Origin of the sequence: Actinoplanes oryzae (assembly GCF_030757795.1) — a bacterium.
Lineage (GTDB): Bacteria > Actinomycetota > Actinomycetes > Mycobacteriales > Micromonosporaceae > Actinoplanes.
The window spans coordinates 57,672-108,404 of sequence record NZ_JAUQWH010000006.1 but is presented as its reverse complement, the minus strand read 5'-3'; the positions used below and the strand labels follow the sequence as shown (position 1 = coordinate 108,404).

Below are 50,733 nucleotides of genomic sequence, written 5' to 3'. Positions count from 1 at the left end.
TGCCCACGGTAGCGGCCCAGGAAGGCCGAGCCGTTCCGGGCCGCGGTGCCCGCCTCGATCCTGCGGATGCGGCATCTGGGCCACGCGACGTACGCGGACCGGATCCGCCGCGCCGACCGCAACCTGGCCCTGTGCCAGGCGCAGATCGACGACTTCGCCGGGCAGCTGGCCGCGCACCGGGCCGACCGGCACGAGGTCGCCCGGGCGCTGCTCGCCCTCGGCCGCGACTGCGCCGCGGCGGAGCGCCGGCAGCAGGCGACGGACACCTTCGAGCTGCTGCGCGAGCTCTTCCCCGGTACGCCGGAGTGGATCCACGCCACCGACGCGCTGGCCCGGCTGGTGCTGGCCAACGGGTACGACAAGATCTGCCTGGTCCTCGTGGAGCAGCTGCGCGAGGCGGGCGCGGACCCGGTCTACTGCGACTGGCTGGCCGCCCAGGCCCTGGCTCAGCTCGGCGACCCGCACCGGGCCGCCGAGCTGCTGCACAACGTCACCGAGATCGTGGACACCACCGGCCGGCGCTGGGATCCCCGCCGGCTCGACGAGGTCTCCGCCCTGATCGAACGGCTGCGCGTGCTCGCCCCGGCCGGGCGCCACCGCCGGGATTGACTTCGCGTCCTCGGCCGGGCGGGTTCAGCTCCGGGACGCCTCGCTGCGCAGGGCGCTCAGGTCGGCGTCCGTGCCGTCGGGGTCCACGCGGTCGACGGTCTCCACGATGAGCGGGGCGAGCTCCACGGGCCCGCTGCCGTCGGCCGGCCAGGGCAGCGTGGTCGTCTCGCTGAGCAGCTGCGGGACGCTGAGCTGGGTCATGCCGCCCGCGTCGGCCACCTCGAAGCGGGGGCGGTCGGGATCCGGATAGGACTCGATGAGCGCGCCGTCGCCCTGGGGACGCGGGACGAGCGGGCGGCCTCGGTACGTGAAGCGTGTCATGGACGCCTGTCTACCCCGGTCGCCCCGGCGATAAGCCCGCCGGGCCTCCCGTCACGCCGCCCGGGCCGGACCGCCGGGCTCCGCGTCACACGGCGCGAGCCAGGCCGTCCACGAGCGCGGCGACGAGGCGGGTCAGGCGGGGGGTGAAGTCCGAGGCCGCGTGGGCGATGCGGGCGTCCTCGGCGTACAGGCGGGTGAGGGTCTGTGGGGGGTGGGAGATCTGCCACAGGTTGCCGGCCAGCGCGGTCACGGCCGCGACCAGGTCCACCGCGTCGCGCTCGGACAGGCCCGTCGCGCCGGTGACCGCCGCCACGAAGACGTCGACGGCGGCGAGGGCGGCCAGCTTGTACTCCCGGACGGGACCCGCGGGGACCTCGCGCTCGAGGGTGAGCGGGACGTGGGCGAGCAGGTCGCAGAACAGCCCGCGGCCGGCCAGGGTCTGCGACAGCAGGGCGGGCAGGTCCGTCCGCTTCTCCAGCCCGCGCCGCACCTCCTCCGTCCAGGCCTGCCACTCCTCGGCCGCGAGGCGCAGGAAGATCTCCTCCCGCGACCCGAAATAGCGCCGCACCCCGGACACGTGCACGCCCGCCGTCGTCGCGATCTCGGTCAGCGTGACCGCCCGGACCCCCTTGTCCGCGGCGAGCTGCCGGGCGGCGGTCAGCAGGGCCGCGCTGCGCTCCTCCTTGGCCTCGGCGGAGCGGGCGCGCTGGAACGACGGGCTGTGAGGCATGACACCAGTTTAACGCAAGACGATTGCGTTGTTTACGCAATACGCTTGCGTTAACTCGGCACAGGAGGACATCATGTCTGCTCAGCACTGGTTCGTCACCGGCAGCTCGCGCGGCCTCGGCCGCTCGATCGTCGAGGAAGCCCTCGCCGCCGGCCACCGGGTCGCCGCCACCGCCCGCCGCACGGAGTCGCTGGCCGACCTGGCCGGGAAGTACGGTGACCGGCTGCTCCCGATCGTTCTCGACGTCACGGATCCCGTCCGCGCGCAGGAGGCCGTCGACGAGGCGATCGCCGCCTTCGGCCATCTCGACGTGGTCGTCAACAACGCCGGCTACGCCAACCTGGTCGCCATCCAGGACATCTCGCTCGCGGACTTCCGCGCGCAGATGGAGGCCGTCTTCTACGGCACCGTGCACGTCACCAAGGCCGCCCTGCCGCACTTCGTCGAGCGCGGCGCCGGCCACTTCATCCAGGTGACGTCGGTCGGCGGCCGCGGCACCGCCCCCGGCGTCGGCGCCTACCAGTCCGCGAAGTGGGGCGTCGAGGGCTTCTCCGGGGTGCTCGCCAAGGAGGCCGGCCCGCTCGGCGTCAAGGTCACCCTCGCGGAGCCCGGCGCCATGCGCACCGACTGGGCCGGCTCGTCCATGGAGATCCCCGCGATCTCCCCGCAGTACGACGCGACCGTGGGCGCCATGGGCCGCTACCTGCGCGAGCGTACGGGCCGGGAGCCGATCGACCCGGCCAAGGTCGCCCGCGTCCTGCTCGACGTGGCGCGGATGCCCGAGCCGCCGCTGCACCTGCTGCTGGGCAGCGACGCGGTGGGCCTCATCGACGCCGAGCTCAAGCAGCTCAAGGCCGAGGACGACCGCTGGGCCGGCCTGGGCCGCAGCGTGGACTACGACGCCGCCTGATCCCTGGGCTCAGTCCAGCAGGGCGTCGAGGTACGGGTTGCGGAAGATCCGGTTCGGGTCGTGCTCGACGGCCAGGGCGGCGAAGTCGGCGAAGCGGGCGTACTCGGCGCGGATCGTCTCCGGGGCGGTGGTGAAGACCTTGCCCCAGTGCGGGCGTGGGGCCAGCGGGGCGAGGGCCTCCTCCAGCCGGCCGACCACGGGCAGGACGGCCTCCGTGTCGGCGATCCACGTGAAGTGCAGGGCGAAGGTGTCCCGCTCGTAGTTGGGGCTCAGCCACAGGTCGTCGGCCCCGATCGTGCGCAGCTCGCAGATCTGCAGCACGGCGGAGACGTGATCGGCGATGCCCGCGACGGCGTCGATCGCCTCGAGGGCCCGGGCGCGCGGCACGTGGTACTCCGACTGCAGCTCCTCCCCGCTGCTCGGGGTGAACTCCATCCGGAAGTGCGGCAGCCGGGTGTGCCACGGGCCCGGGTCGCCGGTCTGGTCGGTGCTGTTCTGCGCGGGCATGCCGGGCACCGGGTGCCGCGGGCCGTCCGCGCGCCGGGCGCCGAACCAGTCGCCGGGCGGCATCTCGTCGAGCCGCTTCAGCCAGGCCATGTTGACGTCCCGGCCGATCCAGTTGGTGAACAGGCTGACGCTGTAGCCGTCGCCGAGCATCGCGTCGAGGCTGGTCTCCAGCGAGGCCCGGGGCACGTCGTCGTACACGTACTGGCGCACCTGGAAGGCCGGGACGACGTCGAGGGTGAGGGCGACGACCACACCGAGCGCACCCAGGCCGACGACCGCGCCGGGGAAGGCGGCGTCGCCGCGGGTGTACGTCACCAGCTTGCCGTCGCCCCGGACGATCTCCACGCCCGCGACCGCCGCGGCGAGGTTCTTGTGGCGCTCCCCGGAACCGTGCGTCGCGGTGGCGACGGCGCCCGCGACGGAGATGTGCGGCAGGGACGCGGTGTTGTGCAGCGCCAGCCCCTCCGCATCCAACCGGGCGGCGAGCTCGCCGTAGCGGATGCCGCCGTCGACGCGTACGGTGCGGCGGTCCGGGCTGATCGCGACGAGCCGCGGCAGGTCCGCGAGGGACACGAGATCGCCGGTGGTGTCGGCCATCCGGTTGAACGAGTGGCCGCTGCCCAGCACCTTGACGGGACCGCCGGCGGCCACCAGCTCCTGCACCTGCTCGACCGACCCGGGCCGGTGCAGCCGCCGCGCCCCGAAGACGACGTTGCCGGCCCAGTTCGTCACCCGATCGTCACTCATGTTTCCAGCACATCACGCCGGGGGCCCCGCCGTCACCGCCCCGGCGCCCGATGATCAAAAAATCACGCCGGGCCCCGGCGCGTTCTCGCTGGTCATGTCACGCCGGGTAGATGTCCCAGGCGCGGAGGTCGCCGTCGGGGTCGAAGAGGTAGGCGCCGTCGCCGTGCCCCTGCCCGTCCGGCAGCGGATTGTCGAAGATCGGCGTGCTGAGCCGCCAGAACTTGTCCGCGCCCGTGTCGGTGCCGGCGCCCAGGACGTGCAGCGTCACGCTGCGCCCGGCGGCGACCGTGGTACCCGTCCGGAAGGTGTAGCGCCGCAGCCCCGAGTCCCGGATCCACCACCGCGACAAGTTGATCCGCTCGGCGGAGTGGTTGGTGACGGTCACGGTCTCGGCGCGCCAGTCGACGGATGCGGTGATGCCGGCGGACTGGTACGGCCCGGGACGGCAGGCGTCGGTGTCGAACAGATTGGTCCGGGCGCGCGCGGCGCTCAGGGAGCCCTCGCGGTAGGCGGTGTTCCACGCCCACTCGCCCTCCTTGGGGAACGGCTGCCAGAGCACGAGCCCGCGGCGGACCAGGTCGAGGCCGGCGTCACGCCAGGAGCCGGCGATGTACACCTGGACCCCGCGCAGCGGGCGGTTGCGGCTCGCGCTGTCCGGGGACTGCGCGGTCAGGCGGACCACGCCGCCACTCGCGCGGACGAGCTGCTCCAGCCGGGCGGTCGCCGCGAGGGCGTGACAGTCGCCGCGGCGCTTGGCGGGCGTGGCGGAGTAGACGGACTGCTCCATGGCCTGGGCGTCGGCGAGGCGTACCGAGCGGGGGGTGGACGTGCCGTCCCCGGCGATGTCGATGTCGAGGGTGTCGCCGTCGTTGACGCGCACGACCTTGCCGGTCCAGACGAAGCACGACACCGTGCTGCCCGGGTAGCACGCCCCGGTCGCCGCGGCGGCGGCGCTTCCTGCGGCGGCGGCGCTTCCCGTAGCGGCGGCGTTCCCGGCGGCGCTTCGCGTTGCGGCGCCGCTTCCTGTGGCGGCGGCTGCGGGCGCGGCGGGCGCCAGCAGGGCGGCGGTCAGGACGGCGGTGGCGAGTCGGCGCGGCATGGGGTTCCGATCGGCGGGCGGGCGGGGGATCCGATCGCCGGACGGCGGCAATTCGGTTGACGGCCGGGTGCGGCGTCCCGACCCTGTGCGCATGCCTTCCTCCTCCGGCCCGGCCACCGGCCTCCTCGCTGTCACCGGTGCCACCGGGCAGCTCGGGGGGCTGGCGCTGGCCGCGCTGCGTGCGCACGTGCCCGCCGATCGCCTGGTCGCGATCGTCCGCGATCCCCGGCGGGCCACGGGCCTGGGCGTGGCCGTGCGGCACTGCGACTACGACGCTTTCCCGAGTACGGCGCTGACGGGCGTCTCCCGTCTCCTCCTCGTCTCGTCGCCGGAGCTGGACCCCGCCCGGCGCACCGAGCAGCACCGCGCTGTCGTGGCCGCGGCCGTGGCGGCGGGCGTCCGGGGGCTGGTCTACACGAGCTTCCTCGACATCCCGCCGCTCTCCGGGGCGCACCTGGCCACGGAGGATGCGATCGCCGCGAGCGGGATCCCGTACACCGTGCTGCGGAACCCGTTCTACAGCGAGGCGTTCGTGCCCGGTCCCAGCCTCGTCCACGCCACCGGCGGTCAGCCGCTCAACACCGCTGCCCGCGCGGACCTCGCCGAGGCCGCCGCGCTGGCGCTGCTCGGGATGCAGCACGGCCGGACCTGGACCCTCACCGGCCCTCGCTGGACCTGTCCCGAACTGGCCGCGGAGCTGGGCGTCGAGGCGCGGGAGGGCGAGGTGGCCGGGCCGATGGGCATGCTGCACGGGCTGGCGCGGGCCGGGCTGCTCGCCGCGCAGACCCCGGACCTGGCTGAGCTGCTGGGCCGCCCGCCGCTGACCATGGCCCAGGTCAGCCGGCCGCGATGACGCCTGCCGGGGCTCGGCCGGTGGCACCCGTCATGCGGCGGCGCGCACGTACTCCTCGATGACGTCCGCGACCCGGCGTACGCCCGGGGAGGTGTCGCCCTCGCGGGTGGCCATCACGAGCTCGACGGTGGGCGCGGCGCCGGCCAGGGGGACGTAGGCGACGCCGTCGATGCCCAGGGAGCGGACCGACGCGGGGACCAGGGCGACGCCGAGGCCGGCCGCCACGAAGGTGACGAGCGTCGACGTCTCGCGGACCTCGATGATCTCGCGAGGATCGAAGCCGGCCGCGTGGCAGGCGTCCAGCATGCTCTGGTGCATCGACGACTTGCGGCGCGACGGGTGGGCGATGAACGGCTCGTCCGCCAGGTCACCCAGATCCAGCGCCGCGACGCCGGCGTGCGGGCCCGGCGCCGGCGTCGCGTGGGCGGCATGCGAATCCCGCGCCGGCGTCGCGTCGGCGGCATGCGAATCCCGCGCCGGCGTCGCGTCGGCGGCATGCGAATCCGGCGCGGCGGTAGGGGGATCCGGCGGTGCAGCGACGGCCCGCGGGACTGGCGGCGCCCCGGCGGACTGCGGGCCCGGCGATGCTGCGACGGGCTGCGGGACGGGCGGTGCCACGGCGACGGCTCGGGGGTCGTCGGCGCGGAGGGCGGCCACGAGGGGTTCGGTGCGGAGGGGGACCAGGCGGAGGCCGGTGGGGTCCATCGGGGGGCGCATCAGGGCGACGTCGAGGGAGAAGTCGAGGACGCCGGCGACCAGTTCCGGGGTGAGCATCTCGCCGCGCAGGTCCAGACGGAGGTCGGGGAGGGTCGCGCGGAGGCGGCGGGCCACGCCGGGCAGGACGTCGTAGGTGGCCGTGCCGATGAAGCCGATGCCGACCGTGCCCAGGCGGCCCTGCGCCAGCCGGGCCTGCTCGTCGGCGGCCCGGTCGAGCAGGGCGAGCACCGCGCGGGCCCGGCCGAGCAGCAGCTCACCCGCCTCGGTCAGCTCGACCCGGCGGGTGGAGCGCAGGAACAGCGTGCTGCCCAGTTCCTTCTCCAGCTGGCGGATCTGCTGGGACAGGGCCGGCTGGGCCAGATGCAGCCGCGCGGCCGCCCGCCCGAAGTGCAGCTCCTGCGCCAGCACCGCGAACGACGTCAGCTGGCGTACATCCATAGGCTCAGCTTATCAATCCACGGTAACCAAGTATTGGATCCAATGAGTGCCCGGCCGTAGGTTGGGAGGATGACCGCGAGCTATGTGTACGGCGCCTCGCGCACGCCCTTCGGCCGGTTCGGCGGCGCGCTGGCCGGCGTCCGCCCCGACGACCTCGCCGCCGCCGCGATGACCGGGCTGCTCGGGCGCTTCCCCGGGCTGGATCCGACGGCGATCGCCGATGTGTACTGGGGGTGCGCCAACCAGGCCGGCGAGGACAACCGCAACGTCGGCCGGATGGCGGTCCTGCTCGCCGGGCTGCCCGTGACCACGCCCGCGACCACGATCAACCGGCTGTGCGGCTCCAGCCTCGACGCGACCATGCAGGCATCGCGGACCGTCGAGACCGGCGACGCGGAGATCGTCCTGGCCGGCGGCGTCGAGTCGATGACCCGGGCGCCGTGGGTGCTGCCCAAGCCGGAGAAGGCCTTTCCCGCCGGCAACGTCACCGCGGTGTCGACCACGCTGGGCTGGCGGCTGGTCAACGAGCGCATGCCCGCCGAGTGGACCGTGTCGCTGGGCGAGGCCAACGAGCAACTGCGGGAGAAGTACGCCATCTCGCGCGAGCGGCAGGACGAGTTCGCGCTCCGGTCGCACCAGCTGGCGCACCGGGCGTGGGAGGACGGCTTCTACGACGACCTGGTGGTGCCCGTCGCCGAGCTGACCCGCGACGAGGGGATCCGCCCCGGCACCACCCTGGAGAAGCTGGCCGCCCTGAAACCGTCGTTCCGGCCCGACGGGACGATCACGGCCGGGAACGCTTCGCCGCTCAATGACGGCGCTGCGGCCGTACTCGTCGGGTCGGAGCAGGCCGCCGGACGGCTCGGCAGCGAACCGCTCGCCCGGATCGCCGGCCGCGGAGTGGCCGCGCTGGAGCCGCAGCTGTTCGGCTTCGCGCCGGTCGCCGCGGCGGAGCAGGCCCTGAGCCGGGCCGGCATCACCTGGGGCGAGGTCGGCGCGGTGGAGCTCAACGAGGCGTTCGCCGTGCAGAGCCTCGCCTGCGTCGACGCCTGGGACATCGACCCGGCCATCGTGAACGCCCGCGGCGGCGCCATCGCCCTCGGTCACCCGCTCGGGGCGTCCGGTGCGCGCATCCTCGGCACGCTCACTGCGCGTCTGCGCGAGTCCGGCGACCGGTGGGGCGTCGCCGCGATCTGCATCGGCGTCGGGCAGGCGCTCGCCGTCGTCCTGGAGAACGTGGCCGCATGATCGTGTGCAACTCGCCGGACGAGGCGGTCGAGGGCACCGCGGACGGATCCGTCGTGCTGGTCAGTGGATTCGGGATGGCCGGCATGCCCGTCGACCTGGTCGACGCGCTCATCCGCCAGGGCGCCACCGACCTGACCGTGGTCAGCAACAACGCGGGCAACGGCGACACCGGCCTGGCGGCGCTGCTCGCGGCGGGCCGGGTGCGCAAGGTCGTCTGCTCGTTCCCGCGGCAGACGGACTCGTGGGTCTTCGACGGCCTGTTCCGCGCCGGCAAGATCGAGCTCGAGGTGGTCCCGCAGGGGACCCTCGCCGAGCGGCTGCGCGCGGGCGGCGCCGGCATCGGGGCGTTCTACAGCCCGACCGGCGTGGGCACGCTGCTCGCCGAGGGCAAGGAGACCCGCGAGATCGACGGCCGCCCGTACGTCCTCGAGTATCCGATCAAGGGCGACCTGGCGTTGATCGGCGCGCACCGCTCGGACCGGATGGGCAACCTGGTCTACCGCAAGACGGCCCGCAACTTCGGCCCCCTGATGGCAACCGCGGCGGCGACGGTGGCCGTGCAGGTCGGCGCCATCGTCGACACCGGCGCGCTGGATCCCGAGGCCGTCGTCACGCCGGGCATCTACGTGGATCGGGTGGTGGCCGTATGAGCCTGTCCAAGTCGTCGCTGGCCGCCGTCGTCGCGCGCGACATCCCGCCCGGCTCGTACGTGAACCTCGGCATCGGCCTCCCGACCCTCGTCGCCGAGCACCTGGATCCCGCGGCGGGCGTGGTGCTGCACACCGAGAACGGCATGCTCAACATGGGCCCTGCCGCCGCCCCCGGCGCCGAGGACCCCGACCTGACCAACGCCGGCAAGATCCCGGTCACCGAGCTGCCCGGCGCCGCCTACTTCCACCACGCCGACTCCTTCGCCATGATGCGCGGCGGCCATCTCGACGTCTGCGTCCTGGGCGCCTTCCAGGTGTCCGCCCGCGGCGACCTCGCCAACTGGCACACCGGCGCCCCGGACGCCATCCCCGCCGTCGGCGGCGCCATGGACCTGGCCATCGGCGCCAAGCGCGTCTTCGTCATGACGACGATGTTCGCCAAGGACGGCAGCCCGAAGGTGGTGGCCGAGTGCACGTACCCGCTGACGGCCCCGGCCTGCGTCGACCGCATCTACACGGACGTGGCCACGCTGCGGGTGACCGCCGCCGGCCTCGAGGTCCTCGAACTGCACGACATCGAGTACGCCGAGCTGGCCGACCGCCTGGCCCTCCCCCTGAAGGACGCCCGCCCCTGACCCACGAGCCCTCGCGCGCGACGCACATGACCTCCACGCGACGCCCGTCAGCGTTGGGCGCGCGACGCCCAGATACGTTTGCGCGCGACGCGCATGTGCGTCTGCGCGCTATGCGCAGGTGCGTTTGCGCGCGATGCGCAGGTGCGTCTGCGCGCGATGCGCAGGTGCGTTTGCGCGCGGCGCTCACTCGCCCGCGAGCCACGCAGCCCCATCCGACGCACCGCGCGACGCCGACTCGTCCGCTCGGACGGAACGCGCATGTGCGTTTGCGCGCAACGCGCGGATCAGGCGCGCCGCAGCGCTCAGATCCGGCGCACCGCAGCGCACGGGTCAGGCGCGGCGCTCGCGGATGACGTCGGTGCCGTTCGTGTCGTTGGGCACGCGCGCGACCTCGGCGAAGCCGGCCTTGATCGCGACCGCCGCCGAGGCGCCGTTCCCCGCGTCGTGGCGGATGGCGGCCCGCGCGATGCCGGGCTGCGCGAGCGCCACCGGCGTGATCGCCTCGACCGCCGCCGTCATGTAGCCCCGCCCGGCCTGCGAGGTGCGCACCCAGTAGCCGATCTCGAGCACGTCCGGCCCCATCCGGGTCATCAGGCCGATCGAGCCGACCAGCCCGCCGCCCCTCGCGTACATGGCGTAGTTGAACTCGGTCCCCTTGGCCCAGCTCTCGATCGACCGCTCGATGAAGTCGCGCGAGCTCGCGAGGTCGTAGCCGTCCGTGGCCCACGGCAGGAACGGCTTGAACTCCGGCAGCGACTCCCGCACCGCGGCGGTCGCCTCCTCGGCCATGGCCGGCTCCCACCGGCGCAGCTCCACCGGGCCGGCATCGATCACTTCTGGCAGCTCCATGGCGGACAGCCTCGCCGCCCGGCGCCCGCGCGGCAACCGGATTCGTGAGATGAGCGAATGAGCACCACACGCAGCGGGAGCAACACGCACAACACGAGCAACACGCGCATGAGCGTTTGCGCGAATCGCTCACCGCATGAGCGGCGCACGTCGACGACGAGGATCTCCACCGGCACCGCACCAGACGACGCGCGCGACCGGGATCAGCGATCGAGCACCGCGCGCAGAACGCGCATGAGCGTTTCGTCCGGATCGCTCACCGCGTGAGCCGAGCGCCAGGCGACGTGGGCGTCGGGGCGGACCAGGACACAACCGTCCTCGCCGACCTCGCGGAGCCGGGCCCAGTCGTCGTACAGGTCGGTGAGGTCGCCGCCCGGGCCGATGACGACCGGCTCGATCTCCACCCCGAGCCGGGCGGAGACGACGGCCGCGGCGCGCGCCCAGGGGCGGCCGGTCAGCCCGGTGAGCAGCGCGAAGCGGCCCTTGCCCGCCACGTCGAGCGTCGAGACCTTGTGCCCGTCGCGGCCCAGCCAGCAATGCGGCAGACGCGCACCCGGCCACGTCGTCGGGTGATAGAAGAGCTCCGGATCGCGCGTGAATTCCGGCTCCGGCGTGCCGTCGGAAACGACCGCGCCGGAGGCGTACCGCTGCCCCAGCTCGACGCCGTGGGCGTTGAATTCGTAGTCCTTCAGCTCCAGCGCCTTGCGCAATTGTTCCCGCCGCGCCGCGCCCTCGGGCGTCTCCTCGCCGCGTGCCGCGATGGCGCGCTGCATCGCGGCCACATCCTGATCCCCCTGTACGCCCAGAGCGTCCAGAATCGCACCGAACTCCTCGATGCTCTTGTTCGCCCGCAGCACGATCTGGCGGCCGACCGGTGCCCGCTCCGCGTCGAAGCTGTCCAGCAGTCCCGCCCCCGCCCGCCCCGACAGCACGAAGGCCAGTTTCCACGCGAGGTTGTACGCATCCTGGACGCTCGTGTTCGAGCCGAGCCCGTTCGACGGCGGGTGCCGGTGCACCGCGTCCCCGATGGCGAAGACCCGGCCCGCCCGATACCGCTCCGCGTACATCTTGTTGTTGCCCCACAACGAGAAGCTGCGAATGGTCACGGGCACGGTGTCGTCGCCGATGAGGCTGCGCACGATGCCGACGGCCCGCTCGTCGTCGAGCTGCGGTGGCGGCTGGGAGATGTCGTAGCCCCAGGTCACGAGCCATTCGTTCCAGGGCCGAACCATGCGGATCAGGCCCAGCCCGATGCCGCCGATCGTGGCGCCCGGCTGCAGCACCCAGTAGAGGACGCTCGGGCGGTGGGCGACGAAGGGGCTCAAATCGGCGTGGAAGACGATGTTCATGCTGCCGGCGAGATCCATCTGCCCGGCCATCGGCAATCCGATGTCCGCCGCGACTTTGCTGCGCCCGCCGTCGGCCGCGATGACGTAGCGGGCGCGAATGGCGTACTCGTGTCCGGAAAGCCGATCCCGCACCTGGACCGTCACGCCCTCCTCGTCCTGCACCAGGCCGACGTATTCGGTGTCGAACCGGAGGTGGCTCCCGCGCGCCGCCGCGTTGCCGATGAGGATCGGCTCGAAGAGCGTCTGCGGCAGATCGCAGTTCGGCGACGGGCTCGCGGCCCGGTAATCGGCCTCGCGCGACGGATGCGTGAACCACGTCCGCACCCGGCCGATCTCGTCACCGGCCAGGCTGGAGCAGAAAACCGTGTCGCCCATCAGCTCGTGCGGCGTCCCCTCGGCGAGCACGTCCCTTTCGAGGCCCATGTCCCGCATGATTTCGACGGTTCGCTGATTGGTGATGTGCGCCCGCGGCGTGTTCGCGGTCCAGCGGTATTTGGTGACGACGAGATGCCGTACTCCGTAGGTGGCGAGAAAGAGCGCGGCGGAAGCGCCCGCCGGGCCGCTGCCGATCACCAGGACGTCGGTCTCCAGCGCGGTCATCTCCGCTCCTCGGTCGCACGGGCCAGCACCAGGTCGAAATGCGCGCGGGTCCACGGTCCGGTCACCTCGCGGCCGGCGGGTGCGAGGGCGCCGGGCGGCTGCTCGTCGAAGGCGACGATCAGCGACTCCTTGACCCCGAAGACGGCGTCGGAGTCCTGGTGGGCGTCGCCGCAGACGAAGATGTGCGTGACCAGCCGGTGGTATCCCGGCGCGGTCACCATGAAGTGCAGGTGCGCCGCCCGCATCGGCCCGCGCCCGGTCGCGGCGAGCAGCTCCCCCACCGGGCCGTCGTGCGGGATCGGGTACGGCGTGGGAGTCACGCACCAGAACCCGTACTCGCCGCTGTCGCCGGTGAGCTGGAAGCCCCGGCCGGCGGTGCGCTCGTCCGGGTACTGCACGTCGTACCGGCCCTCGTCGTCGGCCTCCCACACGTCCACCCGCGCCCCGGGCACCGGCTCGCCGTCGGCGCCGCGCACCCTGCCGTCGACCCAGCACGGCCGGCCGGTCGCGACGCCCGCGATGTCCCCGCCGTACGGGATCTCCGGCGCCCCGCCCACGAAGAACGGCCCGAACACGGTCGCCTCGGTGGCCCGCGGATCGGGCGGCTGGTTGACCGCGACGGTCAGCATGGACACGCCGAGCACGTCGGACAGCAGGATGAACTCCTGGCGCCGGTCGTCGCACCGCTGCCCGGTGCGGGTCAGGAAGTCGATGCCCGCCTGCCACTCCGGTTCGGTGAGGCGCGTGTCGCGGACGAAGGCATGCGCGTGTCGTACCAAAGCGCGCATCAACTCGCGCAACCGCGCATCGCCGGTGCCGTCGAAGCTGCGCAACACCTGATCGGTCACGTGCTCCTCGCGGGCCGCCGCCGTGCCACGGGAAGGCGCGGCGGGAGGAGCAGGGTCGGTGCCGGCCCAGGCGGCGCTGAGCAGGCGCTCGGCGTCGAGCGGGCCGAACGGGCGCGGGTTGCCGGGCGGCGCGGCGTCCGTGAGCAGCAGCGCGGCGGCGGGCAGGTCCGCCTCGGACAGGCCCAGGGCGCGCAGCGAGCGTGGCGCGCCGATGCGCTCGTACAGCTCGCTCAGCGACGCCGGGCCCAGGGCCTCGGTCAGCCGGGCGGCCAGCTCCGGGACGGCCGGCGCGTTGAAGGCGAGCACGTGCGGCAGGACGACCGCGTGCAGCTCCGCGTGCGGCAGATCGTAGGCGCCGCCGAGAATGTGGCAGATGCGGTGGTGCAGCCCGGAGCCCGCGCCGGCGAGGGCGAGCCCGGCCAGATAGGCGCCGTACAGGCAGGACTCCCGCCCGGCCTCGGCGTGCAGCTGGGGCAGTCCGTTCGCGAGGGCGCGCACGCCTTCGAGGGCGAGCGCCGTGGTGACGGGCTCGGCGCCCGGGGCCCACAGGGCGTCGACGCAGTGGGCGAGGGCGTTCAGGGCGCTGGCCACGGACAGGGGCCCGGGCAGCGAGGCGGTCAGGTCGGGGTCGTACAGGACGGTGCGTGGGCGCACTCGTGCATCCCGTCCTGTCGTTTTGTGTCCGTCCTCGGTCAGTCCCCACACCGGCGTGACCTCGCTGCCGGCGTAGGTGGTCGGCACGGCCAGGATCGGCAGGCCGGTGGTGAGCGCGATCGCCTTCGCCGTGCCGGTCGCGGCGCCGCCCCCGATGCTGAGCAGCAGGTCCGCGCCGACCTCGGCGGCCCGGGCGCGGGCCTTGCCGGCGACGTCGGCGGGCACGTGCTGCCGCACCTCGTTTACCTGCCCGGCCAGCGGCAGGCCGAGCTCGGACACCAGCGCGCGGCCCGTGGATCCCGCGACGAGCAGCACCCGCCGCGCCCCGAGCCGCCGGATCTCCGCGGCGAGCCGGGTGCGGGCGACCCCGGCTCCGAACGCGACCTCCTGGCCGTCCGTGTGCCGGTCGAATCTCAGGGGTACGGCCATGCGCCCTCCCTCGCGTCGCCGGGCTGTGTCCACTCTGGCGAATGCGAGAGATCCACTCAACAGCTCAGGCCCCCTCACAGCAGGCGTGCCTCGCCTCCGCCAGGTACGCCGGGTCGTGCCACCAGTACTGGGCGGTGTCCGGATGCGCGCCCGGATGCGCGCCCAAATGCCCCGCCACCGGCACCGGCGGGCCGGACAGCGCGGCCGGGTGCGCCGCCACCGGCACGGGCGGGCCGGACAGCGCGCCCGGGCGCGCCGCCACCGGCACCGGCGGGTTGGGCAGCGCGGCGAACGGCCGCACCATGTCCGCCACCTCGTGCACCACGCCGTTGGCCACGACCCGCCGGACATCGGCGGCATGCCGGATGTCGGTCAGTGGATCCCCGCCGAGCACGGCCAGATCCGCGTACGCCCCCGGCCGGATCACCCCGAGCGGAGCGGCCAGGGCCTCCCCCGGGAAGCGGGTCGCGGTGGAGAGGGCCTCAAAGGGCGTCATCCCGTACGCCACCATCGCGCGCAGGTTGTAGTGCAGGCTCACCGCGTTCGGGGCGATCGGCGAGTCCGTGCCGCTGATGACGCGCCCGCCGCCGCGCAGCACACGCGCCACGTGGGCGACCTGCCGGCCGAGGTTGGCGCGCGCGACCGTCTGATCCGTCGTGCGCGCCTGCGTGACCAGGGCTTGCAGGGTCGCGTACTCCCAGGCGGGGTAGAGGATCCGGACCCGCTCGTCGGTGACCAGGCTGTCGTCCTCGCGCAGCAGCGTCATGGCGTTGAACAGGGTCGGGGTCAGCGTCGCGCCCGTCGCGGTGAACACGGTGGACACGTCGCTGTGCACGTTTCCGAGCGCGGTGACCGTACGCGAATAGCCGAACCTGCTCGTGGCGCCCACGTGTTCCATGCCGTCGCCGCCGAACGCGAAGGCCGGGTAGTGGTAGTGCGACGTGCTCGGGATGCCGTGCGCGTGCGCCCAGGCGACGACCCGGCGCTGCCGCTCGGGGCTCAGCCGCACGTACGCCTTCATCAGGTCGTATCCGAGCGCCTCCGCGCGGGACAGCTCCAGGGCAAGCTGCGCTTCGTCGAAGGTGGGCCGCATGAAGTTGTAGAAGATCCGGCTGCCGTCGACGGCCTCGCCGGTCGCGAAGTAGCGCGGGGCGATCCGCGCGCCGGACTGGACGGACTCGCGCTCCTCGACCATGTGGTAGGCGGGGCTGCCCGGCGACCGCGTGGTCGTGACGCCCAGCGACAGCCACAGCGCCCCCTGCCGGGCACCGTAGGCGTAGCCCTGCATCTCGCGGTGGTGGTGCATGTCCACGAGCCCGGGTACGACCACCGAGCCGCGCGCGTCGACCACGTGACCGTCCCGGCCGGGCGTGGACGGCTCGACGGCGGTGATGCGGTGCCCTTCGATCACCACGTCCATGTTCGTTTGCACGTTTGGCGCCAGGCCGTCCCAGAGCCGGCCGGCCCGGATCACCGTACGGCCGCGGGGTGCCGTGTTCGCCCAGGTGAGCGCCACCCGTACGGTCCGGGGTGTCCCGCCCGCCGCCGGCACCCGCCGCAGCGTGCCGTTGTGCAGGTAGAGCAGCGTGGCCGAGTCGCCGCTCCACGACGGCGCGTCGGTCACCTCGTGCGTGACCTGCCGGGGCGGACCCGCGAACGTGCCGTCGGGATCCACCTCGGCGACCCAGAGGACACTCGCGACGACGAAGGCCATCCGCGTCCCGTCGGGCGACCACACGGGACCGTCGTCGCCGCGGGTCTGGATCGAGCGCCCGGGCAGCGGGTCGGCGTACCGGCCGGTGCCGCCGGCCACGTCGACCAGCAGGATCTTGCTCAGGCCCTCGCGGAAACGCGCGGAGAACGGCACGATGGCCGCGAGGGCGATCGTGCGCCCGTCCGCCGACCAGGTGGGCCGCCCCGGCTCGAACGTGGCGGGATACACGGCGCGGATCTCCCCGGTCGCCACCTCGGCCGTGTGCAGCGCGCCGGTCTGGTCGAGGAACGCCAGCCGCGCGCCGTCGGGCGACCAGCTCCCGCTCACTGCCGCGCCGCCGGCCAGGTGGGTCAGTTGCCGGTCCTCTCCCGTACGCAGATCCCGCAGCCAGATGTCCAGCGTGCCGCCCCGATCCGTCGAGTAGGACAGGTAGCGGCCGTCCGGTGACCACGCCGGGTCGCACTTCCACCAGCTGTCCCGGGTCAGCGGGCGCGGCGCCTGCCCGATCCGCATCGTCCAGATGTCGTTGAGCGCCCGGAAGGCGACGCTGGTCCCGTCCGGCGAGAGCACTGGGCTGCCGATCCCGGCGACCGGGCGCGGCGTGGTGGAGTCGAAGTCCCGGGTGCGCCGGCGATAGCGGGGACGCACGACCGTGAGCGGTGCGCTGAAACCGATCGTGTTCGTTTGCGCGCTTCCGAGCGTCCGGCGGCGGATCTGCCCGTCGGCCGTGTAGACGACCTCGCGCGGGCCGCGCCACGACACCCGGAAGGGAAAGACCTCCTCGCCGGTCACCTCGGGGGACGAGCCGCGCCACAGCTCGGCGCGGCCGTCGTAGGTGCGCGAATAGACCAGCTCCGTCCCGTCGGGCGTCCAGGCCGGCGCGTGCAGAACATGCCCGGCCGGCGCGGTGACGGCGGTCCGGCGCGCACCGGTCGCCACGTCCACCACGTCGAGGCGCGTGGTCGCCACGACGAACGCGATGCTGGTGCCGTCGGGTGACCAGGCCGGCTCGTACTCCTCGGCGGCGCTGTCCGCGACGGTGCTCACTTCGCCGCTCGCCAGGTGCAGGACGTGCACGCCGTAGCTGCCGGACAGGTCGGCCGAGAAGACGACCCGCGTGCCGTCGGGCGAGAACCGCGGCTCCCGGTGGTCACGGGGGCCCGAGGTCAGCCGGCGCCGGTGGGAACCGTCGGCGCGCACGGTCCACAGGTCGAAGGTGCCGTGGCGGTACGACTGGAAGACGATCGTCCGGCTGTCCGGCGCCCAGGCGGGCTGGGCGATGTCGTCCAGGTCGCCGGTGAGCCGGCGGGCCGGGCCGCCCGCCGCCGGCAGCACCCAGAGGATCCCGGCGAGGTCGATCGCGATCCACCGGCCGTCGGGCGAGATCTGGGCGGCCAGGTTGGTGCCGGCGCTGAGCCGGACCTGTCGCCCGGGTGGCGCGGCGCCGGGCGAGCCGGTGGCCGGGCCGGTCAGGGCCGTCGCGCCGACCGCGCCCGCCGTGCCCGTCAGCAATCCGCGCCTGGTGATGCCGCTCATCCCCGCTCCCTCCGGCGACCCGTCGCCCGCGCCCCGGTCGGGTCCGCGGCCGGCGACCCGTCGGCCGCGCCCGGGAAGGACTGCGGCCGGCGACCGTCGCTCAGAGAACGGTAACCATCAATATCCGGAGGGTCACGCATTCGATCTTCACCGGTGGCTCAGGTGTCCGAGGTGGCCGGCTCGTTGTCCGCGGGCGCCGGGGCGGCGGCCGGCTCGGGACGGTCGCCGCGGGGCATCAGGGCCACCATCACGATCATGGCGATGGCCACGGCGACCAGGCCGATGACGATGTGGTGGACGGCGGCGGCGACGCGTACGGGATCGTCGGACCGGGATCCCACCGCCGCGTTGGCGACCGCGCCGAAGGCTGCCACGCCGAGCGAGCTGCCCAGCGAGCGCAGGAAGATGTTGTTCGCGGAGACGACGCCGCGCTCCGACCAGCCGACGCTGGACTGGGCGGCAACCAGGGTCGGCGGCGCGGTGAGGCCCATGCCGATGCCGATGACCAGGCAGTAGGCGCCCACCTCGAGGACGCTGGAGTGCTCGCCGAGCAGCAGGAGCAGCAGGACGCCGGCCAGCACGATCGCCGACCCGATCAGCGCGCAGCCACGGAATCCCAGCCGCAGGTAGACGCGCCCCGCCTGGCTCGCCGACAGCGGCCAGCCCAGCAGCAGCGTGGCCATGGCGAAGCCGGAGACCAGCGGGCCGTGGCCGAGGACCGTCTGGGCGTACGTCGGGATGTAGGAGCTCAGCGCCAGCAGGATCGCCCCGATGCCGAACGACGTCAGCCCGGTCGCGACCAGGAGCCGGCGGCGGAAGACCCACAACGGGAGTACGGGCTCCGGGGCGCGCCGCTCGACGAGACCGAAGACGATCAGCAGCACCAGCCCGGCGCCCAGGACCGCGAGACCGGCCGGCGACGTCCACGCCCACGCCTGGCCGCCCTCCAGCACGCCGAGCACCAGCAAGGTGAGGCCGACGGTCAGCAGGACAGCGCCGCGGTAGTCGACAACCGGCCGCCCGCGGTCGAGCCGCTCGTCGAAGCGCCGCCAGATGGTCGCCGCGGCGATCAGGCACAGCGGAATGTTGACGAAGAAGATCCAGCGCCACGACACCCACTCGCTGAACACCCCGCCCAGCGTCGGGCCGATGATCGACGAGACCCCCCACACGCTGGCCAGGTAGCCCTGGACCCGGGCGCGCTCCCGGACCGAGTAGAGGTCGCCGACGATGGTCACCGTGGTCGGCATGATCGCGCCGGCACCGAGGCCCTGCACCAGCCGGAAGGCGATGAGCGAGCCCATCCCCCACGCCGCGCCGCCGCCGATCGAGCCGGCGAGGAACAGACCGATCCCGATCAGGACGATCGGCTTGCGGCCGAAGAGGTCCGACAGCTTGCCGTAGACGGGGACGGACACCGCCTGCGCGAGCAGGTAGATGGAGAAGAGCCACGGGACCTGCGCGAACCCGCCCAGCTCCGCCACGATGGACGGCACCGCCGTGGCGATGATCGACGCTTCCACCGCCACGAGCGCGGTCGCCAGCATCACCGCGGCGAGGACCGGGCCCCGCTCGGACCGGAACCCGACACCTGTATTTGCCATGATTTCTCGACCGTAACGGAGTGTGGCTTCCGGCGCGCCGTGATGTCAGCCACCACCTTTCGGCGTTTCGATTGACAATCGATAGGTACTACGCGACATTCGATGCATGCTGACCGTTAGTCGAGTGGTGCTGCCGCTCAAGGGGTTCCTCGTCGTCCTCTTCGGGGTGCTCGTCCTGTTCCAGACCATGTCGCTGCCGGGCCAGTTCGCCTACATGGCGAAGGAGCACCCGGAGGACGCCTACCTGCGCTGGCCGGCGACGGCGGTGACGGTTTTCTGGGTGCTGTGCGCGCAGGTGGTGATCGTGTGCATGTGGCGCCTGCTCACCCTGGTGGCGAAGGACCGCATCTTCACCGAGGCGTCCCTCGTCTGGGTCGACGTGATCGTGTGGGCCATCGGCGCCGCGTGGCTGGTCCTCGTGGGCGTCCTGCTCTACGTCGGGTTCCACGCGAACGATCCGGGCCTGCCTCTGCTGCTCTTCCTCGCCACCACCGGCGTCACCGTGGTCGGCCTGCTCGTCGTGGTGCTGCGCGCCCTGCTGCGGCAGGCCACTACGCTGCGGACCGACATGGAAGCGGTGATCTGATGCCCATCGTGGTCCGCATCGACGTCGAGCTGGCCAAGCGCAAGATGAGCGTCGGCGAGTTCGCCGACCGGGTCGGCCTCACCCCCGCGAACGTCGCGGTCCTCAAGAACGGCCGCGCCAAGGCGGTCCGCTTCAGCACCCTCGAGGCCATGTGCCGGGTCCTCGGCTGCCAGCCCGGCGACCTGCTCGAATGGGTCGACGACGAAACCTGATTGCGCCCGCCCCTAGGGTGACCGGGTGGCCACCTTCCTCCCCGGGCTGGAGCTCTGCCGCGCGTTCTACGTCGAGGCCGTCCGCCCGCTGCTGACCGAGGCCTTCCCCCGGCTCGTGTACGCGGCGGCGCGCATCGGACCCGGATCCGAGGTGCTGGGATTCGACTCGCCCCGGTCCGTCGACCACGACTGGGGCCCGCGGCTGGAGCTGTTCCTGCCGGCGCCCGCCGCCCGGGAGGTGTCGGAGCTGCTCTCGGCCCGGCTGCCCCGGGAGGTGCGGGGCTGGCCCACCCACTTCGAGCCGCCCGGTGCCCGGGTGCGGGTCATGACGGCGACGACGGGCCCGGTCGCGCACCGGGTCGTGTTGACCGACGTGGGCTCGTGGAGCCGCGAGCAGCTGGGCTTCGACGCCCGCCGGGATCTTCGCGTCCGGGACTGGCTGGCCACGCCCGCCCAGCGGCTCGCCGAGGCGACGGGCGGCGCGGTGTTCCACGACGCGACCGGTGAGCTGACCGCGCTGCGCGAACGGTTGCGCTGGTACCCCCGCGACGTCTGGCGGTACGTCCTCGCGGCGCAGTGGACCCGCATCGCCCAGGAGGAGGCCTTCGTCGGGCGCACCGCCGAGGCCGGCGACGACCTGGGCAGCCGGGTGCTCGCGGGGCGGCTGGCGCGCGACGTGATGCGGCTCTTCCTGCTGCTGGAACGGCGCTACCCGCCGTACCAGAAGTGGCTGGGCACCGCGTTCGCCGCGCTGCCGGGCGTGGATCCCGTCGCCGCCGCCCTGCGCGAGGCGGTGGGCACCGCGGATCCGATGCGGCGGCAGGCGGCGCTGTGCACGGCGTACGAGGCGGCCGGCCGGCGGCAGAACGAGCTCGGACTCGCCGCGCCGGTGGATCCGCGGCGGCGGCCGTACTTCGACCGCCCCTACCCGGTGATCGACGCGGGCCGCTTCGCGGCAGCCCTGACGGCGGAGGCGGGCTTCGGCGCGATCGACCAGTTCGTCGACAGCACCGACGCCCTCAGCAGCCCGGCCACCTGCCGAGCCCTCATCGCCGCCACGCAGCGTCCGGCCACCTGACGCAAGCACGAGCGCGCCGCTCAGCGGGCCGACGCAAGCACGAGTGCGCCGCTCAGCGGGCCGACGCAAGCGCGATCGCGGCCGAGCGGCCGGGGCCCGGAACTCAGGGCCTGTTTCAAAGAGGCCTCAGGCGGAGCCGCGGACGACGAGCTGGGTGTCGAGGACGATCTCCGTGGCGGGCAGCGGGTCGCCGTCGATCTTGGCGAGGAGCAGGCGGACCATCTCCTGGCCCATCTCCTCGATCGGCTGGTGCACGCTGGTCAGCGGCGGATCGGTGTGCCGCGCCACCACGGAGTCGTCGAAGCCGACCACGGCGATCTGGTCGGGCGTGCGGATGCCGCGCTCGCGCAGCACGCGCAGCGCGCCCGCCGCCATGGTGTCCGACGCGGCGAAGACCGCGTCCAGGTCGGGGTCGGTGTCGAGCAGCTTCGCCATGGCCGCGGCGCCGCTCTCCTCGCTGAAGTCCCCGTACGCCACCGGGCCCGCCCCGGCCTCGTCGTGGAAGCCCACGAGCCGCGCGATGCCCGGCGCCATGTCCTGCGGGCCGGCGATCGTGGCGATCTTCGTCCGCCCCTTGGCACGCAGATAGCCGACGGCGGCCCGGGCCCCGCCGCGGTTGTCGGCGTCGACGAAGCAGCAGCTGTCCCCGCCCGTGGGGCGGCCGGCGCGCACCGTGGCGACGCCGCGCCCCTCGAGCTGGACCGGCAGCGGGTCCGTCCCGTGCAGCGAGAGCAGCAGGGCGCCGTCGACGTGCTGGCGGGTCAGATAGCCCTCCAGCCGGCGGCGCTCGTGCGGGGCCTGGGCGATCATCAGCACCATCTGCAGGCCGCGGTCGACGAGCCCGGTGGAGATCGACTGGACGATGCGGCCGAAGAACGGCTCGGCGAAGAAGCGCTCGCCGGACTCGAAGACGACCAGGGCGATCGAGTCGGTGCGCTGGCGGACGAGGGCGCGGGCGGCCTGGTTGGGCACGTAGCCGAGCTCGGCGATCGCGGTCTCGACGGCGGCGCGCGCCTGGGCGCTGACCTGCGCCGAGCCGTTGACGACCCGGGAGACCGTGCCGCGGCCGACGCCGGCGCGGTGGGCGACCTCGTCCAGGGTGGGGGCACGTCCGGCCGACCGGCTCCGCTCCGCCATGACGCACTCCCCCCACCGCCGAAAGTTTCCGCCAACCTACCTTCCGGACAGGTGATCAAGCGAACGCGGCCCGCGCGGAAAACGATCGCGGCCCGCGCGGAGAGCGAACGCGGCCCGCGCGGAAAACGATCGCGGCCCGCGCGGAGAGCGAACGCGGCCCGCGCGGAGAACGAACGCGGCCCGGGCGCGGAACGACGGGAGCGGCGCGCGCGGAGAGCGAACGCGCGCACGCGCGCGGAACGAACGCGCGCACGCCGGAAGGGCGGGAGCGACGCGCACGCCGGAAGGGCGCGCACGCCGCGAAAGAACGCGGGCCGCGCCACCGGGGCAGGTGGTGGCGCGACCCGCGCGAGCCCGGCGGGGGGGTTACCGGGCAGGTAGGGAGGATCAGGAGATGAGCAGCGCGGCGAGGAGCATGCCGAGCGCACCACCCGCGACGCCGGCCGCGGCCGCGTACCAGCCGAGGGGCCGGTCGCCGAGCGCGCCGCCGACGATGCCGAGAACGAGGCCCGCGAGCCCGAACAGAAGCGGGAAGAACAGAATCGCGATCGCCGCGAAGACGAAGCCCAGAATGGTGCAGACGCGCGCCGCGGAAACGCCGGAACGGGTCGGACGGGTGGTGGTGACCTGCGCCATCTTCTTTCTCCTCCGTGAGCCTCAGGGGTGTGTGCCTACGCCCATTCGACTACCCACAGAGGACACGGCGTAATCAGGAATCCTGGCGGACGGGCTCGGAAGTGGTACGCCGCCGGGCCTCGGTGACGTCGGCCATGAGCCGGTCCCAGGCCTCGTCGGGGCGGAACGGGCCGAGGGGCAGCCCGCCGCCGACGCGCGCCCAGGAGTACTCCCACCAGGCCGCCACGCGCACGGGCCACAGGCCGACGCGCACCGCCCCGGCCAGGAAGCACCGGTGCACGAGCAGGGTCGCGGCGAGCATGTCCTCGTCGAACTCGACGCCCTCCTCGTCCACGGCGCGGCCCAGGGCGCGCACGTCGCGGTGCATCTCCGAGTACGTGATGAGGTGCGGTGTGGCCGGCACCCGCACCTCCGCCCCGGGCACCAGCATGTCCGCCGCGTACGCCGGCATGAACACGACGTCGTCGACGGTGACGATCAGCGGCAGCTCCTCGTGGCCGCGCCGGATGCCCAGCTCGAGGCCGGGCTCGCCGAGCGGCGTGACGATCTGCTCGAAGCCCAGCACGTCGGCCATCGGGATCCGGACCGCGTCGCCCAGGGCGGGGATCGCCACGGTCACGACGCCGGCGCGGACGGACACTTCGGTGCCGGGGAGTTCACCGAGCAGGCCGACGAGGGCTTCACTGTGCATGGAGTACTTATACCCAACCCCAGCGACAATTTCTCTCCGTAATTAGCCGACCACTTAAAGTGAGAGTTTCGCCTGGTGGCAAACGGTGAGGCCTGTCCTCCGAGTACTACGCACGCGCGCACTTGTCCGGGCCGGGGAATGGCCCGAAGAATCGCAGCATGACGTTCGGCAAGGCAGATCTGCCCTATCCGTATAACCAGGACTTCACGGGCATCGTCACCCGCGTGAAGGGTGTCCGGGAGGCAACACGCGCCGCGCTGGTCAACTCACCGAAGGTGGCCTCGTACCTCAAGGCGGGTGCCAACCTCGTCGAGCAGAACCTCGGCGCGTGCGACTGGACAGCCGTCGCCGACGCCGGACGCAAGCAGTACTGGTCGGGGTTGCGGTTCCTCACGGAGCGCGCGCTCAGCAAGGAGATGGAGCAACTTGAGCCCCCGTTCCTGCGCCAGCGCGGCGACGGGCCCTACCGCGCGACCTGGGCCAGCCACGACGACTACCTCAACGACCTGCTCACCTTCCTGTTCCACGCGATGAGCTACGACCCCCAGTACGCCGCGGACGTCGAGACCCGGTCCTGGCTGGACGACGAGGAGAGCTTCGTCGACGCCATCGACCGCGCCACGCACGCCGAGCTGCAGGCCATCTGCCGGATGCCGCTCTTCCGGCTGCAGCTGATCATGGTGGCGACCGCCGACCGCAACGACGGCATCCACGACGCGATCGCCGGCAGCTACGACGGGGCGCTGGCGCCCTGGAAGAAGGCGTACGAGTCCACCTTCGCCTCCCGCGGCTTCCAGCTGCGCCCCGGCGTCACCCTGGAGCAGATCGCCATGATGCTGGCGGCGATCACGGAGGGCTTCGCCCTGCACCACCTGGGCGATCCGAACGCCGGGATCGCCGGCGCGGAGATGGCGGGCAACCTGGTCGGGATGGCCGTGCTCGGCATCCTCGCCAGTTATCTCGAGCCCGTCGCTGAACCGAGCGGCCTCAGCTTGCGTGACCATTTCCGTAACGTGTCCGACCTTGCCCGCCCCGCCGATCGCACCCTCGACCCGAGCGAGGAATGACATGACGAGCACCGCACAGCCCGCCCTCTCCCAGGACGCCGACGAGCCGACCTGGTGGGAGCGGCAGAGCGACGTGATCATGCGCCGCCCGCTCAACGAGTGGACGTTCACGCACATGAACTGGCTCATGCCGACCGAGCGGGTCGCGTGCGGCACCGACTTCCTGCCGCTGCCGACGGTCCCCGTGCCCCTGGACCACCTCACCTACCGCTTCGACGACGCCGACCACACCCTCGCCGAGCTGCACCGGCGCACGTTCACCACCGCGTTCGTCGTGCTGCACCACGGGCGCATCGTGCACGAGAGCTATCCCGGGGCGTTCGCGGGGCCGCGTACCCGGATGCAGCTGTTCTCGCTCTCGAAGTCGGTCACCTCCATGCTGGTCGGCATCGCCGTGGCCGACGGGCACATCGGCAGCGTCAAGGACCTGGTCATCGACTACCGGCCCGACTTCCGGGGCACCGCCTACGACGGCGTGACGATCGCCGAGCTGCTCGACATGAGCAGCGGGGTGGGCGACCTGGAGATCTGGGACGTCCCGGGCAGCATCATCCGGTCCTTCGAGCGGGCCGTGCTCAACGGCGGCGACGTGCCGGCGATCGTCCGCTCCGCCCCGCGCACCGCCAATCCCGGCGAGCGCTTCAACTACTCCACACTCGATGCGCAGCTGCTCGGCTGGGTGCTGGAGGCCGCCACGGGCCAGACCCTGGCCGCGTACGCGTCGGAGCAGTTGTGGCGCCGCATCGGCGCCGAGCGGGACGCCTACTACGGCCTGACCCGCTCGCACCCGCGCACCGCGATCGGGGCCGGCGCGTTCAACGCCACCGCCCGCGACCTGGCCCGGCTCGGTCTGCTCATGGCGCACGACGGCCGCATCGCCGGGCGCCAGATCGTGCCGCGCGACTGGGCCCGCCGCAGCCGCGGCGCCGACCTGCCCCACCTCGCCGTCGGCGCGCTCGGCCCGAGCGGCTACGACCACTACGGCTACGCCAACCAGTGGTGGACGCTCGGCGACAGCTGCTTCCAGGCCTTCACCGGCCTGGGCGTGCACGGCCAGTACCTCTTCGTCGACCCGGTCGCCGACGTGGTCGTCGTCAAGTGCAGCGCCTGGCCCACGGAGGACGACCCGGCCCGCGACCGGGAGACGATCACCGCCCTGCGCCGCATCGCCGACCACCTGGCCTGATTTCCCAGCAACCCCGCCCCTCCCCTTTCGCGTCAGAAGAGGGGAGGCGTACCGTCCTGCCCAAAATTTCCGCGAAAGGCCCTTTACGTGAAACTTGCCCTGCCCCGCCGCTGGGTCGCCGCCACCCAGCTGCTCGTTCTGGCCGTGGCCGGCGTCGCCGTCGCTTCCCCGGCGCAGGCCGCGGTCACCCCCGGCACCGTCCTGCTGCAGTCCACCGCCACCCTGCCGGCCGAGCTCTCCCCGCTCGCCACCGGCAAGAAGATCCAGTACCTGACCACCACCCCGAGCGGCGCCAGCTTCACCGCCTCCGGCCTGATCCTGACCCCCAAGACCGGCAAGACGAACAAGACCGTCGTCTGGGCCCACGGCACCACCGGCCTGGCCGACAAGTGCGCACCCTCGGCCAGCAACGACGTCTTCTGGCCCGAGGCCCGCGCCGCCGTCGCCAAGCTGCTGCAGCGCGGCTGGACCGTGGCGGCGCCCGACTACACCGGGCTGGGCTCGCTCGGCAACCACCCGTACCTGGTCGGCCTGAGCGAGGCCCGCGCGATCATCGACAGCGTCAAGGCGGCCCGCAACCTCGACAGCACGCTCAGCACCCAGTACGTCATCGACGGCCATTCCCAGGGCGGCCAGGGCGGCCTGTTCGCCAACCAGATCGCCCCCTCCTACGACGGCGCGCTCGTCCTCAAGGGCGTCGCGGCCATCGCCCCCGCCAGCAACCTCGACCTCATCGCCCCCGACATCCCCGGCACGCCCGGCCAGGGCTACCTGGTCATGGCCCTCTACGGCATCAACGCCATCGAGCCCACCTTCGTCCCGGAGACCTACCTCGCCCCCGAGGCCAAGGCCAAGAAGTCGGTGCTGAGCACCGGCTGCCTCTACGAGATCCTCGACGCGTACGCGCCGCTCACCCCGGCGCAGCTCGTCGTCGGCGGCACGGTCCCGGCCGCGGTCCTCAGCCGCCTCGACCAGTACGGCAACCCGGGCGGCGCCGCCCCGAGCAGCCCGATCCTCATCGTCCACGGCACCGCCGACGAGGCCGTCCCGTACGACCTGTCCGCCGGTCCCCTGGTCAGCACGCTGAGCACGTACGGCCAGCCGGTCGAGTTCATCACCCTCGAGGGCGAGACCCACGACGGTGCCGTCTTCGCCTCGGTCGACACCGTGGCCACCTGGATCGCGGCCCGCTTCACCTGACCCGTCCCGCCCGGGAGTGTCGCGTGCTCCCGGGCCCGCCCAGTCCCCACACCTCCGGCCCCGGGACCGCCCCGCCAGGCATCAACCCGGTTCCCGGCCCCCCGGAACACGGCACCCCACGCGTCCACCCCTCGCGTGGGGTGCCGGTGTGTCCGGCCCCGCCCGCCGCTCAGGTGCTGATCAGGGCGCTGCCGAGCGGCCGCCCGTGTGCGTCGAGGGCGGTGATGCGACTGCGGTCGCCGTCCGGTCCGGTGCCCTCGTTGAGCCCGATCCCGGGCAGGACGAACGTGCCGCCGGTGACCGTCGCCGTCACCGGGGCCCGGTGCGCACGGCTGATGCTCACGGCAGCGACGCGCGGATCCTTGACCAGGCCGGTGATGGCGACCGTGTCGCTCGCCGAGCCGCCCTGCGCCTCGGCACGGAAGTCGTAGAAGACCGTCCGCGTGAAGAAGAACGCGTTCTCATCGGCCTCGCTGCTGCGCGAGCCGCTGCCCGCGCCGCCGTCGTCGACCGTCACCGTGGGAGCGCCGGGAACTCCCGGGGCCCCGCGGCGGACACAGACCGCGAGCAGACCCTGATAGTGGCCGAGCACGATCGACTCGCTGTCGTTGAGCGTCAGCGTCGCGCCCGGCTGCCAGGCCCGAGGATCCACGACCGGCGGCGTGGCGGCGCCCAGGCAGCCGGCGAGCTCACGGCCGGTCACCGACGACAGGTCGCCCGCGGCCTGCGGGCGGTCGATGCGGGGCGTGACGGCTCGCGGCAGATCGGCGGGCTCCCAGGAGAGCGTGGCCGGGCCGGCCGTGACCCGCAGGGAGGCGACGGTCGCCGAGAAGGTGTTGGGAAGCACGAACACGCCGTCGCGGGTCACCGCCGGATCCCCGGTCATGGTCATCGATCCGGGGGCGTCCGGGTCGGCCACGGTCACTTCCCGGACCGCCGGGTCGGTCACGCCGGCCACGGTGCCGAGCGCCGACACGTACGTGACCTGGGTGGCGCCGGTCCCGGACGCGGTGGCAGACAGGGCCACCGTGGCGGGCGTGAGTTCGCAGAAGCGCGTGCCGGACCCGGTGCGGTACGCGACGACGGTGACGCCACGCGCGGCGACGGTCAGCACGGGCTGCCACCCGGCGGACTCCTCGCCACCGGCTGCCGTACAGCGCCGGGCCGCCTCCTCCGGCGCACCGTCGCGCGCCGCGAACCGCTGCTCGGACGGGAAGGGCTGGAACTCGCCGCTGTCCGCACCCGCCGCCGGTGTCCCCTGCCGCTCCGAGCCCGCCATGAGCCCGGCGGCGCCCAGCGGCACCACGAGGACGGCCGCAGCGAGGGCGACGGCACCCACGACCGCCCGGCCCGAGCGGGGGGTGAGACCGGCTTGGACGCGGCGGCGGGCCTCCCGGCGTACGGTCGCCGGCAGCGGACGGGCGGCGGGCAGGTCGCCGAGATCAGGCATCGTGGTCCTCCGGGACAAGGTCGTGCAGGCGGGTGCGGGCGCGCGTGAGTCGGGAGTGCACGCTGGACGGCGAGATGCCCCACATGGCGGCGGCATCCTCGACGGGGGTGTCACCGAGAAGGCACAGCTGGACGGCTTCCCGCTCGGCGCGTGGCAGGCGGTCGACGGCGGCGAGGACCCGGCGCAGGCGGCGGCCGGCGGTATCCTGCTCGACCAGGCGTTCCGCGTGATCAGGGGTGTCCGGGCCGAGCAGCCGCGGCAGGGCGCGCCAGAGCCGGGCGAGCCGGCGGCGCTCCCCTCGGCACACGTTGACCGTCACCACGTAGAGCCAGGGCAAGGCGCTGCCGTGGACCAGTCGCAGGTCCCGGCGGCGGCGCCACGCCGTCAGGAACACCACGGACAGCAGGTCGTCCGCGTCGCTCCAGGAGGCGGTCAGCCGGTAGGCGTAGTTCCACACCGCCTCGGCGTGGCGCTCGTAGAGGATCGTGAAGGCCTCGTGGTGGCCGGTGGTGATCAGCGGCCACAGGGCCTCGTCCGGGAGGGAGGCCGGGACGGCGACGCCCGGGTGCACCACGATGTCACCCAGGCCGATGGGGAAGGTCACGTCTCCTTGTGGCCGCGGCCCGGGCATCCCTGCATCCTCGCTGTGCGACCTGCATCACAGCGACCCCGGGCCGCGGCTCGCGGCTCGCGGAACGCGGGACGTGGGACGTGGGACGCGGCTCGCGGGACGCGGGGCGCTACGGGATCAGCAGGACCCGGCCGAAGGCGGCGCGGCTCTCGATGTAGCGGTGGGCGTCGGCGGCCTCGGCGAGCGGGAACTCCTTGTCCAGCACGACGGTCAGCTCGCCCGCGGCCACCCGGCCGATGAGCTTCTCGATCAGCGCGCGGGTGCGGCCCGGGTCGTGGGCCATCTCGCCGCCGAAGTAGACGCCGTGCAGCGACGCGTTCTTGCCCATCAGGGGTCCGAGCTGCGGCGCGTACGCCTCCCGGCCCGCCTGCCCGACCCAGCTGATCCGCCCCCGGTACGCCAGCGCGGCGATGCTGCCCTCAAGCGTGCGCCCGCCGACGGGATCCACGACGACGTCGACGCCGCGTCCACCGGTCAGCTCCCGGATCCGTGCCACCACGTCCTGCTCACGGTAGTTGATCGCGTGATCGAGGCCGTACTCGCCGAGGCGGGCCAGCTTCCCGTCGCTCGACGCCGTGCCGATGACCGTCGCGCCGGCCGCCTTGGCGAGCTGGACCGCGGCGAGCCCGACTCCCCCGGCGGCGGCCTGGACGAGGACGGTCTCGCCCTTCGCCAGGCGCCCGAACTCGAACAGGCAGTCGTCGGCGGTCCCGAACTCGACCGGGATCCCGGCGGCGATGCGCGGATCCATGTCGTCCGGGGTCGCGTACACGTTGCGCTGCGGCACCGCGGCCAGCTCGGCGTGCGACCCGGCCGGCATGAAGGCGACCGCGCGCTGCCCCGGCCGCACGCCGTCGACCCCCGCACCGACCGCCTCGACCGTGCCCGCGGCCTGATAGCCGCCGACGTGGGGCCGGCGCGGCAACGGCGAGGACTGCCGGTGCAGCAGATCGCCGCCCTGCACGCCCACGGCCCGGATGCGGAGCAGAACCTCGCCGGGCTTGACCTCGGGATCGGGGACGTCCTCGTAGCGCAGGACCTCCGGACCGCCGTTCTCGTAGTGGACCGCTGCCTTCATGGTCAGCACGTACCCGCTTCCATGTCCATCAACCGGCCGAGCACGTGCTCGCCGCCGACGCGGACGCCGTCGTGCTCGTACTCGTTGGTGACCCAGGCGCGCACGTTGCCCACGGCGGCGGCCGTCTCCAGCGACAGGCCCGCGTCGACGTACATGTCGTCGTGGTAGACCGCCGCGAGCACCGGCACGGTGTTGTCCCTCAGCCGCGCGACGTCGTAGAGGGGCTTCCAGTCGTCCTCCGCCGCGAGCAGGTCGGCGGCGCCGGCGAACGGGCGCAGGGCCGCGATGTCCCGGAACATCCAGGGGTACATCATCTCGCCGGTGAACAGCAGCGGATCCGCGTCCTCGGCGAACTCCGGCCGCTGCTCGATCGCCCGCTGCGCCGCCCAGTTCGTCGCCGTGCCGCCCAGCCCGTAGCAGTACTCCTGCAACGCGAACAACGGCCGGTCGACGAACCCGGTGGCGGTCATCACCTCGTACAGGAACTCGTCCGAGAGGCCCTTCTCCAGCATCCAGTGGACGGCCGCGTAGCCCGTGCTCATGCCGAAGGCCGCCCCCAGGTGCCGCAGCCGGGCCACCGTCAGCCGGTCCCCGTCGGGCAGCCGCACGTCGTGGCTCGCCAGGTGATCCGCCAGCCTCCGGACCCTCTGCCGGTCCTCGGGATACGCCGCGTAGTACTCCGCGTTCTTCGCGGCCACGCGCGGATACGTCCGGGCGTACACGTCGTCCGCGGTCGCCGTCAGCCCGGGCAGCCCGCCGGTCACGTAGCAGGCCTTCAGCCCCTCCGGCGCGGACGACAGGTAGGTCATCGTGACGAACCCGCCGTAGCTCTGCCCGAGCGTCTCCCAGGGCCGCCCGCCCGCCAGCCGCACCCGCAGGATCTCGGCGTCCGCCACGATGCTGTCCGCCCGGAAGAGCTTCAGATGGGCGGCGAGCTCCGCATCGCTCTTCCCGGCCACCGTCCGTGCGGTGATGGGCGTGCTGCGGCCGGTCCCGCGCTGATCCAGCAGCAACACCCGGTGGGTACGCAGGGCGCGCGCGAGCCACGCGTCGGTCCCGTGCGGCCGGGGCGCCGGCCCGCCCGGCCCGCCCTGCAGGAAGACCAGCCACGGCAGGCTCTCCCGCTCGCGCCCCGCCGCCACGACCTCGCGCGCGAAGACGTCGATCGCCGGTCCGCCGGGCCGCTCATGATCCAGCGGCACGCTGACGACATGGTCGGTCAAGGAAATCCCGGGATGCGCGATCATGCCTCGACATTAAGCCCGCCCCCGCCCGAACCGCCGCCGACGTGATGATCAACTCGTCCCGGGGCACCCACCTGTCCCGCTGGTCCGCCCTGTCACCTCGGGTCGCTCCGCCGGGTCCTCGGACGGGACGACGGCGGCGCGGATGGCGGCGGCGGTGGCCTCGGTGGTGGCGGCTCTCAGGTGGTCGAGGTCGACGCCCGTGGTGACGTGACCGGTGGCGAGGGCGACCGTGGCGTCGCCGTCGTAGCGGGAGTGGGCGGGGTGCAGGGCGCGGGCGAAGCCGGTGTGGGCGCTCTGCGCGAGCAGGTGACAGTCGTTCTTCGTCAGGGCCGCGTCGGTGAGCACCACGGCGACGGTGGTGTTGGTGAGGCCGAAGGGCGGGGGTGCCGGGCTGCCGGGGCCCGCGAAGAGCGGCGAGCCGTCGGGGGCGAGGACGTCACCCCAGGCGTTGACGACGACGAGGGCGGCGACGCGGGCCGGGCCGGCGGTGCGTTCGGCGAGGCCGAGGCCGCCCGGGTCCAGGCGGCCGCGCCACTTGCCGGTGGTCGCGCCGGCGCCCGCCCCGACACGCCCGGTGCTCAGCGGCTCGCCGGCCAGCGCGGCGAGGGCGGCGCGACGCCCCGCCTCGGCATCCGGAGGCGGTCCAGCACCATCCGGCCCGGCGGGAACGCCCGGCCCGGCACCCGCGACCGTGGCGTCGAAGATCGACATGCCGACGACGATGGGAACCGGGCCCGCGGGCGTCGCGAAGCCGGTGCCCCGCTCGCGCAGCAGACGCATCACGCCGTCACCGGCGGCGAGGCCGAACGCGGAGCCCCCCGAGAGCACCACGGCGTCCAGCCGGTCGACCAGCCGCGTCGGCTCCAGGAGCGCGAACTCCCGCGTCGCCGGGGCACCGCCGCGCACCTCGCCCGAGCCCACCGTCCCCGGCGGCGGCAGGACGACGGTCACGCCGGTGCCGTCCCCGGTCCAATGCCCCGCGTACGCCGTCAGCAGTTGCGGATCCACCATGACTCTCATGATGATGCCGATGCGGGCCGTTCTCGAGCGGCTCGCCGACGGCACGCAGACCGTGCCACAGGTGGCCCGCGCCCTGTGGCTTCCCCGGCAGGTGGTGCAGCGCCTGGCGGATGCGGCCGCGGCGCTCGGCTATGTGAGGTGGGCGCCCAATCCCGCGCACCGGCGCTCCCGGCTCGCCGAGCTCACCGCCGAGGGGCGGCGCGTCTTCGCCGAGATCCATGCCCGTGAGCTGGCGCAGCTGGAGGAGCTGGCGGCACGGCTGGATCCCGTCGACGTGGCGGCCTGCGTGCGCGTGATCTCGGCCCTCTCCGCACACACCCGCGAGCCGGCCCGGCGCGCCGACGCCTGACTTCCTGGCCCGGACCGCTTGACGGCCGAGCTGCGCGGCGGGCCGGTGATTCTGGCGGCCGACCATGGCTGTCGGCATCTGGCACATCCGCCGGGTACGTCCGCCCGGGCATCGCGACTCACTCCTTCGCGAGCAGTCCCGGCGGAGGAGGCGCCCCATGGCGAAGTCCCCGGCACCACGACCGGCGCAGCAACGAGCGCACGCAACGAGGAAGGCCCTGGCCGTGGCCGGCCTGCTGAGCCTTGTCGCTGTGGCCTTCGCTGCCGCGCTGGCGGGGTGCGACAGCTACAGCTACGAAGGATCGCCGGTCGCGCCCGCCGGGCAGCAACGGCCGGAAGCCCGGTCGTTCGAGGACTACGCGCAACGATGCCTGAAGGCGACCAAGAAATTCCGGGACGCCACTGTCGTCTTCGATCCCGATATCGCCATGACGAAGGACCGCGCCTCGACCGTCACGGCCGCGGTCACCCTCGACGCGAACCTGCCGGCGGACACGTTGCTGCCCGACGCGGACGCGGCCACACGCAAAGTCGCCGTGGCGTGCGAGGTCGAGGCCGGCCTGGTCGCGGACTCCGGCGACTTCGGCGTCACCCCGGCCGGCTTCTCGACGCAATCCGTCCTGGAGGGTCAGGACGCGGTCTGGCACTGGCTGGTGACACCGAAGCGCACAGGCGACTTCACGGTCATCCTGCAGCTGCGCCCGGTCGTTCTCGTCGGAAGCGGCTCGGGCGAGTACAAGAAGCACAACGTCACGACGTTGTCCCAGCCCTCCGCCGTGCATGTCACGCACGCGAACTGGGCGGCGGCAGCCAAGGACTGGCTCAGCTCGACGACGGGCATGCTCACCGCACTCGGCACGGCGGTGGCGGCCGTCGCCGGGGCAGTGGTCGCCGTCCACCAGCTGTTCGTCAAGCCTCGGCAGGCACCGTAGAACGGCTCGGCGACCGGAAGGTGGGAGACAGCTCAGCCCGAGGACCCCGGCAGCCTGATGGACGACACCGCCGCCCGCCGGACCGGCGTCCCATGGTCATCCGCCGTCGGCAGCCGACCCCGCTTCCTGCACCTCCTCGGCGCACAGAGCACGAACGCCATCGATCGTGAGCGCGCCGTGGCTGAACACGGCATCGCCGTCGGCCTGCCGAAGGTGCCGGAGCGACGCGGAGCAGATCCGGGTGACCAGTTCGACCGGCGGCGCCTGCAGCATCATGTCGCTCATGTCGGCCAGCTGCAGCCGCCCGCGCAGCTCGCGATGCCAGATCAGCACGACAGCGGCTATCTGGGCCACGACCCGCGGTTGCCCCGCCGCCGCGGGATGCTCGACCACCCCGGCCAGCCAGTGCCAGGGCCGGTCGATGCCCGTGTTGCCGGTGCGCATGCTCGCCATCAGCGAGGCCTCGAGATCCGCGGGGCCGCCGCCGGCCTGTGAGAGGGCGTACGCCGTGTGGCGCATCTGCGCGTCGTCGCCCAGAGCTGCGAGGAATCCGGCCGTGACCCGGTCCGCCTCGGCGACGTCTCCCGCATCGATCACCGGCGGTGCGACAGCGGCTGTCGGCTCGATCTTGCGCGTCTTCCGGAACAGACCCACGATGCCCTCCTGTCCGTCATCTCGACCAGCACAGTCTTCGGCATCGGGCGCCGGCCGGCCCATCCCCGCATCGGGCACTGGCGACGCCCCTGAGTGCGAGGCATTCCGGCTGCCCCGCCACGCCGTCGAGCAGCGTCGGCGCCTCGTCCGCGCACGAGGTGGAGCCGCGCCGACGGCCGCGCGGAGGTCCGACGGCCGCGCGGAGGTCCGACGGCCGCACGGAGGTCCGACGGCCGCGCGGAGGTCCGACGGCCGCACGGAGGTCCGACGGCCGCACGGAGGTCCGACGGCCGCACGGAGGTCCGACGGTCGACGGCCGACGGACGGGGTCACAGGCAGACGTCGTTACATCGTGCATGCTTGTTCCCGTTTCGCGCAGTCGCCCTCCGGAGGGATCTCGCGCCCGGGGCTCGCGGGTTGGTAGCATCCCGCCGTTCCCGGCCATGGCGGAGGTCTCCGTGACGGACGATCGGATGAAGGATCGCGTGAAAGTGATGTTCAACGGCCCGGCCGACAGTGCCACCTCGGAGCACAAGGTGGTGCCGATCCCGCAGCAGCAGGGCGCCATCCCCCAGCAGCAGGGCGGGATCCCGCAGCAGCAGGGAGTCGTCGCGCAGCAGCAGGGCGCGGTGCCGCCCAGCCAGGCGCTGCAGGTTCTCACCATGGCCCAGCGCACGGCCGAGGAGCACCTGGCCCGCGCGCAGCAGCAGGCCGACAAGATCCGCACGGACGCGCTGGCCGCGGCCGAGGAGATCGGGCGCGAGGCGCAGCTGCACGCCCACAACGTGCGGGGCCAGGCCGAGAAGGTGCTGGCCGAGGCGCGCGCCCAGGCCGAGCAGATCGCGCACCAGGCCAAGGAGCGCGCCGACGAGGCCCAGCGCAGCGCCGCCAAGGTCGTGCTCGAGGCGCGCGGCGAGGCCGGCCGGATCACCGCCGACGCGCAGGCCAACGCCGACCAGCTGCGGCTCGCCGCCCAGCAGCGCTTCGACGACGTGGTCGGCAGCCTCGGCGCCCGCCGCGAGGCGCTGCAGGGTCAGATCGAGGCGCTCGAGCAGTTCGACCGCGACTACCGCGGCCGGCTGACCGGCTTCATGCAGGCGCAGCTGCGCGCCCTCTGGGTGGAGCAGCCGCAGGTCACCGGCGAGCTGACCGGTGGCACGGGGGACGAGGTCGAGGCCGAGATCGTGGAGGACGGCGAGGAGACGCCGGCGCGTCCCGGCGCTCACGCCTCCCGCGAGGCGTAGACCCGCTCGCCGCCGACGAAGGTGAGCGCCACGCGCGTCTCGCCGAGGGCGTCCACCGGCCCCGCGAAGGGATCCCGGTCCAGCACGACGAGGTCGGCGCGCTGCCCCGCCAGCAGCGCGCCGGTGTCGTCGCGGTGATTCACAAAGGCCGACCCCGCCGTGTACGCCCGCAGCGCCACCTCGAGCCCGAGCCGCTGCTCCGGCAGGAACGCCGGCCCGGGCGACCCCGGCAACGTGCGGTTCACGGCCACGTGGATCGCCTGCAGCGGGTCGGGCGTGCTCACCGGCCAGTCGCTGCCCGCCGCCAGGCGCACCCCGGCGCGGTGCAGGTCGCCGAAGGGGTACTGCCGCTCCGCCAGCCCGGGCCCCAGGAACGGGATCGTCAGCTCGTCCATCTGTGGTTCGTGCGCCGCCCAGTACGCCTGCAGGTTCGCCGTCGCGTCCAGGGCGCGGAAGCGGCGTACGTCATCGGGGTGCACGACCTGCAGATGCGCGAGGTGCGGACGGGTGTCCCGGTGGCCGTTGGCGTCGCGGGCCGCGGCGATCGCGTCCAGGGCCTCGCGGACCGCGCGGTCGCCCAGCGCGTGGAAGTGCGCCTGGAAGCCCAGCGCGTCGACCGCGGTCACATGCTCCGCCAGGGCCCGTGGCTCGACGAACGAGATGCCGCTGTTGCCGGTCGGCCGTCCGCACGCGTCGCGGTAGGGCGCGGTCATGGCGGCGGTGAAGTTCTCCGCCACCCCGTCGAGCATGAACTTCACCGAGCGGCAGCGCAGCCGGCCCCCGGTCAGCCGCTCCCGCTGGGCCAGCAGGCCGGGGATCTGCTCGTTGCCCGCATCGCGCCGCCACCATAGCGCCCCCTCCACATCGGATACCAGGGTGCCGTCGCGGGACGCGGTCAGATAGGCGTCGGACACGTCCGGGTAGCCGTTGGATCCGCACATCAGCGCGTCCTGCCACGCCGTCACGCCCAGCGAGTGCAGCAGCTCCTGCGCGCGCAGCAGCCCGGCCAGCCGGTCCGCCGCGGTCGCCCCGGGCACCAGCGCGGCGACGAGGTCCATCGCGCCCTCCTGCAGGCCGCCGGCGGGCTCGCCGTCCGGCAGCCGGTCGATCCGCCCGTCCGCCGGATCCGGCGTGCGCGCGCCGATCCCGGCCCGGCGCAGCGCCTCGGTGTTGACCCACGCGCCGTGGTGGTCCCGGTTCATGAGGAAGGCCGGCCTGCCGCCGGTCACCCGATCCAGGACCTCCTTCGCCGGTACGCCACCCGGGAAGCTCTCCATCGACCACCCGCCCCCGGCGATCCACTCCGCGCCGGGGTGCTCGTGCGCGTACGCCGCCACGCGCCCCAGATAGTCGTCGACGCTCGTGGTGCCGCTCAGGTCGCACTGCCCGAGCTCGACGCCGCCCGTGACGGCGTGCACGTGCGCGTCCTGGAAGCCGGGCAGCAGCAGGCGCCCCCGCAGCTCCACCACCTCGGTCCGCGCGGTCGCCAGCTCCCGGACGTCGTCCCCGCCCACCGCGGCGATCCGGCCGTCACGCACCAGCAGGGCGTCCCCGATCGTCCCGAACAGCGGCCCGCCGGTGAAAAGCGTCTCCATGCCGTCGATGATGCCCCGCCGCGGGCCGGGGGCGACCCGTCGAGGTCCCGCTATTCGTAGCGGTACTTGAGCGCTTCCGCCTCCGTACGCTGGATGTCGGCGATCGTCAGCCCGGGCATCCGCAGTTGGGCGAGTGTCACCTCGGCGGAGGCCGGCTGAGCCTCCGGCGGCAGCCACGAGTCCGGCTGCCAGACGCCGCCGCGCATCAGGGACTTGGGGCAGTGCGGGTAGACCTCGTCGATGCCCAGCACCAGGGCGCTGGCCGGCGGCTTGCCCACGGCGGTCAGCCGGGACAGCAGCTCCGGACGGGTGGAGACGCAGGCGCGGCCGTTCATCCGCAGCGTCGTGGTGCGGCCCGGGACGACGAAGAGCAGCCCGGCCCGGCCGGTCGCGATGACGTTCTGCCAGGTGTCCAGCCGCTTGTTGCCGGTCGCGTCGGGGATCGCCACGGTCCGCGGGTCCAGGACGGTGACGAACCCGGCCGGGCCGCCGCGCGGGGAGACGTCACAGTTGCCCTCCGCGTCCACGCTGGCGATCAGGACCAGCGAGGCGCAGGCGACGAGGCGCCGGGTCTCCTCGGTGAGCTCGGTCGTCTGCTTGCGGACGGCCGCGTCGCCGGGGAGGGCGTAGACGCGCCGCAGCGCCTCGTGGTCGGGCACGGCATCGAGGCGCAGGGAGTCGAACGCATCCATGCCCCGAACCCTAAGGGTCCGGCGCGAGCGCGGGCATACTTGATCGCCGATGTACGGGAGGCGCGGTATGCGGATCTGGGGACGGCCCGAGCTGTGGTGGCGGGCACTGATCGTGGCGGCGGGCGTCACCGGGCTGTGGGCGGGGGACAGCCGGATCGTCTACTACACGACCCAGAGCAACCTCGTCGTGGCCGGCTACTTCGGCGCGGCCGTCTACTGGATGATCCGGCGCGACTCGCCCGCGATCGCGGCGCCGCGGCTGCGCGGCCCGGTGACGGCGTGGATCCTCGTCACCGGCCTGGTGGCGCACTTCCTGCTCAACGACGGCGCCAACCCGCTGCCCGGCCTGGTGGGCGGCGACCCGGCCGAGGTGCTGGCCGAGCGGTCCACGTTCCTGGTCCACTACGTGGTGCCGGTCATGGTGCTGGCCGACTGGGTCATGTTCGGGCCCCGGCGGGTGCCGGCCTGGCGTGAGCTGCCCGCGTGGTTGCTCTTCCCGCTCGGGTACGCCCTCCTCTCCGAGCTCCGCGCCGCCCTGCTCCCGGCGGCCACGACCCGTTATCCGTACTTCTTCCTCGACCCGGCCGGCAAGGGCGGCACGGGCGTCGCCCTGTGGATGCTCGCGCTGGGCATCGGCATCTACGCCCTCGGTGCTGCCCTGGTGGGCCTCGACCGGGCCCTGGCGAAGCGGCCCGCCGCCGGGGAACCGCGCCCCGGGACCGCTCCGGCAGCCGCCGAAAAGAGCTTGTAACGAATCCAGGGATGGCCTAACCGCACCCCATCGTGCAAGTATTGGATCCAATCTTGCAGCTGATGGATACGGGAGGTGGGTCTTGCTCAAGCCCGAGGACAATGAGCGGGTGACCCGGACCGGGCCCGGCACGCCGCTCGGCAGGCTCATGCGGGCCTACTGGCAGCCCGCGGCGCTGGTGTCCGAGATGCCGCCCGAGCGCCCGGTCAAGCCGGTCCGGCTGATGAGCGAGGACCTGGTCCTGTTCCGCCGCGACGACGGGGGCTGGGCGCTGGTCGGCCGGTTCTGCGCGCACCGCGGCGTCGACCTCGCCTACGGCCGGCATGAGGACGGCGGCCTGCGCTGCCTCTACCACGGCTGGCTCTACGGGCCGGACGGGCGGTGCAAGGAGCAGCCCGCCGAGCCGGCGCACAGCCGTTTCGCCGACAAGATCACGATCCCGAGCTATCCGTGCGTCGAGCGCAACGGCATCGTCTTCGCCTACCTGGGCGACGGGGAGCCGCCGCCGTTCCCGCACTACGACGCGTTCCAGGCCCCGGAGGAGTACACCTTCGCCTTCAAGGGCCTGTGGGAGTGCAACTGGCTGCAGGGCGTGGAGGGCGGCATCGACCCGTCCCACGTCAGCTTCCTGCACAAGTTCATCGACGAGGACCCCCGCGAGGTGTACGGCCAGCAGTTCAGCGAGATCGTCGAGGGCACCGGCAAGAAGCTGTCGATGCTCGTCGGCGACAGCAACCGCCCCGACATCGAGGTGGAGACGGCCGAGCACGGGCTGCGCGTCTACGCGATCCGGCAGCTGACCGAGGAGGTGCGCCACGTGCGCATCACCAACCTCGTGTTCCCGAACGCGTTCGTGGTGCCCTTCGGCAACTCCAAGGTCTTCATCCAGTGGCACGTGCCGATCGACGACGAGAACCACTACTGGTACATGATCTGGTACGACTTCGCCGAGGAGACCGACAAGGCGACCCTGCTCGAGCAGCGGCTCAAGGAGGTGTCGCTGCCCGACTACCGGCCGCTGCGCAACCGCTCCAACAACTGGGGCTACGACCCGGCCGAGCAGCGCGATCTCACGTACACGGGGATGGGTCTGGACATCAACGTCCACGACCAGTGGGCCGTGGAGAGCATGGGGCGCATCCAGGACCGCACGACCGAGCGCCTCGGCGTCTCCGACCGGGCCGTGACGGCGAACAGGCGGATGCTGCTCAAGGCGATCGAGGCGTTCGAGAACGGCGGCTCGATCCCGGCCCGGGCCGTGGATGCGACCACCGCGGCCGCGCTGACCGGTCCCCTCGCCGTGGACACCGTGGCGCCCACCGAGACGTGGGAGCAGACCTGGCGGCAGCGCGAGAACGAGCGCCGGCAGAAGTCCCCCTGGGCGGCGACGGATGCCTAGCACCGACGAGCGGGACGTCGCCGAGGGCGGCGGCGGCTGGAACGCCCGCCCGCTGCTCGCCGCCGACCGCGGCGGGTTCATCGACCGGCACGACCTGTGGAGCGAGGCGCAGTTCGCGGCGGCCGGCCAGGTGCGCCGGGTCGTCGACGAGCTGGGGCTGGAGCTGGTCCGATTCTCGTTCGCCGACCAGCACGGCGTGCTGCACGGCAAGACGCTGACCCGTGCCGCCCTGCCCGGCGCCCTGCGCTCCGGCGTCACCGCGCCCAGCTCGCTGCTGCTCAAGGACACCTCCGGGCGCTCGGCGTTCGGGGTGTTCAGCGCGGACACCGGCGTGGGCGTGGACGGCTTCTCCGGCGCCGGCGACATCGTGCTGGTCCCGGACCCGACGACCTTCCGGGTGCTGCCGTGGGCGCCGAAGACCGGCTGGATCCTGTGCGACCTGCGCTTCCCGGACGGCTCGGCGGTGCCCTTCTGCGGCCGGAGCATCCTGCGCCGGCAGCTGGAGCGGCTGCGCGACACCGGCTACGCGATGACGGTCGGCGTCGAGCTGGAGTTCCACGTCTTCCGCGACACCGAGGGCGCGCTGACCGACGACCGCACCGGCATGCCGGGCACGCCGGGCCGGGCGCCGCTGGTGGGCCCGATCAGCACCGGCTCGCAGCTGCTGCTGGAGGAGGGCCTGGACCGGGTCGACGACCTGGTGCACACCTTCCAGCGCGGGCTGCACGCGCTGGACCTGCCGCTGCGCTCGGTGGAGCTGGAGTTCGGCCCGAACCAGCTGGAGATCACGCTGCAGGCGGCCGACGCGGCGCGGGCCGCCGACGACGTGATCCTGACGCGCTCGGCGATCCGGCAGCTGGCCCGGCGCACCGGGCACCACGCGACCTTCATGGCGCGGCCGGCCGGGGCGAACGGGGCCTCCGCGGGCTGGCATCTGCACCAGTCGCTGCGCGATGTGCGTACGGGGGAAGCGGTCTTCGACGACCCTCGGCTCATGAGCGACACGGCGCGGCACTATCTCGCCGGGATCCTGGAGCACGCGAAGGCCGCGGCGGCGTTCACCACTCCCACGGTGAACGGATACAAGCGCTACCGGGCCTTCTCCCTGGCGCCGGACCGGATCTGCTGGGGCGCCGACAACAAGGGCGCGATGGTCCGGGTGGTCGGCGGCGGCCAGGACGCGGGCGTCCGCGTGGAGAACCGCGGCGGCGAGCCGGCCGCCAACCCGTACCTCTACATCGCCTCGCAGGTGATCAGCGGCCTGGACGGCCTGACCCGCAAGCTGGATCCGCCCGCCCCGGTGACGGATCCCTACGCGACCGCCGCGGACAAGCTGCCGGCGAGTCTCGTCGAGGCGGTCGCCGCCCTGGAGGCCGACCCCGTTTTCGGCGAAGCGCTCGGCCCCGAGGTGGTGGCGTGGTACGCCCACCTCAAGCGCGACGAGTTCGCCCGATACCTCGCCCACGTATCCGATTGGGAGCAGCGTGAATACTTCGATCTCTTCTGAGGAGCCGTTCCTGATCGGCGGCGAGTGGATCGCGCCCGGCACCCGGGCGACGTTCCCCGTGCTGGATCCGGCCAGCGGCGAAGTGCTCACGCGCGTGGCCCAGGCCGATCCCGCGGACGTCGACGCCGCCGTGGCCGCCGCCGCCGGGGCGCACGCCGACCGCCGCTGGAGCGGGCTCGCCCCGCTGGAGCGCACCCGGATCCTGAGCCGCATCGCCGACCTCATCGAGGCGAACCTCGAGGAGCTGGCCGTGCTGGAGACCAGGGACAACGGCAAGCCGATCGAGCGGTCCCGGGCGGACACGCTCTTCAGCGCCAAGGACTTCCGGCACTTCGCGGGCGCCCCGAGCCGGCTGACCGGCACCGTGACGCCGATCGACGGCGGCTCGCACCACGTCTACACGGTCCTGGAGCCGGTGGGCGTGGTCGCGCTGATCCTGCCGTGGAACTTCCCGATCATGACGGCGGCGCACAAGCTCGCCCCGGCGCTCGCCGCGGGCTGCACGGTCGTGGTCAAGCCGGCCGAGCAGACGCCGCTGACCATGCTGCGCCTCGCCGCGCTGTGCGAGGAGGCCGGGCTGCCCGCCGGCGTGCTCAACGTGCTCACCGGCGACGGGGAGGTCGGCGCCGCGCTGGTCGCGCACCCCGGGGTGGCCAAGGTATCCTTCACCGGATCCACCGAGGTGGGCCGCCGGGTCATGGCGTCGGCCGCCGCGACCACCAAGCGGCTCACCCTGGAGCTCGGCGGCAAGAGCCCGAACATCATCTTCGAGGACGCCGACCTGGACGCGGCCGTGGCGACGGCGATGCGCGCGTCGTTCGGGCACTCCGGCCAGATGTGTACGGCCGGCAGCCGCCTGCTGGTGCAGAAGTCCATCGCCGACGAGATGTACCAGCGCCTCGCCGCCGCCACCGAGAAGGTGCCCGTGGGCAACGGCCTCGACGGCGGTATCTCGGTCGGCCCGCTGGTCTCCGAGGAGCAGCGGCAGATCGTGCTGAGCTACATCGCCAAGGGCGTCGAGGAGGGCGCGACCCTGGCCACCGGCGGGGACGTGCCGGACCGGCCGGGCTACTTCGTGTCCCCCACGCTGTTCACAGGCGTCACCAATGACATGACCATCGCCCGCGAGGAGATCTTCGGGCCGGTGGCCGGGGTCATCACGTTCGAGGACGAGGCCGAGGCGCTCGCCATCGCCAACGACACCTCGTACGGGCTGGCGGCCGGCGTGTGGACGCGGGACCTGTCCCGGGCGCACCGGATGGCGGCCGCCCTGCACTGCGGGACGGTGTGGGTGAACACGTACAACATCTTCGACCCGGCCCTGTCCTTCGGCGGCGTCGGCGACTCGGGCCTGGGCCGCGACCTGGGCGACGAGGCGCTGAAGTCCTTCTGCGAGAGCAAGGGCGTGGTGATCGCCCTGTGAGCGGGGGCTTGGGCATCCCGGCGCCGGGCGGGGGCTTGGACATCCCGGCGCCGAGTGGCGGCCTGGACGTCCCGGCGCTGCGGGAGGCCACCCTCGGCATGCGGCACGCGCGGCACCTGAACTCCGCGGGGGCCTCCCTGCCCAGCGAGGCCGTCCTGCGCACGGTCATCGAGCACCTCGAGCTCGAGGCCCGCATGGGCGGCTACGAGGCGGCGGAGGTGGCGCGGGGCCGGCACGACGCGGTGTACGCCAAGGCCGCCGCGCTGATCGGCGCCCAGCCGGAGGACATCGCGCTGGTCGAGAGCGCCACCGTCGCCTGGCACCGGGCCATGGACGCGCTGGCCCTGCCCCCGGGCAGCCGGGTGCTCGCCGCCGCGTCCAGCTATGTCAGCTCCGCCATGCACCTGCTCGACCGCGCCCGCCGCGACGGCGTCACGGTCGAGGTGCTGCCGGTCGACGCGGCCGGGGGCACGGACCTCGACGCGCTGGAGAAGTGCCTGCGCACGCCCGCCGCCCTGGTCACGGTCGCCCACGTGCCGACCTCGTCGGGGCTGGTCGAGCCGGTGGCGCGGATCGGCGCGCTCACCCGGGCGGCCGGCGTGCCGCTGCTGCTCGACGCCACCCAGTCGCTGGGCCAGCTCCCGCTGGACGTCGTGGCGGCGCAGGTGGACATCGCCATGGGTACGGGCCGCAAGTTCCTGCGCGCCCCGCGCGGCACCGGGCTGCTCTACGTCAGCGCCGCGATGCGCGAGCGGATGCACCCCGTCTTCCCCGACGTGCGGGGCGCCACCTGGTCCGCCGACCGTGAGGTGGAGGTCGGCCCCGGCGCCCGCCGGTACGAGACCTGGGAGGCGGCCCACGCCCTGCGGCTCGGGCTCGGGGTGGCGCTGGACGAGGTGCTGGCGCTGGGCGTCCCGGCGGTCCACACCTACGTTTCCGGACTCGCCGCCCGCCTGCGCGGGATGCTGGCCGAGCGGCCGGGGATCCGGGTGACCGACCCGGCGGCGTCGCCCAGCGGCATCGTGACCTTCGTCTGCGAGGGCGAGCAGCCCCGCGCCACCGTGCTGCGCCTGCGCGCGGCCGGGGTGCACGTCACCAGCGTCCCGGCCAGCCACGGCCAGTGGGACCTGGGCCGGCGTGGGATCGACGCGGTGGTGCGGGCGTCGGTGCATGTCTACAACGACGAGTCCGACCTCGACGCCCTCGTGGCGGCACTGACCGGGACCGAGCGGGAAGGGGGCCGGCACTCATGGGCGGCAGCACCCACTCTGACGTGATCGTGATCGGCGCCGGGATCCACGGCAGCGCCGCCACCTGGCAGCTCGCCCGGCGCGGGATCCGGGTGACGCAGCTCGACCGGCACCCCGACGGGCACACGGAGGGGTCGTCGCACGGGCACACGCGGATGATCCGCCGGTCGTACCCGTCGGCGTTCTGGGACGGGCTGGTCGACCGGGCGTACACGGCGTGGGACGCGCTGAGCGCCGCCGCGGGCACGCCGCTGGTCACCCGCACCGGCGGCCTCTACGCCCGCTCGGACGGCGACCCCGGCCTGCGCAGCCCCAACGGCCGCACGGTCGGCTTCGAGGAGGCGTCGCTGATCTTCCCCGGGCTGCGGCTGGCCGAGGGCTGGACGGCGCACTACGACCCGGAGGCCGGCGTCATCGACGCGGCGGCCGCCCTGACGCACCTGCGCAAGCTGGCCCTTGCCGAGGGCGCCCAGCGGCGGACCGGCGCGACCGTGACCTCCTGGCAGTCGGACGGTTCCGGGGTACGGGTCAGCACCGGCGACGGCGATCTGACCGCCGACCGGCTCGTGGTCTGCGCCGGGCCGTGGACCGCCGAGCTGCTGCCGCAGTTCGCGGACCTGCTGACCGTGCAGCGCATCATCACGGTCAACCTCGGGGCCCGCGACCCGGAGCTGGTGGGCCGGCCCGGACTGGGCGCCTTCTCCGTGGCGATCCCGGACGTGGGCCTGCTCTTCGGCATCCCGGCCTTCCACGGCGACGCGCTCAAGGTGGGCCTGGAACCGGGTCCGGGCGACGACATGTCGCGGGCGCAGTGGGCGCCGCAGCCGGCCGAGATCGAGCGCCTGGCCGCCCTGGCTGCGCCGTTCCTGCCCGGCGTGGACGGATCGGTGGTGGACTCGGTGGCGTGCCGTTACACGATGGCGCCGCGCAACCGCTTCGCGATCGGCGAGTTGCCGGGCACCCCGCACGTGCTGGTGGGCGCGGCCTGCTCGGGGCACGGCTTCAAGTTCGGCCCGGCCGTCGGCGAGGCCCTGGCGGACCTGGCCACCGGCGTCGAGCGCCCCGACCTGGACGGCCACAGCCCGGCCGCGATGGGGGTCACCCCTTGAAGACCGTGGCGGAGCGGCGCTCGTACCAGCGGGCCAGCTGCTCCCCCGCGCTGAGCACGTGCGCCTGCATCTCGCGGCGCGCGGTCTCGGCGTCGCCCGTCTCGAGCGCGGCGATGATCCGCTCGTGCTCGTGGAAGTTGTCCTCGCGGTGGCGCGCGTTGTCCTGCAGCACCAGCGCGGACACGTTGCGCGGGAACGCCTCGTTGATCTCCTTGATCACCTTGGCCAGCCGCTCGTTGCCGGCGAAGCCGTGGATCAGCGTGTGGAACTCGTCGTTGGCGGCCGTGCTGGAGCCGTCGGACAGGATCGCGCCGGGGCGCACCGCGTCGTTCGCGCGGCGCAGCTCGGCCAATCCGTCGCCGGTGATCCGCGAGACCGCCCGCTCGCACGCCATGCCCTCCAGCTCGGCGCGGACCTCGTACGTCTCCCGCACGTCCCACGGCGCCGGCACGCGCACGACCGCGCCGCGGTGCGGGACCACCTCGATGAGGCCGCCGGTCTGCAGCTGGCGCAGCGCCTCGCGGATCGGCGTGCGGCTCACCCCGAGGGTCTTGGCCAGCTCGGCCTGCCGCAGCTGGGCCCCGATCGGGATCTCGCCGGACATGATCCGCGCGCGAATGGCGGCCGCGGTGTCGTCGACCAGCGCGCTGGCGGGGGTGGGTTCCATGGGGAGTCCGTCCGAAGTGGGGTTGCTACCGGGTTCTGGTTCATTTCGGTTTTCCGCTGCGGGGAGGCGGAGTGCCAGCACGATAGCAACTCCCTGCTCGAGATTTTTGGATCCAATCGGTATTCCGTTGGATCCGAAACTACCGTACGTTGCAAGCAGCCGGAACACCGCGAACGCGGGAACGGGAGGAACATCCAAGTGAACTGCCATCCGACCGAGGCGACCGGGCCCGTGGAGCGCACGCACCCGCTCGACCCGGTGAGCGCCGCCGAGATCGAGCAGGCGATCGCCACCGCGCGCGCCGACGGCCGGCTGGGCGAGCGGACCCGGTTCTGGGGGATCTACCTCGACGAGGATCACGCCCGCAAGGTCCTCGCCGGCAGCGCGCCCGCTGGCGAGGTCAAGGTCGGCATCGTCGCCATGGACTACAGCGGCGAGGCGGCCTGGGAGATCGACATCGTGCTCGGCGCCGAGCCGCGCTGCCTGGAGTGGCGCTCGATCGACCCGCGCCGCCCCGGCATCACCTCCGACGAGGCCCGGGCCGCCGCCGCGGCGTGCCGGGAGAGCCCGCTCTTCCGCGAGGCGCTGGCCAAGCGCGGCATCCACGACGTCTCCCTGGTCATGATCGACGCCGAGTCGATGGGCGGCTTCGAGCCGGAGAAGTACCGCGACCGCCGCGTCACGTGGGGCACGGTCTGGCACCGCACGACCGAGGGCGACAACGGCTACGCCCGCCCGGTGCAGGGCGTCGTGCCGATCATCGACATGCACACCATGGAGGTCCTCGAGGTCGAGGACCACGGCGTCGTCCCGCTGTCGGAGGAGGCCGGCCCGATCGAGCGCGGCGCCTGGGGCCCGGACCGCGACGGGCTCAAGGCCCTCGACGTGGTGCAGCAGGACGGCCCGAGCTTCACCGTCGACGGCTGGCAGGTCGACTGGCAGGGCTGGAAGTTCCGGGTCGGCTTCACCCACCGCGAGGGCCTGGTCCTCTACGACCTGGAGTTCCTGGGCCGCCCGGTGCTCAAGCGCGCCGCCTGCAACGAGATGTACGTGCCGTACCTGGACAGCAACTCCACCCAGTACCGCAAGAACTTCTTCGACTGGGGCGAGTACGGCGCCGGCCCGCTCACCAACTCGCTCGCGCTGGGCTGCGACTGCCTGGGCGTCATCCGCTACTTCGACGCGACCGTGCTCGGCGGCTACGGCGAGCCGACGGTCATCCCGCAGGCGATCTGCATGCACGAGGAGGACGCCGGGATCCTCTGGAAGCACAACGACCTGCGCCGCGGCGTCAGCGAGGTGCGCCGGGCCCGCCGGCTGATCATCAGCAACTTCCAGACGGTCGCCAACTACGACTACGGCTTCTTCTGGTCGCTGTGGCAGGACGGGCGCATCGAGCTGGAGGTCAAGCTCACCGGCATGCTGTCCGCCTCGGGCATCACCGAGGGCGAGGGCGCCCCGTACGGCCGGGTCGTGTCCAGCCGCGTGCAGACGCCCACCCACCAGCACTACTTCGGCCTGCGCCTGGACACCGCGGTCGACGGCGAGCTCAACCGGCTCGTCGAGGAGCACGCCGAGACGGAGACCGACCCGGCACTCAACCCCTACGGCAACGCGGTGCGCGCCGTACGCACGCCGCTGATCAAGGAGTCCGAGGCCGCGCAGCGCGTCGACCCCTCGATCGCCCGGCACTGGCGCATCGAGAGCGCGGACAAGACCAACCGCTACGGCGAGCCGACCGCGTACCGGCTGCAGATCAAGAACACAACCCGCTCGTTCGGCCTGCCGGACTCGGTGATGCACCGCCGCGCGCCCTTCACGCACCAGCACCTGTGGGCGACCCCGTACGACCCGGCCGAGCAGTTCGTCGGCGGGCAGTACCCGAACCACGCCGAGCCCGGCGAGGACGGCGTGCACGTGTGGCAGCGGCAGGACCGGTCGATCGACGGCGTACCCCTGGTGCTGTGGCCCGTGCTCGGGGTGCATCACGTGCCGCGGCCGGAGCAGTGGCCGGTCATGCCGGTCGAGTCGATCCATCTCGCACTGGAACCGGACGGCTTCTTCGACCGCAACCCGGCCCTCGACATCCCCGACCCGGCCGCCGGCGTGGCGTCCGGCTGCGGCGACAACTGCGCCTGCGAGCACTGAGCCGACCTGGATAACGCCTGGTTACCGCGCTGATTCACAGGCTCGGTAACCAGACGTTCACACGTGTGACACGGCACCGCGACGGCGCGTTGCCACGATGCATTGGATCCAATTTACAAGAAATCTCATCCCATATTATTTCTGCTGGATGTAGGAGTAGCCCCCGATGACGGACTCCCTCGCAACCCGCTCCTTCTCCCGACGATCGATCCTGCGCGGCGGCGCCCTGCTCGGCATGGGCGCCGGGCTCGGCTTCACCGGCCTGCTCAGCGCCTGCGGCGTGGCCGCGGACGACGACGACTCGACCGAGGGCGGCCGCAGCGGCGGCACCCTGACCCTCGCGGTCGACGGCACGAGCGCGGTCATCGATCCGGCCTTCTACACCACGCTCGGCGACTGGATGGCCGTCGACTGCGTCATGCGCGGCCTGACCTTCATCTCGTTCGAGTCCAACGACCCGCAGCCCGACCTGGCGGAGAGCTGGACACTGTCCGACGACAAGCTCACCTACACGTTCAAGCTGCGCACCGGCGTGAAGTTCCACGACGGCACCGACTTCACCTCCGCCGACGTGCTCGCCAGCCTCGGCCGGCAGTTCGACGAGAACGACAAGACGCTGCCCGACGGCTCCTCGCGGCCCCTGCGCAGCCTCGGCGCGAACGTCGCGAGCCTCACCGCGCCCGACGCGACCACCGTCGTGATGAAGCTCAAGGCCCCCGACGCCACGGTGCTCGGCCGCCTGTCCGACATCGGCGGCCGCATCATCAGCAAGGCGGCGCTGGACAAGTACGGCAAGGACATCGGCAAGAACCCGGTCGGCACCGGCCCGTTCAAGTTCTCGGCGGCGACCAGCGGCCAGTCGGTGACCCTGGAGGCCTTCGACGGCTTCCGGCTCGGCAAGCCCCCGATCGACCGCCTGGTGCTCCAGCAGGTCCAGGACCCGTCGACGATCGTCAGCTCGCTGATCTCCGGCGACATCGGGGGTACGCAGTTCGCGCCGTACTCGTCGCTCGACCAGCTCAAGAAGAACGACGCCGTCACGGTGCACGAGACGCCGTACAGCTTCGACGCGATCCTCATGATCGACGCGCGCCGGATCAAGGAGCTGGACGTCCGCAAGGCCATCAACCTCGCCGTCGACCGCAACGCGATCCTGCAGCAGGCGTTCTTCGGCACCGGCGCGCTGCCGGTCGGCTACACGATCCCGCCGTCGCAGCCCGGCCACGATCCCAGCCTGGCCGACCTGAGCACGCAGAACCTCGACGAGGCCAAGCGGCTCATCCAGGCCGCCGGCGCCACCGGCCGGACGGTCAAGCTGATGGCCGCCAGTGACAGCTGGCACCCGAAGGCGGCCCAGATCGTCGCGCAGAACCTCACCGACATCGGGCTCAAGGTGGTCAGCGACTCGGTGGACCCGGCGAGCTACTTCGGCCGCGTCGCCGACGCCGAGGACGAGTACCACGACCTGATGATCTGGGAGCGCAACTCGTACGTGCCGGACCCGGACAACATGATCGGCTCGATCGCCCTGCCCTCGGGGGTCTACGGCGACTTCGCCACCGGCTTCGCGACCCTCGACGGCTCCGCCGAGTACGCGACGCTGCTCACCGAGGCGAAGAACATGCCCAACGGCGACGAGCGGACGGCGAAGTACACCGAGATCCAGCGCTCGTACGCCGAGAAGTACATGGTGCTCTCGATGCTGGCGTATTCCTGCAACCCGGTGGTCACGGGCGCGAAGGTGGAAGGCGTGAACGTCGCCGCCCTCGGCAGCCACCGGTGCTTCATGGAGAAGGCGAGTGTCTGAGCAAGCCCTGCGCGCGCGGCCGGTTCCGGCCGGGCGACTGCGGTCCGCGTACGCGCGGCGCCGGGTCGCCCGGTCGGCGCTGGCCGCTGTCTCGTGGACCGTCGTGGTGCTGTTCGTCCTGATCGCGCTCGTGGGTCCGATCGTCGTCGGCGCGGATCCCACCCGGCAGACGGCGGATGCCCTGCTGCCGCTCGGCTCCGCCGGGCACCTGCTCGGCACCGACGACCTGGGCCGCGACATGCTCGCCCGGATGGTCCACGGCGCCCGGCCGCTGCTGCTCGTCGCGTTCCTGTCCACGGCGCTCGCCGCGGCCCTGGGCGTGGCGACGGGACTGGTCGCGGGCTACTACGGCGGCAAGGTCGAGTGGATCCTCATGCGCGTCATGGACCTGGCGCTGGCGTTCCCGTCCATGCTGCTGATCATCCTGATCGTGGCGGCGTGGAAGCCGGGCGTGCCCAGCCTGGTGGTCGGCGTCGGCGTCTCCCTCGCCCCGGGCCTCGCCCGGCTGACCCGGGCCCTGGCCGCCCGCGAGGCCGGCCGCGACTACGTGCTCGCCGCGCGGCTCGGCGGCACCCGGGCGCCGCGCATCATGGGCCAGGAGGTGCTGCCGAACATCGCCGGCCCGCTGCTCGCCCAGGTCGTCATGACCCTGTCGGTGGCCGCCGGGTTCGCCGCCGGCCTGTCGTACCTCGGGCTCGGCATCCAGCCGCCGACGCCGGACTGGGGCTACATGGTCCAGGCGGCACAGGAGTTCCTCTACACCGCGCCCCGGCTGGTGGTGCTGCCCGCCGCCGCCACCCTGATCTTCGTCGTGGCCTGCAACTTCGCCGGCGACGACCTGCGGGACGCCCTCGACCCCCGGGGTTCGCGATGACTGTCACACCCGTAGCACCCGTGTCCGTGCGCCCGTCGCTGCGCCAGCGCCTCGGCACGCCGTGGCT

General features: G+C 73.1%; 47 protein-coding genes (1 of these 47 cut by a window edge). 25 read left to right on the top strand and 22 right to left on the bottom strand.

Going from position 1 to position 50,733, the window contains the following annotated elements; genetic code table 11:
- Positions 1–45: 45 nt before the first annotated feature.
- On the top strand, positions 46–609 hold the full coding sequence (locus RBH18_RS04215) for a hypothetical protein (protein WP_306204557.1): 564 nt from the start codon (positions 46–48) through the stop codon (positions 607–609).
- A gap of 24 nt (positions 610–633) precedes the next feature.
- On the opposite strand, the gene RBH18_RS04210 is transcribed toward RBH18_RS04215, so the two are convergent.
- Together RBH18_RS04210 and RBH18_RS04205 are read right to left on the bottom strand one after the other, a co-directional pair.
- Positions 634–930 carry a hypothetical protein gene (locus RBH18_RS04210; protein ID WP_306204555.1) on the bottom strand — a complete coding sequence of 99 codons (297 nt, stop codon included), beginning with the start codon at positions 928–930 and terminating at the stop codon, positions 634–636.
- An 85-nt stretch (positions 931–1,015) separates the two neighbouring features.
- Positions 1,016–1,660, bottom strand: a complete 645-nt coding sequence (locus tag RBH18_RS04205; RefSeq protein ID WP_306204554.1) for a TetR family transcriptional regulator — start codon at positions 1,658–1,660, stop codon at positions 1,016–1,018.
- A 73-nt stretch (positions 1,661–1,733) separates the two neighbouring features.
- Here RBH18_RS04205 and RBH18_RS04200 point away from each other — a divergent pair, with 73 nt between their 5' ends.
- Complete coding sequence (locus tag RBH18_RS04200; RefSeq protein ID WP_306204553.1) at positions 1,734–2,570, top strand: SDR family NAD(P)-dependent oxidoreductase; 837 nt, start codon at positions 1,734–1,736, stop codon at positions 2,568–2,570.
- A gap of 9 nt (positions 2,571–2,579) precedes the next feature.
- Here RBH18_RS04200 and RBH18_RS04195 read toward each other — a convergent pair whose 3' ends face one another.
- Positions 2,580–3,824 carry an FAD-binding protein gene (locus RBH18_RS04195; protein ID WP_306204552.1) on the bottom strand — a complete coding sequence of 415 codons (1,245 nt, stop codon included), beginning with the start codon at positions 3,822–3,824 and terminating at the stop codon, positions 2,580–2,582.
- Between the two features lie 97 nt (positions 3,825–3,921).
- Positions 3,922–4,923: a lamin tail domain-containing protein gene (locus tag RBH18_RS04190; protein ID WP_306204551.1), complete on the bottom strand. Its 1,002-nt coding sequence runs from the start codon at positions 4,921–4,923 to the stop codon at positions 3,922–3,924.
- Positions 4,924–5,014: 91 nt separating this feature from the next.
- On the opposite strand from RBH18_RS04190, the gene RBH18_RS04185 reads away from it, so the two are divergent.
- Positions 5,015–5,776 (top strand): NAD(P)H-binding protein, encoded by a 762-nt coding sequence (locus RBH18_RS04185; protein ID WP_306204550.1) that lies wholly within the window; start codon positions 5,015–5,017, stop codon positions 5,774–5,776.
- A gap of 30 nt (positions 5,777–5,806) precedes the next feature.
- On the opposite strand, the gene RBH18_RS04180 is transcribed toward RBH18_RS04185, so the two are convergent.
- On the bottom strand, positions 5,807–6,931 hold the full coding sequence (locus tag RBH18_RS04180; RefSeq protein WP_306204549.1) for a LysR family transcriptional regulator: 1,125 nt from the start codon (positions 6,929–6,931) through the stop codon (positions 5,807–5,809).
- Positions 6,932–7,000: 69 nt separating this feature from the next.
- Here RBH18_RS04180 and RBH18_RS04175 point away from each other — a divergent pair, with 69 nt between their 5' ends.
- Genes RBH18_RS04175 through RBH18_RS04165 form a run of 3 tightly spaced genes read left to right on the top strand, consistent with a single transcriptional unit; the run spans position 7,001 to position 9,464 of the window.
- On the top strand, positions 7,001–8,179 hold the full coding sequence (locus RBH18_RS04175) for a thiolase family protein (protein WP_306204548.1): 1,179 nt from the start codon (positions 7,001–7,003) through the stop codon (positions 8,177–8,179).
- Positions 8,176–8,829 (top strand): 3-oxoacid CoA-transferase subunit A, encoded by a 654-nt coding sequence (locus RBH18_RS04170; protein ID WP_306204547.1) that lies wholly within the window; start codon positions 8,176–8,178, stop codon positions 8,827–8,829. Before RBH18_RS04175 ends, RBH18_RS04170 begins: the two co-directional genes overlap by 4 nt.
- Positions 8,826–9,464, top strand: coding sequence for a 3-oxoacid CoA-transferase subunit B (locus tag RBH18_RS04165; RefSeq protein ID WP_306204546.1), 639 nt, complete (start codon positions 8,826–8,828; stop codon positions 9,462–9,464). The genes RBH18_RS04170 and RBH18_RS04165 overlap by 4 nt, the downstream gene beginning before the upstream one ends.
- Positions 9,465–9,794: 330 nt before the next feature.
- On the opposite strand, the gene RBH18_RS04160 is transcribed toward RBH18_RS04165, so the two are convergent.
- The 5 genes from RBH18_RS04160 to RBH18_RS04140 all read right to left on the bottom strand — a co-directional run bounded on the left by RBH18_RS04160 (position 9,795) and on the right by RBH18_RS04140 (position 19,047).
- On the bottom strand, positions 9,795–10,313 hold the full coding sequence (locus tag RBH18_RS04160) for a GNAT family N-acetyltransferase (protein ID WP_306204545.1): 519 nt from the start codon (positions 10,311–10,313) through the stop codon (positions 9,795–9,797).
- Positions 10,314–10,516: 203 nt separating this feature from the next.
- Positions 10,517–12,262: an FAD-dependent oxidoreductase gene (locus tag RBH18_RS04155; RefSeq protein WP_306204544.1), complete on the bottom strand. Its 1,746-nt coding sequence runs from the start codon at positions 12,260–12,262 to the stop codon at positions 10,517–10,519.
- A complete protein-coding gene (locus tag RBH18_RS04150) occupies positions 12,259–14,193 on the bottom strand; it encodes an iron-containing alcohol dehydrogenase (RefSeq protein ID WP_306204543.1) in 1,935 nt (644 codons plus the stop codon). Before RBH18_RS04150 ends, RBH18_RS04155 begins: the two co-directional genes overlap by 4 nt.
- A 64-nt stretch (positions 14,194–14,257) precedes the next feature.
- The gene (locus RBH18_RS04145) at positions 14,258–17,443 is read right to left on the bottom strand and encodes an amidohydrolase family protein (protein ID WP_306204542.1); all 3,186 of its coding nucleotides are present in this window, start codon (positions 17,441–17,443) and stop codon (positions 14,258–14,260) included.
- Between the two features lie 158 nt (positions 17,444–17,601).
- A complete protein-coding gene (locus RBH18_RS04140; protein ID WP_306204541.1) occupies positions 17,602–19,047 on the bottom strand; it encodes an MFS transporter in 1,446 nt (481 codons plus the stop codon).
- A gap of 106 nt (positions 19,048–19,153) precedes the next feature.
- On the opposite strand from RBH18_RS04140, the gene RBH18_RS04135 reads away from it, so the two are divergent.
- From RBH18_RS04135 to RBH18_RS04125, 3 genes are read left to right on the top strand one after another with little or no spacing between them, the layout of a single operon-like run.
- Complete coding sequence (locus RBH18_RS04135) at positions 19,154–19,633, top strand: DUF2975 domain-containing protein (RefSeq protein ID WP_306204540.1); 480 nt, start codon at positions 19,154–19,156, stop codon at positions 19,631–19,633.
- A complete protein-coding gene (locus RBH18_RS04130) occupies positions 19,633–19,845 on the top strand; it encodes a helix-turn-helix domain-containing protein (protein WP_306204539.1) in 213 nt (70 codons plus the stop codon). The genes RBH18_RS04135 and RBH18_RS04130 overlap by 1 nt, the downstream gene beginning before the upstream one ends.
- 25 nt (positions 19,846–19,870) lie before the next feature.
- Complete coding sequence (locus RBH18_RS04125; RefSeq protein ID WP_306204538.1) at positions 19,871–20,923, top strand: DUF4037 domain-containing protein; 1,053 nt, start codon at positions 19,871–19,873, stop codon at positions 20,921–20,923.
- A gap of 126 nt (positions 20,924–21,049) precedes the next feature.
- Here the strand turns inward: RBH18_RS04125 and RBH18_RS04120 are convergent, their stop codons facing one another.
- The 3 genes from RBH18_RS04120 to RBH18_RS04110 form a co-directional block, all read right to left on the bottom strand.
- Positions 21,050–22,060, bottom strand: a complete 1,011-nt coding sequence (locus RBH18_RS04120; protein WP_306204537.1) for a LacI family DNA-binding transcriptional regulator — start codon at positions 22,058–22,060, stop codon at positions 21,050–21,052.
- A gap of 387 nt (positions 22,061–22,447) precedes the next feature.
- Positions 22,448–22,696 (bottom strand): hypothetical protein, encoded by a 249-nt coding sequence (locus RBH18_RS04115; protein ID WP_306204536.1) that lies wholly within the window; start codon positions 22,694–22,696, stop codon positions 22,448–22,450.
- A gap of 73 nt (positions 22,697–22,769) precedes the next feature.
- On the bottom strand, positions 22,770–23,387 hold the full coding sequence (locus tag RBH18_RS04110; RefSeq protein ID WP_306204535.1) for a hypothetical protein: 618 nt from the start codon (positions 23,385–23,387) through the stop codon (positions 22,770–22,772).
- A gap of 158 nt (positions 23,388–23,545) precedes the next feature.
- On the opposite strand from RBH18_RS04110, the gene RBH18_RS04105 reads away from it, so the two are divergent.
- From RBH18_RS04105 to RBH18_RS04095, 3 genes are all read left to right on the top strand, one after another.
- Positions 23,546–24,454: a hypothetical protein gene (locus tag RBH18_RS04105; RefSeq protein ID WP_306204534.1), complete on the top strand. Its 909-nt coding sequence runs from the start codon at positions 23,546–23,548 to the stop codon at positions 24,452–24,454.
- 1 nt (position 24,455) lies between these two features.
- Positions 24,456–25,640, top strand: a complete 1,185-nt coding sequence (locus RBH18_RS04100) for a serine hydrolase domain-containing protein (RefSeq protein WP_306204533.1) — start codon at positions 24,456–24,458, stop codon at positions 25,638–25,640.
- An 87-nt stretch (positions 25,641–25,727) separates the two neighbouring features.
- Positions 25,728–26,840, top strand: a complete 1,113-nt coding sequence (locus RBH18_RS04095) for an alpha/beta fold hydrolase (RefSeq protein ID WP_306204532.1) — start codon at positions 25,728–25,730, stop codon at positions 26,838–26,840.
- A 169-nt stretch (positions 26,841–27,009) separates the two neighbouring features.
- Here the strand turns inward: RBH18_RS04095 and RBH18_RS04090 are convergent, their stop codons facing one another.
- From RBH18_RS04090 to RBH18_RS04070, 5 genes are all read right to left on the bottom strand, one after another.
- Complete coding sequence (locus tag RBH18_RS04090; RefSeq protein WP_306204531.1) at positions 27,010–28,290, bottom strand: hypothetical protein; 1,281 nt, start codon at positions 28,288–28,290, stop codon at positions 27,010–27,012.
- Positions 28,283–28,894 (bottom strand): RNA polymerase sigma factor, encoded by a 612-nt coding sequence (locus RBH18_RS04085; RefSeq protein ID WP_306204530.1) that lies wholly within the window; start codon positions 28,892–28,894, stop codon positions 28,283–28,285. Before RBH18_RS04085 ends, RBH18_RS04090 begins: the two co-directional genes overlap by 8 nt.
- 136 nt (positions 28,895–29,030) lie before the next feature.
- Positions 29,031–29,999: a quinone oxidoreductase family protein gene (locus RBH18_RS04080; RefSeq protein WP_306204529.1), complete on the bottom strand. Its 969-nt coding sequence runs from the start codon at positions 29,997–29,999 to the stop codon at positions 29,031–29,033.
- 2 nt (positions 30,000–30,001) lie between these two features.
- The gene (locus RBH18_RS04075; RefSeq protein WP_306204528.1) at positions 30,002–31,246 is read right to left on the bottom strand and encodes an alpha/beta fold hydrolase; all 1,245 of its coding nucleotides are present in this window, start codon (positions 31,244–31,246) and stop codon (positions 30,002–30,004) included.
- A gap of 48 nt (positions 31,247–31,294) precedes the next feature.
- Positions 31,295–32,257: a P1 family peptidase gene (locus tag RBH18_RS04070; RefSeq protein WP_306204527.1), complete on the bottom strand. Its 963-nt coding sequence runs from the start codon at positions 32,255–32,257 to the stop codon at positions 31,295–31,297.
- On the opposite strand from RBH18_RS04070, the gene RBH18_RS04065 reads away from it, so the two are divergent.
- Positions 32,256–32,615, top strand: a complete 360-nt coding sequence (locus tag RBH18_RS04065) for a MarR family winged helix-turn-helix transcriptional regulator (protein WP_306204526.1) — start codon at positions 32,256–32,258, stop codon at positions 32,613–32,615. The two genes, RBH18_RS04070 and RBH18_RS04065, sit on opposite strands and share 2 nt — an antisense overlap.
- 157 nt (positions 32,616–32,772) lie before the next feature.
- On the top strand, positions 32,773–33,546 hold the full coding sequence (locus tag RBH18_RS04060; RefSeq protein ID WP_306204525.1) for a hypothetical protein: 774 nt from the start codon (positions 32,773–32,775) through the stop codon (positions 33,544–33,546).
- A gap of 96 nt (positions 33,547–33,642) precedes the next feature.
- On the opposite strand, the gene RBH18_RS04055 is transcribed toward RBH18_RS04060, so the two are convergent.
- Positions 33,643–34,278, bottom strand: a complete 636-nt coding sequence (locus RBH18_RS04055) for a hypothetical protein (protein ID WP_306204524.1) — start codon at positions 34,276–34,278, stop codon at positions 33,643–33,645.
- Between the two features lie 395 nt (positions 34,279–34,673).
- Here RBH18_RS04055 and RBH18_RS04050 point away from each other — a divergent pair, with 395 nt between their 5' ends.
- Positions 34,674–35,444 (top strand): hypothetical protein, encoded by a 771-nt coding sequence (locus tag RBH18_RS04050; protein ID WP_306204523.1) that lies wholly within the window; start codon positions 34,674–34,676, stop codon positions 35,442–35,444.
- On the opposite strand, the gene RBH18_RS04045 is transcribed toward RBH18_RS04050, so the two are convergent.
- A complete protein-coding gene (locus RBH18_RS04045) occupies positions 35,423–37,039 on the bottom strand; it encodes an amidohydrolase (protein WP_306204522.1) in 1,617 nt (538 codons plus the stop codon). The genes RBH18_RS04050 and RBH18_RS04045 overlap by 22 nt on opposite strands.
- A 50-nt stretch (positions 37,040–37,089) precedes the next feature.
- The gene (locus RBH18_RS04040; protein ID WP_306204521.1) at positions 37,090–37,731 is read right to left on the bottom strand and encodes an MSMEG_1061 family FMN-dependent PPOX-type flavoprotein; all 642 of its coding nucleotides are present in this window, start codon (positions 37,729–37,731) and stop codon (positions 37,090–37,092) included.
- Between the two features lie 67 nt (positions 37,732–37,798).
- Between RBH18_RS04040 and RBH18_RS04035 the strand changes: the two genes are divergently transcribed.
- The 6 genes from RBH18_RS04035 to RBH18_RS04010 all read left to right on the top strand — a co-directional run bounded on the left by RBH18_RS04035 (position 37,799) and on the right by RBH18_RS04010 (position 45,170).
- Positions 37,799–38,482 (top strand): Pr6Pr family membrane protein, encoded by a 684-nt coding sequence (locus RBH18_RS04035; RefSeq protein ID WP_306204520.1) that lies wholly within the window; start codon positions 37,799–37,801, stop codon positions 38,480–38,482.
- A 109-nt stretch (positions 38,483–38,591) separates the two neighbouring features.
- The gene (locus RBH18_RS04030) at positions 38,592–39,881 is read left to right on the top strand and encodes a Rieske 2Fe-2S domain-containing protein (RefSeq protein ID WP_306204519.1); all 1,290 of its coding nucleotides are present in this window, start codon (positions 38,592–38,594) and stop codon (positions 39,879–39,881) included.
- Positions 39,874–41,388 carry a glutamine synthetase family protein gene (locus RBH18_RS04025; RefSeq protein WP_306204518.1) on the top strand — a complete coding sequence of 505 codons (1,515 nt, stop codon included), beginning with the start codon at positions 39,874–39,876 and terminating at the stop codon, positions 41,386–41,388. Before RBH18_RS04030 ends, RBH18_RS04025 begins: the two co-directional genes overlap by 8 nt.
- Entirely contained in the window at positions 41,366–42,811 is a 1,446-nt protein-coding gene (locus RBH18_RS04020) for an aldehyde dehydrogenase family protein (RefSeq protein WP_306204517.1), read from the top strand. The genes RBH18_RS04025 and RBH18_RS04020 overlap by 23 nt, the downstream gene beginning before the upstream one ends.
- Positions 42,808–44,088, top strand: coding sequence for an aminotransferase class V-fold PLP-dependent enzyme (locus tag RBH18_RS04015; protein ID WP_306204516.1), 1,281 nt, complete (start codon positions 42,808–42,810; stop codon positions 44,086–44,088). The genes RBH18_RS04020 and RBH18_RS04015 overlap by 4 nt, the downstream gene beginning before the upstream one ends.
- Positions 44,085–45,170, top strand: a complete 1,086-nt coding sequence (locus RBH18_RS04010; RefSeq protein WP_306204515.1) for an FAD-dependent oxidoreductase — start codon at positions 44,085–44,087, stop codon at positions 45,168–45,170. The genes RBH18_RS04015 and RBH18_RS04010 overlap by 4 nt, the downstream gene beginning before the upstream one ends.
- On the opposite strand, the gene RBH18_RS04005 is transcribed toward RBH18_RS04010, so the two are convergent.
- A complete protein-coding gene (locus tag RBH18_RS04005; RefSeq protein WP_306204514.1) occupies positions 45,160–45,837 on the bottom strand; it encodes a GntR family transcriptional regulator in 678 nt (225 codons plus the stop codon). The two genes, RBH18_RS04010 and RBH18_RS04005, sit on opposite strands and share 11 nt — an antisense overlap.
- A 198-nt stretch (positions 45,838–46,035) precedes the next feature.
- On the opposite strand from RBH18_RS04005, the gene RBH18_RS04000 reads away from it, so the two are divergent.
- The 4 genes from RBH18_RS04000 to RBH18_RS03985 form a co-directional block, all read left to right on the top strand.
- A complete protein-coding gene (locus RBH18_RS04000; protein ID WP_306204513.1) occupies positions 46,036–47,985 on the top strand; it encodes a primary-amine oxidase in 1,950 nt (649 codons plus the stop codon).
- A 166-nt stretch (positions 47,986–48,151) separates the two neighbouring features.
- Entirely contained in the window at positions 48,152–49,792 is a 1,641-nt protein-coding gene (locus RBH18_RS03995; protein WP_306204512.1) for an ABC transporter substrate-binding protein, read from the top strand.
- Positions 49,785–50,666 carry an ABC transporter permease gene (locus RBH18_RS03990; protein ID WP_306204511.1) on the top strand — a complete coding sequence of 294 codons (882 nt, stop codon included), beginning with the start codon at positions 49,785–49,787 and terminating at the stop codon, positions 50,664–50,666. Before RBH18_RS03995 ends, RBH18_RS03990 begins: the two co-directional genes overlap by 8 nt.
- Positions 50,663–50,733, top strand: the beginning of a protein-coding gene (locus RBH18_RS03985) for an ABC transporter permease (RefSeq protein ID WP_306204510.1). Its footprint extends 1,018 nt past the window's final position; only the first 71 of its 1,089 coding nucleotides appear in the window; the start codon lies at positions 50,663–50,665; its stop codon lies off the right edge, out of view. The genes RBH18_RS03990 and RBH18_RS03985 overlap by 4 nt, the downstream gene beginning before the upstream one ends.

Bases quoted from the DNA above. Each gene is read 5' to 3' on its own strand.
- RBH18_RS04160 (WP_306204545.1), bottom strand. From the start codon at position 10,313: ATGGAGCTGCCAGAAGTGATCGATGCCGGCCCGGTGGAGCTGCGCCGG.
- RBH18_RS04130 (WP_306204539.1), top strand. From the start codon at position 19,633: ATGCCCATCGTGGTCCGCATCGACGTCGAGCTGGCCAAGCGCAAGATG.
- RBH18_RS04120 (WP_306204537.1), bottom strand. From the start codon at position 22,060: ATGGCGGAGCGGAGCCGGTCGGCCGGACGTGCCCCCACCCTGGACGAG.
- RBH18_RS04185 (WP_306204550.1), top strand. From the start codon at position 5,015: ATGCCTTCCTCCTCCGGCCCGGCCACCGGCCTCCTCGCTGTCACCGGT.
- RBH18_RS04145 (WP_306204542.1), bottom strand. From the start codon at position 17,443: ATGAGCGGCATCACCAGGCGCGGATTGCTGACGGGCACGGCGGGCGCG.
- RBH18_RS04040 (WP_306204521.1), bottom strand. From the start codon at position 37,731: ATGGATGCGTTCGACTCCCTGCGCCTCGATGCCGTGCCCGACCACGAG.
- RBH18_RS04210 (WP_306204555.1), bottom strand. From the start codon at position 930: ATGACACGCTTCACGTACCGAGGCCGCCCGCTCGTCCCGCGTCCCCAG.
- RBH18_RS04200 (WP_306204553.1), top strand. From the start codon at position 1,734: ATGTCTGCTCAGCACTGGTTCGTCACCGGCAGCTCGCGCGGCCTCGGC.
- RBH18_RS04045 (WP_306204522.1), bottom strand. From the start codon at position 37,039: ATGGAGACGCTTTTCACCGGCGGGCCGCTGTTCGGGACGATCGGGGAC.
- RBH18_RS04025 (WP_306204518.1), top strand. From the start codon at position 39,874: ATGCCTAGCACCGACGAGCGGGACGTCGCCGAGGGCGGCGGCGGCTGG.
- RBH18_RS04175 (WP_306204548.1), top strand. From the start codon at position 7,001: ATGACCGCGAGCTATGTGTACGGCGCCTCGCGCACGCCCTTCGGCCGG.
- RBH18_RS04110 (WP_306204535.1), bottom strand. From the start codon at position 23,387: ATGCACAGTGAAGCCCTCGTCGGCCTGCTCGGTGAACTCCCCGGCACC.
- RBH18_RS04050 (WP_306204523.1), top strand. From the start codon at position 34,674: ATGAAGGATCGCGTGAAAGTGATGTTCAACGGCCCGGCCGACAGTGCC.
- RBH18_RS04005 (WP_306204514.1), bottom strand. From the start codon at position 45,837: ATGGAACCCACCCCCGCCAGCGCGCTGGTCGACGACACCGCGGCCGCC.
- RBH18_RS04100 (WP_306204533.1), top strand. From the start codon at position 24,456: ATGACGAGCACCGCACAGCCCGCCCTCTCCCAGGACGCCGACGAGCCG.
- RBH18_RS04180 (WP_306204549.1), bottom strand. From the start codon at position 6,931: ATGGATGTACGCCAGCTGACGTCGTTCGCGGTGCTGGCGCAGGAGCTG.
- RBH18_RS04165 (WP_306204546.1), top strand. From the start codon at position 8,826: ATGAGCCTGTCCAAGTCGTCGCTGGCCGCCGTCGTCGCGCGCGACATC.
- RBH18_RS04135 (WP_306204540.1), top strand. From the start codon at position 19,154: ATGCTGACCGTTAGTCGAGTGGTGCTGCCGCTCAAGGGGTTCCTCGTC.
- RBH18_RS04090 (WP_306204531.1), bottom strand. From the start codon at position 28,290: ATGCCTGATCTCGGCGACCTGCCCGCCGCCCGTCCGCTGCCGGCGACC.
- RBH18_RS03995 (WP_306204512.1), top strand. From the start codon at position 48,152: ATGACGGACTCCCTCGCAACCCGCTCCTTCTCCCGACGATCGATCCTG.
- RBH18_RS04205 (WP_306204554.1), bottom strand. From the start codon at position 1,660: ATGCCTCACAGCCCGTCGTTCCAGCGCGCCCGCTCCGCCGAGGCCAAG.
- RBH18_RS04150 (WP_306204543.1), bottom strand. From the start codon at position 14,193: ATGGCCGTACCCCTGAGATTCGACCGGCACACGGACGGCCAGGAGGTC.
- RBH18_RS04140 (WP_306204541.1), bottom strand. From the start codon at position 19,047: ATGGCAAATACAGGTGTCGGGTTCCGGTCCGAGCGGGGCCCGGTCCTC.
- RBH18_RS04065 (WP_306204526.1), top strand. From the start codon at position 32,256: ATGACTCTCATGATGATGCCGATGCGGGCCGTTCTCGAGCGGCTCGCC.
- RBH18_RS04035 (WP_306204520.1), top strand. From the start codon at position 37,799: ATGCGGATCTGGGGACGGCCCGAGCTGTGGTGGCGGGCACTGATCGTG.
- RBH18_RS04190 (WP_306204551.1), bottom strand. From the start codon at position 4,923: ATGCCGCGCCGACTCGCCACCGCCGTCCTGACCGCCGCCCTGCTGGCG.
- RBH18_RS04170 (WP_306204547.1), top strand. From the start codon at position 8,176: ATGATCGTGTGCAACTCGCCGGACGAGGCGGTCGAGGGCACCGCGGAC.
- RBH18_RS04080 (WP_306204529.1), bottom strand. From the start codon at position 29,999: ATGAAGGCAGCGGTCCACTACGAGAACGGCGGTCCGGAGGTCCTGCGC.
- RBH18_RS04060 (WP_306204525.1), top strand. From the start codon at position 32,773: ATGGCGAAGTCCCCGGCACCACGACCGGCGCAGCAACGAGCGCACGCA.
- RBH18_RS04070 (WP_306204527.1), bottom strand. From the start codon at position 32,257: ATGGTGGATCCGCAACTGCTGACGGCGTACGCGGGGCATTGGACCGGG.
- RBH18_RS04155 (WP_306204544.1), bottom strand. From the start codon at position 12,262: ATGACCGCGCTGGAGACCGACGTCCTGGTGATCGGCAGCGGCCCGGCG.
- RBH18_RS04105 (WP_306204534.1), top strand. From the start codon at position 23,546: ATGACGTTCGGCAAGGCAGATCTGCCCTATCCGTATAACCAGGACTTC.
- RBH18_RS04115 (WP_306204536.1), bottom strand. From the start codon at position 22,696: ATGGCGCAGGTCACCACCACCCGTCCGACCCGTTCCGGCGTTTCCGCG.
- RBH18_RS04075 (WP_306204528.1), bottom strand. From the start codon at position 31,246: ATGATCGCGCATCCCGGGATTTCCTTGACCGACCATGTCGTCAGCGTG.
- RBH18_RS04195 (WP_306204552.1), bottom strand. From the start codon at position 3,824: ATGAGTGACGATCGGGTGACGAACTGGGCCGGCAACGTCGTCTTCGGG.